This is a genomic window from Paenibacillus sp. XY044, assembly GCF_002257645.1.
GTDB lineage: Bacteria > Bacillota > Bacilli > Paenibacillales > Paenibacillaceae > Paenibacillus_AQ.
In genome coordinates this window covers 115,343-173,013 of record NZ_NQMO01000004.1, presented here as the reverse complement: position 1 = coordinate 173,013, position 57,671 = coordinate 115,343, and the positions used below count along the sequence as shown (strand labels likewise).

At 44.5% G+C, this 57,671-nt stretch carries 39 protein-coding genes and 1 pseudogene (2 of these 40 running past the window's edge); 5 read left to right on the top strand and 35 right to left on the bottom strand.

Features of this window, described 5'->3' with window-relative positions; all coding sequences use genetic code 11:
- The 9 genes from CJP46_RS18270 to CJP46_RS18230 all read right to left on the bottom strand — a co-directional run.
- Positions 1 to 480, bottom strand: partial view of a GntR family transcriptional regulator gene (locus CJP46_RS18270; protein WP_256992415.1) — the 5' portion only. The gene continues 174 nt to the left of window position 1, outside the view; the window shows 480 of its 654 coding nt (coding positions 1-480); its start codon is at positions 478 to 480; the stop codon falls past the left edge of the window.
- A gap of 176 nt (positions 481 to 656) precedes the next feature.
- A complete protein-coding gene (locus tag CJP46_RS18265) occupies positions 657 to 1,562 on the bottom strand; it encodes a fumarylacetoacetate hydrolase family protein (RefSeq protein WP_094597064.1) in 906 nt (301 codons plus the stop codon).
- Between the two features lie 23 nt (positions 1,563 to 1,585).
- Positions 1,586 to 2,359, bottom strand: coding sequence for an SDR family NAD(P)-dependent oxidoreductase (locus CJP46_RS18260; RefSeq protein ID WP_094597063.1), 774 nt, complete (start codon positions 2,357 to 2,359; stop codon positions 1,586 to 1,588).
- A 559-nt stretch (positions 2,360 to 2,918) separates the two neighbouring features.
- Positions 2,919 to 5,132 carry a family 78 glycoside hydrolase catalytic domain gene (locus tag CJP46_RS18255; RefSeq protein ID WP_094597062.1) on the bottom strand — a complete coding sequence of 738 codons (2,214 nt, stop codon included), beginning with the start codon at positions 5,130 to 5,132 and terminating at the stop codon, positions 2,919 to 2,921.
- A 9-nt stretch (positions 5,133 to 5,141) separates the two neighbouring features.
- Positions 5,142 to 7,382, bottom strand: a complete 2,241-nt coding sequence (locus CJP46_RS18250) for a helix-turn-helix domain-containing protein (RefSeq protein WP_179281213.1) — start codon at positions 7,380 to 7,382, stop codon at positions 5,142 to 5,144.
- A gap of 99 nt (positions 7,383 to 7,481) precedes the next feature.
- The gene (locus CJP46_RS18245; protein WP_094597060.1) at positions 7,482 to 9,110 is read right to left on the bottom strand and encodes an extracellular solute-binding protein; all 1,629 of its coding nucleotides are present in this window, start codon (positions 9,108 to 9,110) and stop codon (positions 7,482 to 7,484) included.
- Between the two features lie 42 nt (positions 9,111 to 9,152).
- Positions 9,153 to 10,028 (bottom strand): carbohydrate ABC transporter permease, encoded by an 876-nt coding sequence (locus CJP46_RS18240; RefSeq protein WP_094597059.1) that lies wholly within the window; start codon positions 10,026 to 10,028, stop codon positions 9,153 to 9,155.
- A gap of 16 nt (positions 10,029 to 10,044) precedes the next feature.
- A complete protein-coding gene (locus CJP46_RS18235) occupies positions 10,045 to 10,989 on the bottom strand; it encodes an ABC transporter permease (RefSeq protein WP_094597058.1) in 945 nt (314 codons plus the stop codon).
- A 611-nt stretch (positions 10,990 to 11,600) separates the two neighbouring features.
- A complete protein-coding gene (locus CJP46_RS18230) occupies positions 11,601 to 12,098 on the bottom strand; it encodes a hypothetical protein (protein WP_094597057.1) in 498 nt (165 codons plus the stop codon).
- 202 nt (positions 12,099 to 12,300) lie between these two features.
- Here CJP46_RS18230 and CJP46_RS18225 point away from each other — a divergent pair, with 202 nt between their 5' ends.
- Positions 12,301 to 12,639, top strand: coding sequence for a helix-turn-helix domain-containing protein (locus tag CJP46_RS18225; protein WP_094597373.1), 339 nt, complete (start codon positions 12,301 to 12,303; stop codon positions 12,637 to 12,639).
- A gap of 632 nt (positions 12,640 to 13,271) precedes the next feature.
- On the opposite strand, the gene CJP46_RS18215 is transcribed toward CJP46_RS18225, so the two are convergent.
- The 14 genes and pseudogenes from CJP46_RS18215 to CJP46_RS18140 all read right to left on the bottom strand — a co-directional run bounded on the left by CJP46_RS18215 (position 13,272) and on the right by CJP46_RS18140 (position 33,748).
- Complete coding sequence (locus tag CJP46_RS18215) at positions 13,272 to 14,039, bottom strand: hypothetical protein (protein ID WP_094597055.1); 768 nt, start codon at positions 14,037 to 14,039, stop codon at positions 13,272 to 13,274.
- A gap of 109 nt (positions 14,040 to 14,148) precedes the next feature.
- Positions 14,149 to 14,736 (bottom strand): hypothetical protein, encoded by a 588-nt coding sequence (locus CJP46_RS18210; RefSeq protein WP_094597054.1) that lies wholly within the window; start codon positions 14,734 to 14,736, stop codon positions 14,149 to 14,151.
- Positions 14,737 to 14,996: 260 nt separating this feature from the next.
- Positions 14,997 to 15,581 (bottom strand): hypothetical protein, encoded by a 585-nt coding sequence (locus CJP46_RS18205; RefSeq protein ID WP_094597053.1) that lies wholly within the window; start codon positions 15,579 to 15,581, stop codon positions 14,997 to 14,999.
- A 272-nt stretch (positions 15,582 to 15,853) separates the two neighbouring features.
- On the bottom strand, positions 15,854 to 16,543 hold the full coding sequence (locus CJP46_RS18200) for a Cthe_2314 family HEPN domain-containing protein (RefSeq protein ID WP_094597052.1): 690 nt from the start codon (positions 16,541 to 16,543) through the stop codon (positions 15,854 to 15,856).
- Between the two features lie 783 nt (positions 16,544 to 17,326).
- Complete coding sequence (locus CJP46_RS18190) at positions 17,327 to 19,780, bottom strand: restriction endonuclease-like protein (protein ID WP_094597051.1); 2,454 nt, start codon at positions 19,778 to 19,780, stop codon at positions 17,327 to 17,329.
- The gene (locus CJP46_RS18185; protein WP_094597050.1) at positions 19,752 to 21,902 is read right to left on the bottom strand and encodes an McrB family protein; all 2,151 of its coding nucleotides are present in this window, start codon (positions 21,900 to 21,902) and stop codon (positions 19,752 to 19,754) included. Before CJP46_RS18185 ends, CJP46_RS18190 begins: the two co-directional genes overlap by 29 nt.
- A gap of 90 nt (positions 21,903 to 21,992) precedes the next feature.
- Positions 21,993 to 22,850 carry a restriction endonuclease gene (locus CJP46_RS18180; RefSeq protein WP_094597049.1) on the bottom strand — a complete coding sequence of 286 codons (858 nt, stop codon included), beginning with the start codon at positions 22,848 to 22,850 and terminating at the stop codon, positions 21,993 to 21,995.
- Positions 22,851 to 23,003: 153 nt separating this feature from the next.
- Positions 23,004 to 23,570: a DNA/RNA helicase domain-containing protein gene (locus CJP46_RS18175; RefSeq protein ID WP_094597048.1), complete on the bottom strand. Its 567-nt coding sequence runs from the start codon at positions 23,568 to 23,570 to the stop codon at positions 23,004 to 23,006.
- Positions 23,571 to 23,845: 275 nt separating this feature from the next.
- Entirely contained in the window at positions 23,846 to 26,623 is a 2,778-nt protein-coding gene (locus tag CJP46_RS18165; RefSeq protein WP_094597046.1) for a DEAD/DEAH box helicase family protein, read from the bottom strand.
- 2 nt (positions 26,624 to 26,625) lie between these two features.
- On the bottom strand, positions 26,626 to 28,557 hold the full coding sequence (locus CJP46_RS18160) for a DNA methyltransferase (RefSeq protein ID WP_094597045.1): 1,932 nt from the start codon (positions 28,555 to 28,557) through the stop codon (positions 26,626 to 26,628).
- A gap of 222 nt (positions 28,558 to 28,779) precedes the next feature.
- Positions 28,780 to 28,956, bottom strand: a pseudogene (locus CJP46_RS18155) (GMP synthase (glutamine-hydrolyzing)); the annotation flags it as partial.
- Between the two features lie 299 nt (positions 28,957 to 29,255).
- Positions 29,256 to 29,966, bottom strand: a complete 711-nt coding sequence (locus CJP46_RS18150) for a hypothetical protein (protein ID WP_094597044.1) — start codon at positions 29,964 to 29,966, stop codon at positions 29,256 to 29,258.
- A 260-nt stretch (positions 29,967 to 30,226) separates the two neighbouring features.
- Positions 30,227 to 31,714, bottom strand: a complete 1,488-nt coding sequence (locus CJP46_RS18145; protein WP_094597043.1) for a metallophosphoesterase — start codon at positions 31,712 to 31,714, stop codon at positions 30,227 to 30,229.
- Positions 31,715 to 32,167: 453 nt separating this feature from the next.
- A complete protein-coding gene (locus CJP46_RS18140; RefSeq protein ID WP_306431055.1) occupies positions 32,168 to 33,748 on the bottom strand; it encodes an extracellular solute-binding protein in 1,581 nt (526 codons plus the stop codon).
- 546 nt (positions 33,749 to 34,294) lie between these two features.
- Here CJP46_RS18140 and CJP46_RS18135 point away from each other — a divergent pair.
- Positions 34,295 to 36,616: an AraC family transcriptional regulator gene (locus CJP46_RS18135; protein WP_094597042.1), complete on the top strand. Its 2,322-nt coding sequence runs from the start codon at positions 34,295 to 34,297 to the stop codon at positions 36,614 to 36,616.
- 35 nt (positions 36,617 to 36,651) lie between these two features.
- Here the strand turns inward: CJP46_RS18135 and CJP46_RS18130 are convergent, their stop codons facing one another.
- The 3 genes from CJP46_RS18130 to CJP46_RS18120 all read right to left on the bottom strand — a co-directional run bounded on the left by CJP46_RS18130 (position 36,652) and on the right by CJP46_RS18120 (position 39,661).
- Complete coding sequence (locus CJP46_RS18130) at positions 36,652 to 37,674, bottom strand: glycoside hydrolase family 130 protein (protein WP_094597041.1); 1,023 nt, start codon at positions 37,672 to 37,674, stop codon at positions 36,652 to 36,654.
- Positions 37,675 to 37,770: 96 nt separating this feature from the next.
- Positions 37,771 to 38,682: a carbohydrate ABC transporter permease gene (locus CJP46_RS18125; RefSeq protein WP_094597040.1), complete on the bottom strand. Its 912-nt coding sequence runs from the start codon at positions 38,680 to 38,682 to the stop codon at positions 37,771 to 37,773.
- A gap of 25 nt (positions 38,683 to 38,707) precedes the next feature.
- Positions 38,708 to 39,661, bottom strand: coding sequence for an ABC transporter permease (locus CJP46_RS18120; protein ID WP_094597039.1), 954 nt, complete (start codon positions 39,659 to 39,661; stop codon positions 38,708 to 38,710).
- 653 nt (positions 39,662 to 40,314) lie between these two features.
- Between CJP46_RS18120 and CJP46_RS18115 the strand changes: the two genes are divergently transcribed.
- Together CJP46_RS18115 and CJP46_RS18110 are read left to right on the top strand one after the other, a co-directional pair.
- Entirely contained in the window at positions 40,315 to 43,068 is a 2,754-nt protein-coding gene (locus CJP46_RS18115; protein WP_094597038.1) for an alpha-mannosidase, read from the top strand.
- A 20-nt stretch (positions 43,069 to 43,088) separates the two neighbouring features.
- Positions 43,089 to 44,369: a glycoside hydrolase family 125 protein gene (locus tag CJP46_RS18110; protein ID WP_094597037.1), complete on the top strand. Its 1,281-nt coding sequence runs from the start codon at positions 43,089 to 43,091 to the stop codon at positions 44,367 to 44,369.
- A gap of 285 nt (positions 44,370 to 44,654) precedes the next feature.
- On the opposite strand, the gene CJP46_RS18105 is transcribed toward CJP46_RS18110, so the two are convergent.
- The gene (locus CJP46_RS18105) at positions 44,655 to 45,836 is read right to left on the bottom strand and encodes a DUF4317 domain-containing protein (protein WP_094597036.1); all 1,182 of its coding nucleotides are present in this window, start codon (positions 45,834 to 45,836) and stop codon (positions 44,655 to 44,657) included.
- Positions 45,837 to 46,029: 193 nt separating this feature from the next.
- Positions 46,030 to 46,599, bottom strand: a complete 570-nt coding sequence (locus tag CJP46_RS18100; RefSeq protein WP_094597371.1) for an SF0329 family protein — start codon at positions 46,597 to 46,599, stop codon at positions 46,030 to 46,032.
- Positions 46,600 to 47,073: 474 nt separating this feature from the next.
- On the opposite strand from CJP46_RS18100, the gene hcp reads away from it, so the two are divergent.
- Positions 47,074 to 48,645: a hydroxylamine reductase gene (gene hcp, locus CJP46_RS18095; protein ID WP_256992414.1), complete on the top strand. Its 1,572-nt coding sequence runs from the start codon at positions 47,074 to 47,076 to the stop codon at positions 48,643 to 48,645.
- A gap of 405 nt (positions 48,646 to 49,050) precedes the next feature.
- Here hcp and CJP46_RS18090 read toward each other — a convergent pair whose 3' ends face one another.
- The 7 genes from CJP46_RS18090 to CJP46_RS18060 form a co-directional block, all read right to left on the bottom strand.
- Entirely contained in the window at positions 49,051 to 49,284 is a 234-nt protein-coding gene (locus CJP46_RS18090; RefSeq protein ID WP_094597035.1) for a hypothetical protein, read from the bottom strand.
- Positions 49,285 to 49,506: 222 nt separating this feature from the next.
- Positions 49,507 to 49,890 (bottom strand): DUF3221 domain-containing protein, encoded by a 384-nt coding sequence (locus CJP46_RS18085; protein ID WP_179281212.1) that lies wholly within the window; start codon positions 49,888 to 49,890, stop codon positions 49,507 to 49,509.
- A 124-nt stretch (positions 49,891 to 50,014) separates the two neighbouring features.
- On the bottom strand, positions 50,015 to 50,797 hold the full coding sequence (locus tag CJP46_RS36225; protein WP_143812994.1) for a S1 family peptidase: 783 nt from the start codon (positions 50,795 to 50,797) through the stop codon (positions 50,015 to 50,017).
- A gap of 188 nt (positions 50,798 to 50,985) precedes the next feature.
- Positions 50,986 to 51,387 carry a hypothetical protein gene (locus tag CJP46_RS18075; protein WP_094597032.1) on the bottom strand — a complete coding sequence of 134 codons (402 nt, stop codon included), beginning with the start codon at positions 51,385 to 51,387 and terminating at the stop codon, positions 50,986 to 50,988.
- A gap of 580 nt (positions 51,388 to 51,967) precedes the next feature.
- Positions 51,968 to 54,004, bottom strand: a complete 2,037-nt coding sequence (locus tag CJP46_RS18070) for a DUF5054 domain-containing protein (protein WP_179281211.1) — start codon at positions 54,002 to 54,004, stop codon at positions 51,968 to 51,970.
- An 828-nt stretch (positions 54,005 to 54,832) separates the two neighbouring features.
- Positions 54,833 to 57,232, bottom strand: a complete 2,400-nt coding sequence (locus CJP46_RS18065; protein ID WP_094597030.1) for a hypothetical protein — start codon at positions 57,230 to 57,232, stop codon at positions 54,833 to 54,835.
- A gap of 100 nt (positions 57,233 to 57,332) precedes the next feature.
- Positions 57,333 to 57,671, bottom strand: the 3' portion of a protein-coding gene (locus tag CJP46_RS18060) for an extracellular solute-binding protein (protein WP_094597029.1). The gene runs 1,290 nt beyond the window's last position; the window shows 339 of its 1,629 coding nt (coding positions 1,291-1,629); the start codon falls outside the window, past its right edge — the gene reads right to left on this strand; its stop codon occupies positions 57,333 to 57,335.

Sequence of the window (57,671 nt, the reverse complement as noted above, 5' to 3'; positions counted from 1 at the left end):
TTCGATTAAAGCCGTGACCATCTGTTTCAGGTTCTCATTGCCTGCATAAGCAAGTATCGTTCCATGCAGATCATGGTTCATCTTGGAGATGACGCTCTCTTTATGGCTCCCTTCCCACATTTGTTCAACAGCATCGAGCTCTTGCAGAATTTGTTCGAGTCGAAACTTGGGGATATGCGGAGCAGCCTTTCGAACAGAAAGTTCTTCTAACGCATAACGAATTTCGAAGATTTCGTCGATATCCGTCATGTTCATTTCTGCGACATACATCCCTTTAAACGGTACGACTTTGACAAATCCATCGGAAGCCAAGCGGAACAATGCCTCTCGAATTGGAATATTGCTGACGCCCAAATCTCTCGCTAATTGATCGATATTGATTTTGTTTCCTGCGGATATGTCATGGGACAGGATTTTTTTCTTCAACAAATCATAGAGTTCATCCGTTAATACATGGCGGCTCAATCGTTTATCTGCCAAAGGGCTCATCTCCATTTTTTACGAGTTGCCCAAAGTATATCATGTATCATATATGAAATGTACGATTGTCATGGGAAATCCACCCAACCGGGGCGTTTTGAAAAAACGCACCTCATCGGAAGCATAAGCTTCGGTGCAGAAAACCGACCTTTTTGAACACGAACCTTTACGGATATTTACGACTCGGCTACCATCGTATTGGTGATGGATCCCAGCTTTTCGATTTGTATGGTGACTTGATCGCCGTCTTTCAGATACACCTGCTGCTCTGGCGGATAACCGAGCACAACCCCTTCCGGCGTTCCAGTCAAAATAATATCGCCGGGAACAAGGGTCATATGCTGGGAAATATAGCTGACGATCTCATCGCAGTAAAAGATCATATCCGACGTATTGGAATGCTGACGCACTTCTCCATTGACAAGGCATTGAATATCCAGATCATTCGGATTGCCGACTTCATCCGCCGTGACCAAATACGGCCCCAAAGGCGAAAATTTATCGCAGGATTTGCCGAGCAGCCACTGATGGGTGCGAACCTGCAAATCACGGGCGGATAAGTCGTTCACATTGCAGTACCCGAATACATGGGAAAGTGCGTTTTCTTTGGAAACATACTTGGCCGTTTTGCCCATGACGATAACCAGTTCTGCCTCATAATCTACTTTTTGTGAAACTTTCGGAAGCGGAATCGGTTCGCCGGCTCCTGCCAGGGTGTTGTTAAATTTATTAAAAAGAATCGGGTATTCCGGAATCGGTGCATTCGTTTCTTCCGCATGCTTCCGGTAATTCAAGCCTACACAGATGATTTTATTCGGATGGGTCACACAGGGCCCAAGCGTTAGTGACGACTCCTGCAGCATAGAAGTGCGGATTACATCATCGGATTGCAGCACATGATCCACATATTCGCAAAGGGCAGCCAGTGCTATATCTCCGCCATCCAGCACCTCATGGATCGTTGTTGGAATCGCCTTTTCAGGTGGGATCAAGGATAGCGCCCCTAGGACATCCAGGACTCCATCATCCGTTTTCACTCCAAGCCGATATTGGTCATGATGAATAAACGTTAGTAATTTCAAGAGATCACCCTCCTATTAAAATGTTAAGCATCCTTGCCGAATACGACGCCGCCATCGATATACAGCGGAGAGCCCATCATAAACTTCGATTCATCCGAGGCAAGGAACAAAGCCGCTTTAGCGACATCTTCCGGTCTGCCCAGTTCGCCGCTAAGCTGGCGTTTTTTAAGGGACTCCATCGCAGCTTCGGGATTCTCGTAGCTGTTATTCAAATAATTCTCCACAAAGGGTGTCAGAATGGTTCCGGGGAGCAGCGCATTGACACGAATATCATAAGGCGCATAGTCTACCTGCATCGATTTCGTCAGTGCCAACACAGCACCTTTCGTTGCCGAATAGGAAGCGCGCTTCGCCAAACCGATTTCCGCGATGCACGATGACATATTAATGATAGAACCCGATTTGCGCTGCATCATATGTGGCAGAGCATATTTGCTTGGCAAGTAAACGCCGCGAATATTCACGCTCATCACCCGGTCCCATACATCCGGTTCAACCTCATGCAAAGCCCCGACCCCGCTAATTCCGGCATTATTGAACAGAACATCGATATGGCCGAAAGCAGCAATAGTCTGCTTCACCATCGCTTGGACTGAGGCCGGATCCGTCACATCCGCTTGTATGAACATCCCTTTACTACCCATTTCAACGATCTCCTGTACGGTTTCTTCTCCCTTCTGCGCATCCAGGTCGTTGACAATCACCGTTGCCCCTTCTTGGGCAAAGAGCAGTGCCGCAGCTTTTCCGATTCCGGATCCGGAACCCGTAATAAGCGCTATTTTTCCTGCCAGTCTCATTTTGACTCCTCCTATTCAATTTACTTCGCCTAAACAATCGCTGGCCCGGGAATAAGCTAGATGGATTACTATGATGAAGGATGATCCGATAAGAAAAACGCCTATCGACGTACTTTCAAAGAAGACAGACCGCGTTTAAAGGAAGTTTTTCTTGCAATATCAGGAAGCAATGGCTCTGGTGTTTATACTTTCTGATATTATAAAAAAGTTTTCCTTTCTTATCATCAGAATCTAATATCACGTTCTCTATTTCAGCACTCCAATCCTTCTCTTCATAGAAAAAAATTACACTGTTCCATGCGAATTGAACTGGAGCGATTTGCTTCGGTTATACACTGCTGATGAACACCGCTTAGTCCAGATGAGAATTGGCACGGAGACAGCTATGATTCGAATTCTTTTTGGGGTAAACAGATGATATCAAGTGCCGAATCCTAATCCGGTTAAAAAGCCTGCCGTCTTCCAGAAGGCCCCGGGAAAACAGCTTTATAATAAAATAAGGACGGGATTCCAATAAGCTCTTGGCTGCGGAATCCCGTCCTTATTGTTGGCAATCCGTTTATAGCTTCCCGCCGGCTGGCCGTCTCACCGTCTGATCCGGGAGGATAAGCTCCGCTTCGGCACCGTCGTAACGAACCTCCATAATGCCCGTAGGGACAACAATGCGCAGATGAAACGACTTCATACCGGAAGGCAGCCGGGGAACGAATGAAATCTCCTCCCATCCCGGACGCGCCGGCTTCAAGCCGATGATATCCTCGATAAGCACGGGGATCGGCGCGCTGCCCCAGGCATGGCACAGACTGGTGTTCCATTTCTGTTCCTTGCCCCACGCCTCGAAGCAGCTGGTTGCCCCCTCCCGCAGCATCTGGCTCCAGGAATGCTCGTCATCTCCGGTAATCAGCTCATAAATGAGAGCATGTTCACCAGCTCGAGCCAGCGCTTTCAGCACAAAGTAGGCCATATAAACGCCGCAGCTGAACCGCTTGCGGCGGATTTCGGCAACCAGCGCGGGCACGGACTGCTCCGGCGCCAGTCCGAACAACAGCGGGAATACGCCCGCATGCAGCGAGTGGTGTGAGCTGTTCTCCGCATCGGCGAACAGCCCGCTCTCCGGCCGATAGAAGGCAGCGAGAAACGCCGCTTTGAACGCCGGAAGCCGGTCTTCATATTCTACCTGCAGCTCATCCTTGATCTCCTGCACGGTTTGCATGCATCCGTAATAGAGCGCGTTGATCACATTATGGCAGCCATCCCCCACCGGACGCGTCAGCGGGAAGTCGTAGCCGTCGCGCAGATTTTCCGGCCAGTCGACGAGATTCCATTTCTCCTTCACATCGGCCAACAGCCCGTCAGCACGCTGGTACTTGCGGAAATAGTCCACGATGCCGTCGGCGAAGGGCAGCATCTCCTGCAGAAAAGCGGTGTCCCCGGTATGCCGGTAATAGGTAAGCAGCTGCATGGGCCACAGGCAGGAGAAGTCCGCGATTTCCTGCATAAAGTTCCCGGGGGCGACCGCCATCATGCCCGGACATACCGTCGTGCTTAAAGCAAAGTCGCGCAGCGCCTTCCGGACCAGACGCGAATCGCCGCTCACATACAGATGGGCATGGCCGATAACCGTATTGTCTCCAAGATACTGCCCCTTCTCCCGGCTGGGACAATCCACATAGGATTCCTGCGCGCAGCTTTGGACAGCGCGGCCGCAAATGTCCCAGATACCGTTAAGCAGCCACTCTTCCGAGCGGAAGCTGCCGCTCTGCCTGGGCGACAGGGGATAATGACGGACTACAGCGGCGAACGTCTGCTCATCCAGAATCCCGCCTGGTCCGATGATCTCCACATAGCGGAACGCTTTGTAATCGAACGGCTCCAGCTCATCCTCGTGCCCGGACAAGGTCCACTGCTCCCGGTAATTGCAGTTGCAGCGCATTTCATAACGGACACGTCCATCATCGTCCAGTTCTTCCCCGCAGCGTACTTCAACAACCGTCCCGGCTTCTCCGCATGCCTTCATCGTGAATTGGCCGGTGATCTCCTCTCCAAAATCCACCAGATAATGATCATCTCCGATCCGCTGCACCCGGGCTGGCTTCTTCCGGTATACCTCCACGGGAGGCGTGGGCTGCTCGAAGAGAGTATAACCGGTATGCTCCAGCCCGAGCGAGGCGGGCTTCATCCAGCCGGAGTCGTCATAACCCGCCGCGCGCCAGCCCCGGAAGGCAAGGCGGCTGTCGATATGCTCGATATATTGAGTGTCGTAGCCGGTCGTGGCTGCATCCCCGGCGCCATATTCCATCGTCCGCACACAGCGCCAGCTTTCGTCCGTTTCCGCGAGCGGCGTGGTTTGGCCCGCCGTCGTCAGCTCGGCAATCAATCCCTGGCGCAAATCCCCGCTGTTGTAGGCTCGGTTCACCAGCCCCTGGTAATAAACATGGACGGCGATGGCATTACGTCCGGGCACCAAGTAAGAAGTGACATCCAGCTGGTTGTAATGATAATGAAACGGATATCCCTGGGCCGGACCTTGCGCGACAAAGACTCCGTTGATATAAAGCTTGTAATAATCGTCCGCGCTGATATTCAGCACTACCTTCTCCAGTTGATCCGCCACCAGCTCAATCTCTTTGCGGAACAGGGTATGATGATGCTTCAGCTCCGGAGGATGCAGTCTCTCCGGCTGCGGTTCCGTCTCCTTATGGAGCAGCCCGATCGGAGTTATCCCCTGAAAATCCGGGTGCCGAATCCAGCGCGCCTGCCAATGTTGATCCATGTTCGCCTCCTATCCGCCTTCCGGCTCCGACGCTGTGCTTCTGCGGTATTCGCCGGGCGTCAGGCCCATGATTTTTTTGAATACCCGGTTAAAGGAAAAATAATGCAAATACCCCACCCTGCCCGCGATGTCCTGGATGGGATCCTTCGTCGTCTGCAGCAGCTCCTTCGCCCGCAAAATTCGGATGCGGGCCAGATAGTCGACGAAATTCTCGCCGATTTCCTCCTTGAACAGACGGCTCAAATTGCTCTGATGGATGCCGTATTCGGAGCTAAGCAGGCCCAGCGATAAATCAGGACTGTGATAATGAGCTTCGATGTATGCTTTGACATTGCGGATCAGCTCCTGATTTTGCTTGCCGGGACGGAGCTGCTCAAACCATGCGGCAGCCTCGTCCAGCAGTGCTTCAAGCCGCTCCCGGGCGTCCTCCAGCGTATCGAAGTCCAGGAGCACGCCGCTCAGCTCCGGGGTCACCCGGTCCCATGCCTCTTTGTATGGCGCGGGGAGATCCCATACTTCCTTGGAGATGTGAAAAATCATGTATTGCAGCAGGTTGACCATGTCCTGGCGCAAAAACAGCCGGCTTCGCATATGATCGACCAGCTCGGCAAACTTGATTTTCCAGTCTGAGTCTCTCAGCTTGAAAGATTCTGCAATGCTGCGGATCAGCTGCAAATAAACAAACGAATCCAGTTGAAAACCGCGCTCGGTATCGCTATAAGCGATGATCCGGTTCATACCCGCGGAGGATTTATAGGTCAACGCCTCCTCGGCTTCATCGAAGGAGCGCGGAACGTCTTCCAACTTCTCCACTACTGACCCGATCCCGATGGTCACCGTATACTCCAGATGATCCTGAATCCAAATCCGGATTCTGTCACATAAGACGGCAACCTCCGAGCGGAGTCCAGGCTCCGGCTCTTCCGCGTAGAACAGCACGGTCAGCCGCTCGTTCTCCAGCCATTCCGACCAGACCGCGATGCGCATCTCGGCAGCCGTCTCCTTCACGACGCTTGAGATGACGAACCTGATCAGATTCTGATCCTGATAGCTGTACGCTCCGCAGAAGCCCGGATATTTATCGATATCCAGAATACCGATCGCAAGCTCTCGGAAACCGCTCGTCATTCCGAATCTTCCAGTCTCTTCTTCCCAGACGGAAGCGTCGATTCTCCGTTCCCCGCCAACCAGCTCGATGAAAAACGTTTTTCTGCGGTAAACCAGATTCTCATGATGAACATCGGTGTACAAATTCGCGATTTCCAGCAGATGATCGAATGCAGTCTCGAAGAACTGCAGCTGGCCGCCGGCCATCACGGCCAGCTCCTTCGATCGGGATTTGGAATAGGATTTGATCCGCTGGACAATAGCGTCGAGCGGCGAGGTATAACGCCGGGTAACGAACACGATCAAGGCCGTTCCGAGCAGAATTGCCGAAAACCCAAGCGCAATCCAGCCGTAGAAGAAATTCAGGATTACCCGGTATGCAGACCCTCCGATCAGACCGGTCCGTACCTCCCACATCATATAGGAGGATTTCACCAAAGACATGCCCTGCAGATTGTCGCTGACCGAACCGACGATCACCCGGCCCGAAGCATCATATACCGCTGTGGAGCCGACATTCTGGGTTGCCATCTCATCCACCATGGCCCGAATTCCGCTGACCGAGACATTGATGACGAGAAATCCCCGGCTCTCATACTGCAAAGGCACCTTGCGGACCAGTGAGACAACCGAAGTGGTAGGATCGAAGCTGAACAGCCTGTAATCGCGCACTCCAGTCCATGTATAGGGAACTTCTCCTCCGCCTGCCAGCTCCTCCGCGAACTCGCGATCGCCGAAGCTGTCGCTGGACATGATCGCATTGGAGGTCAGCACCCGGCGGTCTGCGTCCCGGTACAGATAGATGGAGTGGATCAGCGGGTAGCTGACTCCCATGGTTTTAAACTTGTTCGCCAGCCGGCTGTTGAGCAGGTATTCGCTTTCGCCGTCGTCCTTGCGGAACAGGAATGCCTGGATATCGGGATCCGTATCGAGCTCCCTGTAGAAGTCCCGGTCGATATTCTGCAGGGCAGACTCCAGCGCCTGCATGACATATTTGGCATAGCTGTCGTTGGCGTTGGACGTCTGCTGGCGCGACATCTCGCTGACCGTCATGAAGAATACGAAAATCAGGAAGAAAATGACCAGGTAAAATATCGGCAAATACGTGGCCAACAGCCGTTGATACCACGATTTTGTTTTCATCGGCATCCCCCTTCCTTCCGGGCCGCTCTCCTCCGGCAAAAGCGAAGATCCTACCGGTATCGCGTCATACGCAGCCGGTAGGAAAGGTCCTTCATTCCATTAGAATTTCATATCGTAAAGATCTTTGGTGAATACCCAGCTGTCTTTATTGGCCGCATACCAGTCGGCATACCACTTCTCCAGCTTCTCGCCGTCGGACTTTTTCCACAGCGATTTTGCATCGGCGGCGGCCTGCTCCACCGTATAGCCTTTGCCGCTGACAATCGCCTTGTTCCACAGGTCGGTTACCGGCTGGTTCACGTTGTTGGCGATGAACAGCATATCTGCGGGCAGACCCGGCATATAACCGTCCATCGTAATCGCCGGAATAGGATGATCCTTGGAGATATAGAGACTGTAGGCTTTCGTCATCATGTCATAAACATCCTTGTCCAGCGGCTTGGACTGGTCGAGATCCTCCAGATATTTGGTGAATTCATTGATCAGGTACTGCGATCCGACCATCCGGAAATCGCCAAGCCAGCTGATCTCCTTGTCATATTTATCTTTGTCGAGGGTGACTTCCTTGCCGTCCTCCATTTTGTAATGTACGCCCTCGAGGCCGTATTTCATCGTTTTGACTGTGGATGCGCTGCTCAGGAAATCAATCAGTTGTATCACCCCTTCGGGGGAGGCCGCTTTGGCATTCACGGCCCCGGACATTTGTATCGGCGCATTGAAGCCGGGACTGAACTGGCCGTATTTGCTGCGCGGAACGGCGATAACCGTCAGTTTGGCATCGGGATTATTGCTTTTGAACGTCTGGTACTGGGTATAAATCAGATGCACGCTGCCCGCCGCTCCGTAGATCCCGGTCTTGCCCTGAAGGAAATCCTGTTCCGATTTCTTGCCTACATTGTCCGTCAGGTAATCCTTGTCGACGAGTCCTTCTTCGAACATCCTCTTCTTGTAGGAAGCAGCGTCCTCGGCCCGCTCCCAATCCCTTACCAGATTGCCGTCATTAATAATCCAGGAAACATTCTGGAACATCGTATCCACCCAGCCACCGCCGGCGCCGCTCAAATTGGCACCGAACGTATCCGCTTTTCCGTTGCCGTCCGGATCCTGGGAAGCAAACGCTTTCATAACCTCGAAGGCTTCTTCATCGGTCTCCGGCACCTTCAGACCCAGCTTGTCCAGCCAGTCTTGGCGGATGAACAGAAAGTTGCCGGGAATGTAGCCAAGCACCCGCCCGATTCCATAAAGCTTGCCGTCCGATTTCGTTCCGAGCTTCCGAAGCAGCGGATATTGCTCCAGCAGCTGCTTGTATTCCGTGCTGTATTGATCGATAAGATCATCGAGCGGCATAATCTGCTTCTGCGTGTACAACTGGTTGAGGAAGTTCGTGTCGTATTCCAGTATCAGATCTGGCGCCTGGCCTGCGGCCAGCAGCGTGTTGAATTTCTTAACGGAGTCGGATCTGGGCACCGGAATGAACTTCACGTTAACCCCTGAGTTTTCGTTGACCCATTTGGTCCACAGATTATTATCCACCGTACCGATTTCCTGCGGGATATTGCCGCGGTCGTACATCGATACCGTAATCGACGGCTTTGATTTCCCGGCCTCGCCGGTTTTGCCCGAGGCGGAAGATGACGGCTCATCCTTGGAGCAGCCGGACAGGATAACTGTAAGAGCAATCAGACCCGATAAGGTGCAGCCTAGCGTTTTTTTCATATAACCTTTCATGAGACACTCTCCCTATTCAACGAATTCTCCCGGTAAACGGTTTTATCCTTTAATGGCCCCGATTAAAATCCCTTTAATGAAATACCTTTGCAGGAATGGATATAGGATCAGCATCGGCACGATCATGACCACCACTCCCGCCGATTTGATGGACTCCGGCGTAATCGAAGCGAAATCCTCCGGAGACATAGTGCCAATCTCCTGAAGCAGTGACTGACTTTGAATCATCTGCTGGACGAGCACGGCCAGATTGAATTTTTCCGGCGAATTGATGAACATCAACACATTGAAGAAGGAATTCCAATGGCCGACGCCATAGAACAGTCCGAGCGCCACGATGACTGGCAGCGACAGCGGAAGGAATACCCGGAACAGCAGCCTCCACTCCCCGCAGCCGTCGATTCGTGCGGCCTCCACCAGTTCCTCAGGAATCCCCATGAAAAAGGTGCGCATGACCAGCATATTGTATACGCTGACCAGACCGGGCAGCCAGAGCGCCCCATAGGTATTGATCAGTCCCAGCGACTTGACCAGCAAATACCCGGGGATCAAACCGCCGGAGAACAGCATCGTGAAGACGATGGCCAGGGTGAAGAAACGTCTGCCGTACATATAACCCCGCGACAGCGGATATGCGCAGAGCAGCGTAAACAGCAGATTGAGGAACGTGCCGACCAAGGTGATCTCGACGCTGTTACCCAGCGCCTTCACAATCTGCGTACCGTTCACCAGCTTGTCGTAGGCGACAGCCGTAAAGCCGACCGGCCACAGCGATACCAGCCCCGACACAATCGCATCCTGGTTGCTGAATGACAGGGCAAGCAGATGCACCATCGGCAGAATGCAGCTGAGGGCAAACAACGACAGGATGACGGTATTCAGTGTATAAAATAGTTTCTCTCCTCGTGAATCTCTCATCAATGTCCCACCTCCCTTACCATAATCCTTGATTGTAGCGCCGGGCGATCCAGTTCGTCAGCAGCACCAGCGTCAGGCCGATGAGTGATTCGAACAGGCCAAGAGCCGTCGCCAGGCTGAATTGTCCCCCGTTGATTCCGGATTTGTAGCTCCAGGTGGAGATCACCTCCGATATGCTGGATACGACCGAGTTCTGGAGTACGTATACCTGATCAAAACCAACCTCCATGACGCCGCCGATCGTCAGGATCAGCTGAATGACGATCGTCGGGACAAGCGAAGGAAGCGAAATATGCCAGATATGCCGCCATTTGCCGGCTCCATCCATACTCGCCGCCTCGTATAGCGACGTATCGATGGCCGCAAGCGCCGCCAGATAAATAATCGCTCCCCATCCCGCTCCTTTCCAGATGCCGGCTCCGACGAAGATCGAGATCCAGGAGCCTTCATGGTACAGGAAGGCGTAAGGTTCGCCGAACAACGCTTCCACGACGGTGTTGACGATGCCCGTCTGCTGGGAGAAAATCGTAATCACGATCTGCCCCACGATGACCCAGTTTAGAAAGTGGGGCAGAAAAACCGCCGTCTGGACCGTCTTCTTGAACCACAGCTTCCGGGCCTCATGGATAAGGAGTGCCGTCAGAATGGGAAACGGGAAGCCGACGACAATTTGCAGAAGACTGAGGATAAACGTATTGCGCAGGATGTTCTGCATATTCGGATTGGAGAACAGCAGCTTGAAATGATCCAGCCCCACCCAGGGGCTTCCCCATATCCCTTCTGTGAAATTGTAGTCTTTGAAGGCCACCACGAGCCCAAGCATCGGGATGTACTTAAATACAAGGAAGTACACGATGATCGGGGTAAACATCACGAATAAAGGGATGTTGATGAGAAGGCGCTTCCGGTCGAACCGTTTGCGGCGGTCTCCCGCATTCTTCCGGGCTAGTAGATTTTCCATTTTTCGTTTACCACCTTTATGCCAATCTCTTTCGGCTGTATCCAACTCCCATCCTAAAACAGGCGAAAAATGCCCACAAGCCACATTTTTTTTAGAGGACACATCTTTTGCTGGCCCAGTCAGGACGCGGCTTCCCGGGGTCCATCGCATGAAATTCGAGGTCGTGAATCATGACGAACATGTCCGCCAACCCGCAGTGCGGCGGTCGCACCTTTGCCTGTGTATGCGCTCAAGCACATAGATATTTAAATGATGGTGTATAGCAGGTGGGATTTTATCTACACTTTTAAGTAGAGGGGTGTGGAACTTGATGGTTCTTCACCTTTACCCTTTTAGAAAGTAGCGAAGAATTGCAAGCTGATATGCAAGGAATAATGTATATGCTCAGACAACAAGATCCTCAGCAGATCGCTATGGCGAAGAATGTGCTTAAGGAAATTTTTAATAATAAGTAATAGCTTAGATATTCAAAAAGCTGATTGGAATTCCAACCAGCTTTTTGTGTAAAGATCAACTATTAGATAATAAAACTATTCCTGTCCTCGAATCCCCAATACCCGCTTCGCCCAATCCATCATTAAGAATTGTACATAGAAGAATTATGGGACATCTTATTTGGAAAATATGGACCGATCCTCTTCCGAGCTATGGGTTGAGATTCTTCGTGATAAGTGAGTTAATACATCGTCCACTCTACTTAGCAACCTCTTAAGATGAGTGATTTGGATTTGTTGAAGGAGGGCAGTATCTTTGAAGCTTGCCAGAAAATGAATGGACTGAATAAACATCACAATATCCAAATCAAAGCCAGACTCCTCAGCTGTGAGCCGAGCCACATCATCTAGGGATAGTGAATGAGGAATAGAAGTCAAATTGTTTTCTTTTATATACAGCGCCATCAACATGGACTCCAATGCTCTATCACCTAACACAATGCAAATATGAGCTGTGGGTTGGTGTATATAACGAATTGCCGAATCCATATAAATTTGTGAGCGATCAAGTAACTTATTAATAATTCTCTCTTGGATAGCCTCGTTTGTCTGTAATTTTGGCGCCTTATTCATCGTATCTGTGCCATTAACCATAGAGGTCGAATGCTTATCCACATATTTCAGCTCCCACTTCGGTTATTGTACGACTCATATTAAAAATATAGCCTCGGATGTTATGAATTCATGGATCCTGGAAATACTTATATTTACCATTATACACCAAATTAATATCTATAAGTATCATTTTCAATATTCAAGTACTGGTGTATAGCTGCTATGAATTTATCTACACTTTTTAGTAGTGAGGTGTGGAATGATGACGGATAAAGAGATCCTTCTTCGATTAGGTGCTCGTCTACGTGATTTGAGAAAAGAAAAGGGATTAACGCAAGAAGCTCTCGGGGAAAAAGGAGGGTTTCATTTCTCATATATCGGACAAATCGAGCGTGGAGAGAAAAACGTGGCTCTGTTAAATCTTGCAAAGATTGCAGAGGCATTAGAGGTAGATATATCTCAACTCTTCACCTATACCAGTGTAGAGAGTAACGAAGAGTCGCAAGCTGATCTTCAAGAAATAATGCATATGCTCGAACAACAAAGTCCGCAGCAGATCTCTATGGCAAAGAATGTGCTAAAAGCGATTTTTAAATCATAAGTAAACATCTTACATAGCAAAAAGGCTGATTGGGATTCCAATCACCCTTTTTGTGTAAAATCTCGATAAATAAAGAGTATTATTTTTTCGCGTTCTAACTAATCTATAAACCTTCCGCTTACCTCCTGATAACTCCCACAGTCCAGCCGGCGGCTTTCCCACCTTTTTTCGGGCTATTAACATCTGCCAGTGTTCGTTTTCGATTTTAGCTGCGGCTACCTGGATCAAAAACCTCCTATGATTAACTCTAGAGAATAGATTAGCATATTTGATTAAGGTAAAAGTAAATCCAGCAAATATTCATTAACAATCAAAACTCCCACATTATCTAATCTGAAGTTCGAGTTAAAGCTGATTTCCTTAGATAAAATAGAAGTTCCGAAAAGTCCTTAGGACTTTCTCGACACTTCCGGAACGAATGGAAACGCTCCGGCGTTTCTGCGTTTCGTTGATACATGATAAATTCTTGTAGTTTAAGGACTTGAGCCGTCCCATTCTCCTTCAGCAGGATAAAAATCTGTGTCCGAATGCTTCTGCTTCCCCAAGATTCCCTGTCGGACCGAGGGCATATGCTCTTTATGCTCTATGCATTAATATAATATTATCCGAAGTTACATCTTCCACGATTTTTCCTACTCAGCGATCTTATCTCCAATTGCACTTTTCACTAAACGATCTAGCTCTCTCCAACATTCCTTAATCTCATTAATGACCGCCGTTACTTCACTATTTTTTTGAGTATGTCCTAATTGATTTCTCAACCAAGTAAATCTTGTTTCTAATTCATTACTCCTTGTTACACTTCCATCCTTCTTAATCATTCTTGTAGATTGTCTCTGTTTAGCTTCTTCACTAGGATCATTTGAAATAATATAAGAGTCCACATCTTTTTGCTTTTTCGCATCTATTATCACTACTAACAAGCTGTATAAGAACATAAATTTCCCTAAATCGTCATTGTGATTCATTGATTGTTTATACAAAGTATAATAAATATGATTAGTTTTTTCAGTTTTAGCCAACTCTACAAACTCATCAATCTGTTCTTGTCTCAAATCAGCTATTATTTCAAATTTGCCTACCATCCTAGCGACAACAGACGAATTCGGTCTAATATTTTCGCTATGAATATAAGGATTATTAATTTGAATTCCTTTAACAAAAACCAAACTATTGATAATTTGTTCAACCTTGCGATCGCCTAATTCTTTAGCTTTATCGTAACCAATAGTTTCTTTGTAATTAATAGTTATTCTTATTAGTCCACTATTGGGCCGATCTCCCTCGCTTGAAAAATGAATTTTCACTTTTGTGATTCCACCCTGATCAAAATCAATTACTACTTCGTTATTAACAAAAGCTGTAGTTGAAGTGCAAAGATATTCTATATACTTAATCATACACAAGCTCACTCTCTTTCTAAATAATTTTAGGTAATTTCGGATAATGCTTTTGATTCTACGAACCCGAAAGGCTTAAAGGAGCGTATCAATATCAGAAGTTATCAACTCAACTAAATATATTATTCAATTCTGTCTTAACTTCGTCATTGATTAGTCTAAGTTCAATCAATAGTAACCATAGAGTTATAAGGAGCTCTCTTAGTCTAACTACTAGAGATTCCTTATACTTTTCTTTGTAATTCGCCTTGAACTCCTCAGAAAAACTATTAATAAACTTATTATATGTTTCTTCATTAAATTGGTAGTTAAGATCATGAGCATAATTATTTCTTATTCTGTTAAGGAAATTAATTGGATTTTTTAGTTCCAAAGGAATTGCCCCGATAGCCAATAAGATTTTTAATGTACTCGCGAATCTTGATTGGTCTCCAAGTTCTTCAGGATGTTGTAATTTAATTTTCAGCATTTCCTTCATTTCATACTCAATATATAAATGTGCTCTTAAAATTATTTGAAAGAAGTTCTCCCCATTGGTTTCATCAATAAATTTATCATGTTGCTCTTTAAATTTAACTGCAATTATATCTAATTGTTTAATAAAGTCCTCGCCTAAATCATTAATTCGTTGTTTTATTAATTCTTTATCTGTCATTTCGTCCTCCAATATGATTTTTGATAACGTTTCTGTATTCACGACGTCCCACCACCTTAAGGCTCAGAAGGAACCGGCCGCGCCTACTTCTGGCGACCAAGGATCCCCAATTAGAATAATTCACGACGTGACCCAGCCTAAGATAAGAGCTATCTTAGGCTGGGTCGTGTGTCGTTTGATCCATCTTCCATGATTATATATCGGACGACCAAGGGGCTTAAGCCTCGCAGCGTGAATTTAATAAGAAGTGCGTATTCTTCAATGATATACTGTCAAACATCTTTCTGAAGATCATTATTAATCTATTGTTGACCGTATATCCTCAAAAGTCTTTGATAATATTCTTCATCTTGTACAACTTTTAAATACTCAACCTGTTTTTGCTCATTTAACATTTGGAGATCTATAGCCTTTTCTCCAGTCGGAGGTATCTTTGACGATATTAAAGATTCAATAAGTTTTGTAAGGGGTTCACCTATCGCTTGTTTAAAATTGAATCCGAGTATTTGAAGTATATTAAAAGTTTCCTTTGATAATATTGGTTTAAAGATATCAATATTCTGTCTTAGCTTTTCAGCATCTTCATTATCACTTTGTTGTAATAAACTCTCTAGTAACGGCACAATGCTATTAGTAATATAATCAATATCTTTATCAGACAACTTCTGTGTAATTAATTGTTCTTCATATACTTGAGTTATTTGGATTAGTTGATTTTTATCAGAAATTAACTCGTTAATTATTTCCTCAAGACTATTAATTACTTCTTCCTGGTTACCTTTCTTTTTAACTGCGCGGATTTTATCAAAGATTGCTTCAACACTTTTCTTTCCAACATGGTTTACCAATTCTGATGTCACCTTAATTATTTCTGGATTGAAATCCATATCGATACTCTCCTTGTCTCGTATAGATATCTAAATCTATATCAATGATTATGTTGGTTTTATGCCGATTTCTTATAACGTTTCTGTATCTACGAACCCGAGAGTTTTAAGGAAGCAACGCGACCGGGTCCGACGAATTTAGCCTCGTAGGGTTGTGAGCTGAATATACTTCTTCGCTTTCCACATCTTGCGAACCAAGGGCCGAACGGCCAGCAGCGTAGATATGATGTTATGAGGTTTCATCGCCTTCGTTGAAATACTGAAAAAATCTCTTAGTTTTTAATTACTTCAATACTGCGCTTGAGTAATTCTAATACTGATTTAATATTGTCATATACCACTCTCGAGCTATAATATTCTTGTACATACTCTATAACCATCCCATTTTCATCTATACTTCGTACTAATCCTGGCATGTTTGGAGAGTAATTGTGAGTAATCTGGTTCCTATAAGTATTTGCTTTAATAAAATCAATATTGTTTATAATTTCAAACAACTTTAGGAACATATCATTATCTTTTCTCTTCAACTGCCTAACCACTTTCTTGAATTCAATTTTCTTCATCTTCAAATCGTACCGAATGTTAAGTATGTGTCCAATTACTTCCCAACATGAAAACACTTTAAAATAAAAGACATCCGAGTAGTAATCAAACTTTTCTTTATTTCCAAAATGATGTGGTTCAAAGTCTTTGAAGGTATCGTTAGTATTCCTCTTTTCAGTCTCATCAGGTATCCCTAATTGATAATAAAAAGTTAATAAAATATAACTTTCGACAAGTGACCTAAATCTCTGTATTAACAGTAATCCATGTGAGTTAATTATCGGACTATCCAATATATCAATCACTTCAGGATTATTGTTATAAAAGCTAGAGGATGAAAAATCAAATCCTACAAATGGGCTATTATTAATGATTCCATCCCATTCTTCTTCGTTAGGATATCTAATATATTTCATTTTTCATCCTTCTTTCTCAATGATTTCTCATAACTCCCAATTCTATGAATGTCACATAACTCCCTCTCCCCAACGAGTTTGTGACATTCGTATTACAGCCTAATTTCCAGCGGTAAGCGAAAGCGGATTCCTTTAATGCTTGTATGGGTAAGTTACAATCAACGCTAGTTACCAAAGAAAAATTCCTAATATTTTTAAAGAACTCTCTTTTTTAATCAATACAAATGGTTCATATTACTCGAGTACTTGAATCGATAGGAATGGGCTTCCTACTCCCTACTACCTATCACGCTTCCCCACACTCCCCGCCTTTTCCACATGCTCAGCCCGAATCTTTGGCTCAGTTATATTCGCATCACTCAACGCCTGATAAATCTTCTCGATGTCAGAATCCGTCAGAACGGCATCGACTTTCTCCGCATGTATCCGGTTCATTTTACGTTGGATATATTCGGACAGTTCAACATCATACACAATCAATTCGTCTGACTAGATTTTTTTAAGTTCCCGATCCACGCTGAGCCGGTAACGCATCGTAAGCGAAACGAGCGAGATAGAGCGGCTACCTTGGTAGTCGGGGAGGTAACTCTTAATCGCTTGAATATAGCCGTAATTTTTACATAACAGAATTGTACATTTTAAAACGGTTGCTTACAGTCAATGACTTAGCCTCGCGCTTCCCCTAATCCCCTCTGTGTAGTTCTTCAATGATAAATAAACCTTGCGGGGTAGTCACCACATGAATCGATCTGCGAATTCCCCGTGCCGATTACGCAATGTTAATTATTCATTCTTCACATCGCTTTCCTCCAATAAATCAACCTTCACCTGCTTCGCCAAGTCCACATACGTATGATCCAGCTTAACCTTCACTTTCCCGGCACGCCGTTTCTCCCGCCATTCCTGTAGCTGCTCTTCCGTATCCAGCTTTAATTCAGCAAGTTCACGGGCCCGGTCCAGCATATATTTCGACGTATACAAAACCGTATAAATCCCTATCCCGCCTAATTGAATAGGCTGCTGAAGCTTCTCCCAGGACTCTAAGGTGAATCTGACGTACAGCTCATTTTCTCTACCCGGCCGAGCCGGGCGTTCTTTGATCTCCCCACGCCGGACGACCTGCCAGTCTTTGACTTTGCCATAATAGTGAATTCCCGTACGGCCTGTATGATCAAATTTTTTCCGAGACTGGCACATTGCGATGTACTCCAGCTGCGTCAAAATTTTGGCATCGGACAGGTTCTTGAGCGGCATGTGGTAGATGTTATAATCCAGCATGACCTGCAACTGGGAGACGTCTCGAAGAGAGCCGACCAAGACATTTTTTCCGCTTAACTTATTCGCAAAATATTCCTGGGTTCCCCGCGGTTTCGTGGATCGTTCATACGCTTTCTCCGGACTGTCTAAAATAATTTCGTCCAAGAACTGCTCTACCAGCTTCGTCGATCCCGGCAAAAAAGGGAACGCCCCCACGTTCATCAGCTCAATGCTTTTATAGAAACGGTGCTCCTTGAATCGATCCTCATCATGATAAGGGAACAAAACATAAGCCCCAAACATATTCCTTTCATACTCCTGAGACGAAGCATTCAGGCTGACTATCGCATCCCGGTAACGATGCATCGTATTGATGTCATCTTCCACTGGTCCCGGTGCACGATAAGCATTGAAATAAGCATCACCTTCATAAGCCGGATTCAAACGATATTTGGCGTCAAATATATATTGATACACCTTCTCCCGCCCGGCATCTTTTTTACTTAAAGTCAGCACATTGTCGGGCCGCTGTGAGAGTGTTGGGGTTTTGCTCTTTCCGAAACTTAAATTGTAGTAGAGAGTGAACACTTCACCCGTCTTTGGATTCACATATTCCATCTTGGCTGTTGGTTTCTTATCTAAAGTTACATAAATACCGTTCCGATTTACCGTTACGATATCCTGGCTCTTGAGCTTGTACTTTCTACCGAGAATTTCATTGAGCTTAAGAAAACACCAATATTCATAAAGCTGCGCCACGTCCTTCATCGAGAGGCGGAGCAAATCAGTTTGAATGGACAAACCCTTCAGCAGCATCAAATAATAGCGGTACACATCCCTATACCCTGGTGCCATTTGCATAACCAAACTGACCGTGAAATGTTGTAGCTTCCCCACCTCACGCAAAAAGCTCGCATGCAACACCTGTTCCACTTGGCTCGCCATTTGATCTAAGCGACGTAATAGCAAAACATCTTCTTTCCGCTGCTGCATCCCTTGCGGTTCTTGCAAACGACGTTTTAGCTTTGATAGGTTTCCTTTGACCTGTTCCAGCATCCACTTTACGAACCGATTTTCATTCGTATCGTAGGAAACTTGCTTCTTGGATTCGATCAAATGCGTCGCCTCATAAAGCCGATTCTCAATCCGGACATATCCATGCGTGGGATCTTCAAGAAGCCTGCCTGCCCTCTTGTTCAAAAAAGCGATGTTCTCCTTCCCCGCCTTCCGAACCTTCTCAGCAGGTTTTACCTGACGGTCGGTCACTAAATGATGATGCGGCTGCAACGTAATTCGTCTTACAGCTTCCAGCAAACGCTCAAACACAAATTGCAGAATCGTGTAATACTCCGTCCAGCTTTGACTCTGCGTCTCTCTTAACCCGGTTAACTGATAAGTCCTTCTCATAAAATCAAACGAAAGGTTATAAATCTGGCTGTTCACTTCGTGCAGCAGCGTCATATAGTCTTGCTTGTAATCCAGCTTAACGGGGAATATTTCAAGTTCAAGCCGAAACACCGTTTTTCCGGCCAAGCGGAATTCAAGCTCCGTGTAGCCGACTTCATTTTTAAAGTTCAAGATGCCGGATAGAACCATTTTCCCTACAGGTTTAACGCTCTCCCGCAAGCTGATGTTGTCATGGTAAAAAGTCAGGTCCAACGGTTGCTGCTTCTTTTCCACAATAAGCTCATAGTTCCGAGTCTCGTAAAAACAAGGAAAAGCCGGCATGCCCTCATGCCAGTCCACTAATCCCCCATCTAAATGGGAAAAAACCTTCACTTCCTCAATTTGCAATTGAGAAGCTAGACTTGAAAACTTAAGTAGGGCATTGATCCATTGCCCTTCCTCATCCCTATGCAACACTAGCGTTTCGACCGTAGGATGAGTTGGACGTCCTTTTAGATACAGCGTAAAAAGATTAGTCTCCACGCATAACAACTCGATATCAGCATTAGGAGAGCCAGAAGGAGGTAAATCCATCTTCCTCTAACCTCCTCAGCATAAACGCCAGCTTCCGTGCGCTTTGGGGATATTTCGCGGCTGGGGCTTCTTTGCCGGCACCCCATCTGGAGTACAAGGAGGAGGCGTCATCCAGTAAATCGTTGACCTTAAGTGATTCCCCTTCCAAACAAACTTTTAGAAGTTTTAGGAGCACTCTTCTTACAGACTGATGACTGCCTTGGATACGAGGTAAAATCTTCTGAAGCAGCTGCAAATCAAAAGCTTCATCCTCCGGCAGCAACCCAAAACGCTCCGCATAAATGCTATAAAAACTGATCGTATCCCGGATTCTAAACCCAACCTGGGCATGAATTTCTTCAAGTATTTGGTTTATCGCGACTAGCTTGTTTGTTGTACGATTCACCAATTCTTTATTTTCGGCATCGACGTTCACTAGATTTAAATAATCGGCACGAAAAAAACGTTGAGAAACAGGCGCGATTTCCACGATTTCCTGTTCTTCATCGCCTTCTGACCATGGCAATTGTGTTAAGTCGATATGATTAAATTCCAAGGTATTGGCTCGGTCGAGCACCTTTTTGCTGAACGGGTAGGTCGTCTCATCCATGTTCACCGTGCCAATGAGATAGATATTTTCAGGAATGCAGAGGTCCCCATAGAGCTCTTGATCTTCAAGTCGATCCAGAGAGGCATATGGAATAAGCGGTTCGGTTACGATTTGGCCATCCATCCAACGCTGACTCTCCAGCAAGCTAAGGAGATCGCTGAAATAATGCTCCACCCGAGCCAAATTCATTTCATCTAGACATATAAAATACGGCTTATTCCGGTTCACAGGCAGCGAAGCGGTGACCATAACTTCCGTTAACCTGCCTGGCTTAAAGCGGCCGGATAAATCCTGATAACCAATGAGATCCGAAGGATCGTTCCAATCCGGACGTACCGGGATCAGCGTAAATTGACCGCTTTCCCCTGTAGCTCCTACACTCTCTGCGAAAAGCTTCACGAGTTTAGTTTTACCTGTCCCCGAAATACCTGCCAGGATGACGAATGGTTTGGTTTTTAGTGAGAGGTAGAAGTTTTCGATGAGAGGATCGGGGTAGTGGAATCCGTTTTGTTTTATAAATGCTTTAATTTGATTAACCGTCTCTCTGACATCTTCATCCTTGATTTCAGGCAAAGTAATTGTCTCTTCTATAACAGGGTTCGCAACTTCAAATTGAGTAAAAGTAGGCCAATTGACGTCTTTAGATAAGTGTTGAATGAGCTGAAGTCCAGGAATCGTAAAACGGTACAAATAACCTTGGTTCACTCCACCTATAGAATTTAAAGGGCCTTGAGTAATATTCAGTTTCATTAATTGTTGATTGAATAGCTCTAACGGAATAGCTGGCGAAATTTCAAAATAATCCGTTCTAACCAACCGTCCCTCTTCTTCCCAATTCGAGTTGGCAAAACTGCTAGGTCTTGGAGCAATTTGGGCTGGGTCTATAACTCGGCTAACGTATCTTAAATGCTTATTGGCATAATGGAGAATAATATCTCCCGTCTTTACTTCTCTCATGGTTTCCCAATGGTGGACGTAGTTACCATTGGAATTTTTCAAAGGGGCCCATATGACACCTTCAGTTTTTCCTGCATAGATCGTGTTACCTTGATTTACCCACCAGACATTAGGTGACCCTTGTTGGGTGATTAGCTCAATTCGATATTCGAACGGTGAACCGGTGGCATAGAACTCGATATATTCGGCTTGAGCATCAGGAACCACTATATTCTTCTTTCCAGTGTTCTCCGCTTTCTTGGCTGTAATATACTGGTATGTAGCTTGGAACTGAGAGATCATGAACTGCTTGAGTTCTTTATTAGAATCATAACGGATTTGAAGGGCTTCACGATCTGCTGATTTTTGATCCACATTTTGCAGCCTAGCCTCGAAAGTTTGATTTTTATAGATGAATACAATCTTTTGACTGGTGCCTAATGCCGGAGCTTTGCCCTGGTTAGCTTCACTAAAATCAACATGAAATTCAACAGGAATTTGCGTACCATATTCAAAAATAGAAAAATCGACCTTTTTACGTCCGATCAGATTCGAGATTTCGGAATCTTTCCACCAGCTTCTGAGAGTTTTGATCATAGCGCCTCCTTGAGCGAATAGCTTCGTGATGGTATAAAATTTACTGACTGAATAAGTTGTGTAGTTTCTGAACCTGCAAAACTGTTTTGTTTATATTGCTTTGGTATTTCGGCACTTCGGAAAGTTACTACAACCCCAAAATTCCGTACCTTGTTTTCCTTTTCTTCTAACCATTGGGGCACCACATTTGCATGTTATACTGCCGGTTGCCGCCACCTCTCTTTTTGTCTTAACTATTTCGGATTTAGCTGTGGCTACATTTTTTTCAATTGGGCTTCGTTTTTTACTAGGCTGCCACTTTCCCCAAGCTCTAAGCTTATGCTCTACAAGACCGCCATGCCAATAATCCACTTTAAACTGTTCCGCTTCCTTCTTCGCAGGAGGAGTCAGGTCGGAGGTGGTGACAAGCAAGGATAAAATACAATCATGATTTCTCTTTGCTGCAACTAGTTCGCGTACGGTCGTGACGGGAACCAGGTTATGGTCCGCATAACATTTGGCTTGCACTGCAGTCTTTTCACCGCGACGGTCAATAATGACTAAATCCACTCCACCGTCGCTTCCTCCCACACCGACCTCCTTAACGGTATAACCTTGATCCCGGAAATAAAGAGCGAGTAATCTTTCGAATTCAGCTCCAGTTAAATCGTCAAGTTGGCTTGTAAGGATAATCTCGTCTGATCTCACTGAGTTGCTGGCACGTCTTGTTGCAGTTGAGCTTTTCTTTTGATTTGGTTTAGCAGAGTATTGCTTTTTATTCGTACGTCTCTTCCGTGTCCACATCGCACCAAGAATTTCTGCTGCTGAAACAGCAACAAGAATAATGCCAAAGAAGAAACCCCAATGTAATCCTGGAATACTAAAATAAAGCGCGAGTCCACCGATAATAAATAAACCTCTCAAAACGTATGCAATCTGCTTGCCTTCTGCTTTGTATGTCCTAGCCACTCACTACTCATCCTTCCGGTTATGTATATATCCATTTTTCGACAATTGCTCCTATATTCCCTCTAATTTAGGTAAAAAGAAATGCACCCTTCTATGGGTGCATTGGAACTACATAGGTGGTTCAATAGATCTATCAATTTCCGTGTCTGTAATTCAAGAGTTGGTAAGTTGAATTCTTTCCAATAGATCGTTATGAAGGTTTCTATCTCTACAGTAAACGTAGCACCCCTTCATTCCCCGAGATAATAGCACTTTATATATATTTTTGACCAGTTCGGTTAACTTTGCGGGATCTTTCTTTAATCCCTTCTTGCCAACCGTATCTTTATATTCATCATAATCGGCATAAAGAGTCATAGTTTGGGGATCAAACTTAAGATCTTTGCCAATAATGACACCAACATAATCAAACTCAAGGCCTTGGGAAGTATGGATGGATACAACCAATCTGATCGATACCGTCGGGATGAACAGCCCAAGTAGTTGAAATCGCTCGTCCATTCCAAGGCATGCTAAAATCATGCTCTTCGATAATGACGTCATCGATTTCCCCGTTGCGGTTTCCTTCATCTTCTTTTGTCCAGGTCCAAGCAATCCAGCCAGCATTCGTGACTTCATTCCATTTTCTTCTTTTTCTTTGATTTGTTTCAACAATTCATGGGGATTATCGAATAGCTGAAAGTCAAAGGCTGATTTATCCCAGCCATTAAATACCCCAATAGACTTCGTTTAGGTCATGAAATTTTAATGGTTTTACGATTGTCTCTGCCAACTTTAGAGTTAAAAGATATGGATTATCATTCTTTGTTCTCATACAATTCAGAACGTTACCGAATAATTTCCTATCAGGGTAAATCTCAATCATGGCACCACGATAGGAGTGATTTTTCTTCCATTCATCATACTTTTGACTTATCCGATCGTAAGCAAGTCTATAAATCAAATTACACGTTTTTTCATAGGAAGACTCTGGCGTTTTCTTTGTTCTCGCCATTTTACTCATCACTCAGAACGATACCAGTAGATAATTCTAAGGTTTCTTGAGCGGGGGAGAAATCAGATTTTACCTGCACATGGGTAATCTCTGCAAGTTGAGCCATAGTTTTTTGACCGTCACCCTTAGTGTAGAATTTCAGCCCACTAATTCGGACATTCTTTGAATCATCTTCAAATTCCATTTCTGCTTGATGGTCGGTCATATACAATAGCAAGTCTTGTTTCCATAACTCGCTGACAAACCTGTCACCGCTCATTCCTTTTGGTTCAATGAATATTTGGAAATAAAACTCGCTATCCTCAAGGAATAAAATAAAGTCAGGTTGAAAACCTTGTAAGTGCATGTCTACTGTTTCACCTGCACGATTGATCCGTGAGCCATATTGGTGCAGTTTAACTTTTTCACTTTTGGCTGACTCCCGGTGCATATTCTCATCCATTCGAAGTAGGTAGACACCCTTGTTGTATTTTTGTTTTAACTCGTCCACATGGGCTTTTATTCGCTCAATCAACTCATATTCTAGCTTGTTGACGATTGCTTTTTCATAAACGTAAAATTCATCGTCCATTTCGTAAGCGTCAACCTTTTGAGTTGCTTGAATCAAGAGATTTGCGGTGTCATACTCTGGAACACGCTTCTTGTAATTTGTCAGGTATTCTCTAATCGGATAGCCGATAAATTTGTTTGTTCCCCGTTGTTTGATATAACCAGATTTGAATTTCACTTCATACTCTTTCAATAAGTCGATAGTCACTTTTAAAATCTCATCTGCTGAGATATCTGAAGTTTTATATTCTTTGGGAACAGCTAAAAAAAGCTTCATTTTTCCTGCATTTAACCATTTTTCTCCATAGATAAATTCTTTCATAGAAGTCAAGAGTGGTAAATACTTTTTCAAATTATCAAACTGGTAAAACTCCAAACGTTGGATGGCTTTCTTAATGAAACGAACATCAAATATTTCTATACCGATAGTTTTTGTTTCAATATTTTCAACATTAGCTTTATAAGAAACTTCCCGACTACCATAGTTTAAGCTTCGAGAAATATCTGACTTATGGTTAATTCCATATTTTTCAATAGAGTCGAACCATTCATCTGATACGTCCTCGGCTTCGTTATAATAGATTTTCCCTGTTTTATAGGTATCTGTTTTCTTGAAAGAAGGTTTAACTTTAATTTCAATAGGCGGATTTTTCTTATCTTGTCCCGTTGGTAAATCCATTTGTTTCAAAGAACCCACTAGCTGTTTCAAATATTGAGGTTCATTCATTGTATGGTAGTGGAGGGTTTCCAAAAATAATTGCTTATTTGAGGAATCATTGTCATATCTCCGCTGATAGCTTTTCTCACCATCAATTTCAAATGGATAATACCTTGCACCACGTCCAATCAGTTGAGCCTCAACTATTGTAGCGTTCTTATTCGTAGCTGCTTCTTTTTCGATACGAACAATATCATACAGATTAAGTACATCCCATCCCTCTGTCAGTTTTGCCACAGCAAAGACCACTCGATAGAGGTTATTTGGGCTTTCAAGCGTGTTCAAAGCTTCATACTGTCCTTTTTCAAGCATATTTCCACTAGTATCATTAGCATTCAAAATATTTCGTGGATCAAAGTCTTGTTTAATCTCACGTACAATCTTTGCTAAATCCACTTCATTTTGTAAGTAGTAGTTATAAGCTAATTCCAGCGCAGAGCTTTCATTACTATCCAATAGTCGCTGACGTTTAATGAATGTCACTAAATCACTCACGTTTAGGTTGGCAATGAGTTCATTAAATACCTTTGTTGCTTCAAGTGAGATTGCAATTTGGGGCGATTTGAACATAATCATAGGCTTAAACGATCCCGTAACACCCTCAACATAGGCACGATATTTTCTATATTGTGAGAGTAAAACCACGTTTAGCATTTTATCTTCATCACTTGCCGATGTTTCAATGCGCTTAACCTGCTTTGAATAACCATCAAACATAAATTTGCTTAATGGATAACGATAAACGACTTTATCACGATACTTGTTGTAAATTGCCTCCTTCTCGAAATCCACAGTCGCCGTGAACTCTAACAAGAGATTCTTGTGTTCCTTATCATCCCTAGCCATTAAAATCTTATTGATAGCAAATTCCCATGTGTTCTCGGCTTCTTTCTCTGCCTTTGTACTTGCTGAATAGTGGTGAGCTTCATCAGCTAAAACAACCACAGGATGATTTTCGTAATCAGATAGCCCCATGGTGTTCTCTTTTAACACAAACAAATCATCTGATACCTTTTGCACGGATGAAAGTTTGATATAAATAGTATTATCTTGGCGAACACGAGGAAAACGCTCAACTTGTCGAATATAAATACGTTGTCCCTCAATTTCAATCTTCTCTTGAAAAAGATACTTTTCACTATTTCCATTTACCAGATTGTCCTTCGTTTTCATAAGGACAGAATTGGTATTTACCGTAAACAAGAAATTCTGATACTTGTGTTCTTGATAAAGATAGAGAACTAGACCCGCCATCAAATCCGTTTTTCCTGAACCAGTCGCCATGTTAAAGAGAACGTGTTGCGGACTGGGGTTAATCTGAGTTTGTGTATAGTGGTAGTTACGCATTGCTTCATCTTGATAATCACGTAATGTATGGAACAAATTTTGATTGATATACTCTGGAATTACATACCCTTGATGTTGGCTCAACATGTCATGTTCCGCTTCTTTTGCCTGCTGAATTAATGGGAATTGGCGAACCTTAGCAGGAGTTTTCTTTGCTCTTGCCATATTCACTCACCACCTTCATAGAACGCTTTGTTAAAGGCGTAGTCCTCGTCAGAAATTAAGTCACGGACATTCTTATCATCAATTTCCGAGTAATTATAGTAAAGTCCGTTCTTATCAAGCAACTTCACTAGAAGACGTTTATTTTCATCAAATCCTTCTACCCAGTCAATTTTAGATAAATCAGCACGGAAAGAAATATCAGCAGGTTCTTCTGTATCAGTGCCTACTAGCATACGTTCATAAACTGATTTGAGCTCCTCAATAGTCTTTGAGTGGATGACATCTTGAAGGTAGCCCATGTTTTTAGGAAATAGTTCAGCATAGACGAATGAACCGCCGCCTTGCCAGTTGACATCTTTAGAAATTCCACCTTGCTCCCCATCTATTACTTTTTGTAACCTTGGGACAGACACAGTATTGATGTAGTCCATTTGCTCAATCCCAATAAAACGACGATTCATTTTCATTGCGACAGCTTGTGTGGTTGCCGAACCCATGAAGAAATCCAAAACAATATCATCTTCTTTGGTAGATACTTCTAAAATGCGTTGGATAAGCTGTTCTGGTTTTGGTGTAAGAAAAAGAGCTTCCCCATCAAACAAGGATTTAAGAGAATTTTTAGCCACTTCGCTAGTTGATACATCAGAAGCGAACCAAATCGTTTCAACAGTCAATCCTCGTTCTTTCGCATTTAGATATGTTTTTACTCTGGGAACACCATTTCCATCTTTACCAAACCAGATTCTGTTGTCACTAATAGCTTCCTGCATTGTTTCCTTGGTATACAACCAACCTCTACCACTTGGTAGTTGATGAACTTTTCCATTAGGTGCAACTAATTCATAAAACTGCGATGGAGTCGCATGTCCTGCCTGTGCCGTTGCGGGGTCAGATTTCCACAATCCACGAGGGTCATTATCTGGATTTTTATAACTCGATAAGGCTTTTTCAGTCATTGGTAACTGCTTAATAACTTTGTTAGTCAAATCAACTGTCTTTGAATAACACAAAATATATTCATGGCGTCCAGAAACCATTTTTCTGTTCTCACGATTGGTTCTTTTTTCCCAGATGAAATTAGCAATAAAGTTTTCTTTTCCGAATACCTCATCCATGAGGACTTTCAAGTATGCTTGCTCATTATCATCACAATGTGCGAAAATAACTCCATCATATTTAAGCAGTATTTGGGCAATTTCAAGACGATTTTTCATAAAAGTCAGCCATGCTGAATGGTTAAACTTATCATTGTAATTAAATGAGTCACTTCCAGTATTGTAGGGGACATCTACATAAATACTCTTAATTTTTCCACCCAACGAATCGCTGAGTGCGTGCAACGCCAAAAGATTATTTCCTTTGATAATCAGATTGTCTTTCTCCTTATCAAAGGAAACAATCCCATTATCTACCTCTGTGCTGTGCTGTGTTGACTGATTATCACCGTAGCGTTTCACATTTACAAACACTTTTTTATCAAATAAACGGTCAATTTCGTCTTTCTCAATGACCTGATTTAAGAAGGCGTCATCATAACCTTCCTCATTATCCTCCTTTGTCATAGAAGCAGTGAGCACGCCATCTTTGAATGGAAAATCTAAGACAACATCTTGGCTATCTTGCAAAAATTTCCCTTTTGAAGCCAGGCCCACACGGTTCTCGTACCTGGTATAGCTTGTGTCCCAATAATCATTATAGAGAATCGCTTCCTCAAGTTGCTCAATTTGGAATAACTTCTGACCTGCTACCTCTTTAATAAAGTGATGTTTAATTAAATCAACTTCAAACAATTTGCTAAGAAGTGGTTCATCGTAGTTTCGTAAATCATCCGTGAGTTTTGAGCGGTTTAATTCCTCTCCAATAAAATACTTACCGCCAAAAGAAGATAATGCTATTTTTAACTCATCAAAAATCTTCGGTTCAATCTTTGCCATTTTATTCATCCCTTTTATGACTTTTTTCTAATTATAACATTGAACTAAATTTCTCATATATGAAAACCATATAAATAAATACTCCCACCGACGATCATTCGGTAAGAGTTTTTGGCGACAATCTTGGAGACAATTCAAAAGAATTTTGGTCTCAGAAAGTCTTATGAGTTTTACCTAAACGGCGTAAAATCAAAGTTTGTCAGTGTATAAAGTGTCACCTGTTTATTCCCACTCGATGGTTGTAGGCGGCTTGGAAGTGATATCGTACACAACGCGGTTCACGTTCTCCACCTCGTTGACGATACCCACCGAAATCTTTTCAAGCACATCCCAAGGGATACGCGCCCAGTCGGCTGTCATGCCGTCGATGGAGGTTACAGTGCGAATGCCTACGGTGTACTTCAATTGAGTAAATTACTATCAATTATTTCGCTATTTTCGCAACTCAATTGTAGCTGGTGCAGCTACTATTTTCTATCTTTAAATTCCCATTAAACCAATTCTCTATTTTTTTTGATTAGCTCTTTTCTAAAATACTGTTGTTCTGAATGAATGATTATTAACATAAAAAAACACCAGTCAATGGCGGTTTTAATTGTTATTCAAATATCGTTACCCGTTAGTCAATTACTTATCGAGTTTGCATTCCATTCGTAACTCGAAAGTCATCTGTTACACTTACGTATTCATATTAAACCTTATGATAATTTGTACCTTGCATCAGCAGACCCGGTAAATAAATCTGGATTAGCATCAAAGAATTCTCTGAAGAAAGCAGATATTATAACAAGAACTTCCTTACAAAAATCGAGGAGTAAGTAAAACCGTGAATTCGTAAAATGTAGTCCAGAATTTGAAACAAAATGTGTTTCGCCTAATAATTCGTTTACCACTTCAGAGATATTCTGTGTTATGTTTGGCATTGGTAAAAGCTTAGAAACCTTGTCGTCTACTTCTGAATAATTATGAGCAATCGAGTTTCTAAGAATATTGCACTTTTTTAAGAACTGCCAATTTACCGAAGTATCATCTGGGAAATTCAAATTTGCAACAAGTTTTATATACTTTTGTACTTTTTCAATCGTTGTTCCTCCATGTATATCCTTTAAGCTTAGTTTTAAACCAAGTTCTTGTTGTAATATTTTACAAATCCTTATAAGAAGTGACTCAAAAAAAGCGTAGTTAGTAATAAATAGTGAATTCCTAAATGTAACTGGAAACCATTTACTCTCTTGATCTAAGCCATAATCTTCGTGTACTTCACCTTCGTGATGAATATAGTATTTTGATTCAATGATAATTGATTTAGTTATCTCTTCTTGTGTATCTCTATAATTTTCAAGTTGTTTAAGACTATCCTTTATCTCATATCTTAAAATCCCCATTGGGCTAAATTCTTTGTTAGCCATTGTAATTCCTCTAAAATTGACATTGTCTAAGTAATGAATTAATTATACTGTAGTTTTCCGCTTGGATACCATTAACAATAACTGCCCGTTGCTGAGAAGGCTGCTCGTCGCAGCTTTCTGGTGAGTTTATTGTTCTCTCCTCCCCGTTAGCGCAATGATTCATACTTCTACCTATGATACGCTTCTCCGCGTTACCTGTAACGGCAACCGTCCATTTCATCACGGCGTACGAGCTGGTTCGGACGTTACAGACGGCATATTTATTTGTTTTGATTTTCTAATAATGCGACTGGTCGAGGCAACAACGGTGTTTTTTGCATCAACATTTGCACCTCATCTACATTAAGCGACAAGTTGTTTACTGCTGGTAAATACATATCAACGTTGCAAAATGTGATGCGGTTCTTTTTGTCACTTCGTACAGTAATAATCGACTCCATGTCAATTCCATAACGCTTTATTGTTAATAGCATTAACCAAAATCTCATTACATCGTAGTCATCCAACGGTCGCATTACTTCTATATGCAAGGGCATTCTGTTATAAACATATCCAGTTATTACAGCTGCAGTAACAAAGGCTCTTACGTCTGAAAAATCTCCGCTTTCTATGATTGCAATTGAGTGATAAATAGCTTCTAACACTTGCCTAGATATACTTCCAGAAAGAATAAATCCAATATATGCATCTCTTAAATATCCATTAGTTATTTCTTTTACACTTTTTAGATAAGCTTCCGGTGAATTGGCGAGAACTGCAAAATTATGCTTGTTTGCAGCGCACCGCACATACCCTCTTCGTTTTACAGTTGAAACTAATTCCACTTCACTTTTGGCGTTTGACACAACGATAGGAGAGTGGAATTTAGATATGGACTCAAAATTACTCCAAGCAATAATTTTATGTTGGTCAATAGATTTTTCCAATTTCCCAAAGTGATGGGAAGAGTACTGCTTAACCCCTTTTCGTTCTAAATCTTCCACATCATTATTGTAGTATCCACGCTGTGATGAAACATTGTTGTATTGCTGCTCGCTTCTGTGGGTATGTCCAAATACTCGCCAACTATTGTCACCTTTGAGTAGTACAGTTGTCGAACTCCACCAACAGTCTTTATCTTCTTTCGTGAAATCAACCATTGGGAAATGGGTAACTATCAATACCTTTTCCTCTTTGTTTAATATATCGTTAGCGAAGAACACCCACTCATCGTGTAATGCTATAATCCTTTTAGGGCTAAAATCCTTTACTTTTTTGGCATCCGGAAGACCCATAAACTTCTTCAGCGTTACTTGACGCTTTCCACGCCGAAAGCTCGTCCAACCAGTATCTCCGATAACACAAATATCGTTATAATAGTATTTGCGGCCCGTAACAAGAAATTTAAAATATTGATTATCTTGCGTTTCATCAGAAAACAGATTGATAATATCTTGATGACTCTTTGTACCATTGTTCCAGTAATCGTGATTTCCAAGCACGAAAAAACCTTCTATTTGTTTTTCTTCTAGCTCTTTCACAAACGAAAGTGTCTTTTTATAGCTATCGAAAAAATCTCCTGCCAAGCATAATATGCTGTCCGAATACCTCTCTTTTATAAATGAAATAAAATCGCCTTTCATTTGCGAAGCTGCCTTTGCCTTAAATTTTCCTTTCGTATAATCAAAATGTAAATCAGATATAAATACAATCGGATTCTCTGTTTTTTCGATAGTGACATTGTTATTTGAGATTACTAAGTCGGCCATTGGAATTATCGCTCCTACTATATTCAAAATAGCTATTAATTACTACAACAGCAGTAAGCTCACCTTAAAATTTCGCCGTCACTTATGGTACGGTTCTCCTTTCATTATCATAAGTAAAAAGTGTGGTTGTCAATTGGTTGTCAACCACACTTCCCATTAGCAAAGAACCCTATATTTTCAAGACAAGTATAGCCACACTCTCCACATGCACCGTTCATGGAAACATATCCATCAGCATGACCTCCAACGCCTTTTACCCTCCATCTTCTAGCACTCTTAAATCACGTGCCAGCGTGGAGGGATTACAACTCACTTACACCATCCGATCCGGTTTCATCTCCAAAAGTGTGGAATGAACACTTGAATATAACGTTATAATATTTTGGTACAATACTCCCCCACTACAAAAACATCCCTGATGTCATTCTCGACATCAGGGATGTTTGATTGTTATTAGTTCTTCTTCCAGCGGTCATAAGCACCTTGATAGATTTCTTGGAAGCGGTCAGATCCCATTTTCTTAAGGGTTTGTACATATTTATCATAACCATCCAGGGATTCTTGACCTGTGATGAATTTAGCTTCCATTTGCATAACATAAGTGCTTAGATCGGAACGAAGCGCTGTAACTTCAGAGGATTCCGCTTCTGTCAAGAACAGCGCAGGGAATGGCACGCGTGCTCCACGGTCAAGCAGCTTCGTCTTGGATTCGTTTTCGACCCACTTGGCGAATTCATCCTTAACCGGTTCATCAGGCACGATCATCGGAGAAGGTATACCGAAGTTAGGCGTGATCTTGGAACGATAGGTCTCTCTGTCTTCGCCGTTAGGTACGGGCAAATATTCGACCGTCTGTTTGGAATCATCTGTATATTTCCACAACGTACCCTCCGGTCCTTTGTCCCACATCATTTGTCCGTCAGGGCTGTACATGTAGTCGACCCAACGGATCGATGCCTCTGGACTAGGGTTCGAATTGGAAATCGCAAAGGTACCCGTAGAGAAGCCTTTGTTCTTGGCGATTGCCGGCTGATCTACCATATCGCTCTTCACAGGACTGAACATGGGATCCTCTGTACTCGGATCGCCGCCATGTGCCATGTATGCATTCCAATCGGAGAACAACAGAACCCGGTCATTTTTGATCTTGGCTTTCTTCTGGTCATCGGTTTGCGAGAAAGACTCATGGTCGATCAAATCCTCTTTCCACAGCTTGTTGAGGAAAGTAATATATCCTTTGTATGCATCCTCTGCAGGCGTATAGTGAACGACATCTTGATCATCTACATAGAGCTCTTCATCGTACGCTCCATAGGCGCCCAAGATCCATGTTCTGATATCTCTGAGCTTGCTGTTTCCTGAAGAAGAAGACAGAGGAATATTGTTAGGATCCTTTTCCTTAGCAAGCTTCAACAGACTATACAGCTCATCTGTCGTCTCAGGCAGCTTGGTAACGTTAAGCTCCTTCAGCATTTTACCGTTATACCACAACGGATTTCTATACCATGGCTGATAAGGCTGAAGGCGCGGTAAAGAATAGATGTGTCCGTCAGGAGCCGTAATCGATTTACGGATATCCGGATTGTCATCAAGCGCCTTTTTAATGTTAGGTGCATATTGATCAATCAAGTCTTCCAATGGAAGCAGGATGCCTTGACTGCCGTAAGACAATTCTTCAGCTTGAGTCAAATTGGCCGCAAAGAAGATGTCCGGATAGTCGCCACTGGCAAATACGAGGTTCTTCTTCGTGTCGAAGCTATCTCTCGGCGCATTGCGATATTCGATCTTAATGCCTGTAAGTTTCTCCATCTCTTGCATTACAGGCATGTCCTTCCAGTTCTGAATCCCCATGTCAGGAGCCATAATGGTCAAGGTCAACGGCTTGCTAACAATTGGATATCCTTCCTTATTCACTTCTGTTTCTTTGCCACCGCTTGCGGAACTTCCATCCCCGTTGCTGCCGCAGCCGCTCAGCAAAGATACGGCCATAACCGTCGCCAGTATGGACATGAAGATCTTCTTCTTTTTAATCAAATTCACTGCCTCCCCTTAGAGTATATTGACCAAATTAATAAGCGAAGGAATCTTGGCTTGTTCAAGCCTCTCCCCCGGTATTATTATGTTTGGCTCGCGCTTGCAAGGGCTTACCAAAACGGACGCTTTGGATTGAACATTTGCTAACGCTTACAGAATGTAATGTTATACAAGGTCACCGCTAAGCGTAAATATGTCGATTTTAACTTGTCATATTTCACGGGTAAACCTGAAGAATCGCGTAAATCGAAGCGAAGACCGCTTGTCAGGATGCCATTATAGCTCATAAATGTCTTTTGTGAAACGAGCTGTCATGTAAATTTTACATATTTGGCATCCCCGTTACCGCACCTCGTAAACCTAGGAACAACGTTTTGCTCATTCGTCTTAAAGATTCTCTACCCCTATTTCGCCAAGTCATGTTGACTGGAATCCTCTTCATGAATACGTTTCCTTTACAGCCGTCATTTTTTCGTCCATAATACAATTCAGAACATTATAATGTTTACTGCAATATGTTGATAAAGTTTAGGAGAGAACGAAACGATGCCCAATATTACGCCAAAGTCATCTATTGAATCCAAGTTTCGTCTATCCTGGAACGGCTTTAAATCCAAGCTGCTGCTTAAATATGCGCTATCCTATATCCTGATGTTTCTGATCCCCTTAACCTTCGTAACGCTATTGATTTATGAGAACGCAGTCAGCGATCTGCGTAAGGAGATCGAGCAGACCAATTTAAATCAACTGAATCAGGTCAAAATAACGATCGATGAGCGAATGAACGAACTGCAGCAAATCACAAGCAGAATTGCCTATGACGAGAAGCTTAGTTCCTACAAGTTTCACGATTCGTACTACAGCATAGAAGCCATCCAAGCGCTTGGAAATTACAAGGCGAACAGCGGGATATTAGACGATCTGTTTCTCTATTTTCACAACGATGACACCATATATTCCTACCGTGGACTAGCCGATATCGATTTGGTCTTTGGTGAACTTTATCGCTACGATAACTGGAATAGCAAGCAAATTTACCGCGATCTGAACGAGATCAAACAGCCGATCATTCGCCCGGCGGAAAATGTAACGGTGAATTCGCGTAAGAATTCCACTTTGACCATGCTCTTTCCGATCAAGCCAACGGACCTGTATCCGAATGCAACGGTCGTATATATGGTCGATGAGACGATATTTACCGGGGTCATGGATACGATTCTGAACAGCTTCTCCGGCAACGGGTATATTTTCACTCAGGACGGGCAGCTTTTGTCCTCCAGCAACCGCGAGGCCGAAATTTCTCCGGAAATTGTTCATCAGCTGTCTACGCTGAAGCCGGGAATACACAACATGAAACTTAACGGTGTACAGCACTCTGTCGTATCCACCAAATCCAATGATAACAACTGGAGCTATGTCACCACCATACCGAGCTATCAGTTCTTTAGTAAAGTGGTGCATATCCAGACATTAATCCTTATCGTATTTCTGGTTACCGTTATATCAGGTGTTGTTGCTGCCATACTTCTTGCCAAGCGGCAATACCATCCGATCAAGGATATCATTGAGTTCACCAAGCTGAGCCCGAACGCAAATATTCATGCCCGCACGCGGAACGAATGGGAATGGATCAAGCAGACGATTCATGAATACAACGCAAGAATCGATGACCAGATTCCTTTTGTTCGAAACCAGTGCCTTCTGCTGCTATTCAAGCACGGTAAGCCGAACGATCCTGATATCGAGAGCATGATCACCCGCTCAGGCCTGGAATATCCGAATGGACAAGGACTTTATTTATCCATTATTTTGGCCTGGGACGTCTCCGCAGAAGCCGATGAAGTTGCATCCATCCGGCATCCGATGCCGGAAATGCTCAGTGAGCTGGAATTCCCGGATCTGGAAGCCCGTATTTTCGGTATCGAGTTCAATACAAAGAATCAGTTCGCCTTACTGGTCTCTATGCCTGCCGAGAGCACTGAACCGGTGCATAAGCGAATCGAAGCCGTGATCGAAGCGATCAAGATCATCGTTATCGACAATGCCCAGGTCGTTCCCTATTTCGGCGTCGGTCTTCCGTATCCCGATCTGGACCGTATGAACCAATCCTTTATCGAGGCTGCTACGGCCATAGATAACCGGATCATCGGCGTAAACGGACGAGTCACCTATTTCGAGCAGCTTCAGGATATTTCCGTTACCCAGACAGAGGCCTTCTGGATTCCAAAGAAATCTTTTCTTAAGCTTAAGCAGAGTTTGAAGCAGGGAAATGAGACCGTCGCCAATCAGGTCATCGACGATATGATCAAACAGATCAAGGAGGAGGCGTTGTCCCCCGCCCTGCTGCGCTGCATCTGCTCTGATTTGTTGAACTCCATGCTGAGCACATCACATGAGCTTGGTGTTACCGACGTGTTCAAGAGTCTCGACAATTATACCGCCTATACAACGATTGAAGAGCTCGAAGTCGTATTAACCGATCTAACCCGGCGCATTTGCGACCAAGTTGAACGGAATACGGAGTCGGATCAGCCTTCGCTGATCGATGATATCGTCTCCTACGTGGATCAGCGGTACGCTGACTATACGCTCAGTCTGGAACATATTGCCTTGAAATACTCCGTATCCATACCTTATTTAAGCCGTACATTCAAAGACAGGACCGGCATGACGTTCACGCAATATATTTGGCAGAGAAGAATGGATGAAGTGAAGCGGCTGCTGATAACGACGAATGCACCACTGAAGGAAATCATTGAGCAGGTCGGTTATCTGGACACTCCGAATTTTATCCGCAAATTCAAGAAAGAGACGGGAGAAACGCCGGGGCAATATCGCAAGCAGAACACAAATCAAGAAAATGCATAAACAATAAGCCTTCCCGGACCGGGAAGGCTTATTCGTTACCATGAACTGGACTCGTTCAGAATATGATCAACCAGTTCATCAAGCGGAACTGTAGCCAGCGCAATTGCCGTATCTGTAACACCGTAATAAATATAGAGCAGGCCGTCCTTCACTACGTTTCCTGTAGGGAATACTACGTTTGGTATTTGGTAGCCGAATTTCTCATAGTACGTCTCAGGCTCCATAATGAAGTTCTTCGTTCTGGCAATCACCTTTTCCGGATTGTCCAGGTCCAGCAGCATGGCTCCAACGCGATACACGACTTCATCATCTACGCCATGGTACAGCACGAGCCAGCCCTTGTCTGTCTTGATTGGCGGGGTAGAACCCCCGATCTTTCTGGATTCCCATGCAGGATTCTCTGCCTTGGCAAGCAGCCTCGGCTCTTCCCAATGAACCAAATCCTCGGAATAAGTAATCCACATTGCCGCTTTATCCGTACCGTATTCCTCACCGATGTATTCCTCGGGACGGCGAAGCAATACATACTTGCCGTTGATCTTCTCCGGGAACAGGATGTTGTCGCGGTCATTAATGTCAAGCGGGGTCGTATCCGCTACGAATTCCCAATCCGTTAGGTTCGTAGACTTCACAATGGATGAACGGGTTAGCCAATGACCTTCCTGCTCTCCCCACCCATCTGGATATTCAGGAATCGATCTTTCGGGAACGCCGCGATTCGTTGGGTAATAGCTCATGGCACAAGGACGCAAGGCATAATTCATGTAGAACGTCCCGTCAATCTTGACAATACGCGGATCCTGTACGCTTCCGTATGGGAAGCCAAGCTCGTCCGGCGTCAGGATCGGCTCGTCCTTCACATGTGTGAAGTTTACGCCATCCTCACTCTCAAGCAAGCCAAGGTAGTTTTTGCAAGGAGTCAATGAACCTGCTGTACGCTCGATCAAATAGAATTTCCCGTTATCGATAATTACGGCAGGGTTAAAAACAGTAACCTTACGCCATTCGAATCCCCCCGGAACGATGATCGGATTGTTAGGGTGCCTGGTAATCTTCATTGAAGTCATTCCCTCCAAATCTTGAAATTCACTGTAGTGTTGTTATAGCTTGATCCCATTAGAGAAAAGAATATAGCTTGTACCTGTCGAGTGCTCTTAGCCTTTCACAGAGCCTATCATAACACCTTGAACGAAATAACGCTGTAGGAACGGGTACACGATGATGACAGGAAGCGTAGAAACAATAATAACGGCATATTTAACGAGCGCGGCAATCTCCGCCTTATTACTCATGGCCAGTGCGGCATCACCGCTGGCTGCCCCCGTCGTTTCCGCTGACATCTCCTGCAGAACGAGGATTTGGCGTAAGACCATCTGCAGCGGATACTTTGATTCATCGTTCAAATAGATCAGTGCCGGGAAGAAGCTGTTCCAGTGTCCTACTCCGTAGAATAACGCCATAACCGCGATAATCGGTGCCGACAAAGGGATAATAATCCGGAAGAACAGCTTGAAGTTTGAGCAGCCATCGATGTAAGCAGCCTCATTCAAATCCTTGGGAATGCTGGATTCAAAGAACGTGCGGGCAACAATCAAATTGTAGACCGATACGGCCGTCGGCAGAATAAGCGCTCCTACCGAGTTCACTAATCCAAGGCCTTTAACCAGCAAGTAGGTTGGAATAAGTCCCCCATTAAAGAACATCGTTACCAGGAACAATCCCATAAAAAAATTACGACCCACAAAATCAGGTCTGCTTAGAGAGTAAGCGGCAGGCAAGGTAACAGCCAGGTTCAGCATCGTTCCCAGCACGGTATACATAATCGTATTACCGTAACCGGTCCAAATCTTCGGGTTGTCAAATACAAGCTTGTAGCCCTTCAAATCCAATCCTTTAGGGAATAACCACATCTCCCCCGAGCTTACGTATTTCGGATCACTGATCGATGCACTGATAATGTACAACAGAGGATACAATACAACGATTAGAGCGATACCAAGGAACAAATAGTTCATGACCAGAAATATTTTGTCTGTCTTTGATTCCTTAATTGCAACGGCAGCCATCAATAAGCCCCTCCTTTCTTCCTGTTTACCATAAGCTAGTTTGACTAGTCCGTTTGGCAATTTTATTCACCGTAATCAGCAGCAAAGCGTTCACCACGGAATTGAACAAGCCTACGGCCGTTGAGAAGCTGTATTGCGCGCTGACAAGACCCGTCCGATATACGAACGTCGCAATGATATCCGAGGAATTCATATTCAACGGATTTTGCAGCAGCAATACTTTCTCGTAACCGATACCGAGAATATTGCCTACGTTCAAAATCAGCAGAATCGTTATCGTCGGAACAATCGTAGGCAGATTAATGTTCAGCACCCGCTTGAACCGGCTTGCTCCATCGACGATCGCTGCTTCATGCAGCTGCGGGTCTACTCCGGAAAGGGCAGCCAGATAAATGATCGTCCCCCAGCCTGTGCTCTGCCATACGCCGGATAATACATACACCGTCTTGAACCAACGTGGGTCGGTCAGGAGTGCCGGAGCATCGATTCCGAATAATTCGATGAGCTTGATAATGACCCCTGACGACGGCGTCAAGAAAGTAATGACCATCCCGGCCATAACGACGACCGAAATAAAATGCGGAGCATAGGTAATCGTTTGCACGCTTTTCTTGAAAAAGCCGTTCCGAATTTCATTAAAGGCCAGAGCCATAATGATAGGAAGCGGGAACCCGATGGCAAGCTCGTATAAACTCAAGCTTAACGTGTTCCACAGTAGGTCCTTGAAGTAATAGGAATGGAAAAAACGATTGAAATGCTCAAATCCTACCCACTCGCTTCCCGTAATTCCTTGGGACGGAGTGAAATTTTTGAATGCGATCTGAATGCCGTACATCGGTCCATATTGGAAGATCAAGAGATATATTAATGCCGGGGCAATAAATATATATAACTGCCAGTTCTTCATCATTCTCGTGTGCCATGTACTTTTGCCCGAAGTCTTTAATTGTAGTGCGGCAGCTTTACGCGTCGCTCTCATGTCCTAAGTCCCTCTCCTTTCCTTGCTTGTTCTAGTACTTGCTGTCATCCAGCCCGAAAACGGGCACTCCTCAATCCGGTTCATACCGATATTCACGCCAAGAATTGATGAGTCAGGATTTTGCAAAATTCGATTTCAGCCGCTCCCGGGTACATATATATAGACGAACTAAACCGTTTCGCTCTATATATTGCTGATTGAAAGTCGCTCTTTGGTTTTTGCAAAATCCTCGAGTATCACTGCTAACGCTTACCAACAAAATTGTAGAGAAAACAGCTAATCACCGTAAATATGTGGATTCTACATTGTCAACCACGGCACTCCAAATTCCTTGATACAAATAGGAAGTATACGTTCATTGCACCATCAGGGCGGCGGTCAGCGGGCTGCCGCTGCTGTTCACGAATATGATTTTTTCAGGTACAGCTATGTTGTTTTTTCAGGCGTTAGAGCGTGCAAATCATACATATTGTCAATTCAATGAAGTTGTGTGAATCTGTCTAAGGAAGTCGTTCGTGCCAGGCAGCTCCAGCCTGGACAACTCGAGCCCTGACAAAACGTCATTTTGTACACGCATACATGTTGTGCACCCATAAGAATGCTGCACTGACATGGTTATCACAGCTTAACTATTACTAGGAGGCGCTATTGTTATGACCCGAAAAACAGCTCATGTGATCTCGCATAGCCATTGGGATCGTGAGTGGTACATGCCTTATGAGCGTCATCATTATTTGTTGACGGAACTGATGAACGGTCTGTTAGACACCATGGAGGAAGATCCTCGTTACCGTTACTTCCATCTGGACGGTCAAACCATCATTATTGAGGACTATTTACAAATTCATCCCGAGAAAAGAGAACAGCTGGAAAAATACATTACCGAAGGACGGATTATTATCGGCCCATGGTACATCTTGCAGGACGAATTTCTGACAAGCTCGGAAGCTAACGTTCGCAATCTGCTCATCGGCCATCAGGATGCTGCCAAATACGGCGTCATTTCCAAGCTGGGCTATTTCCCCGATTCTTTTGGCAACATGGGACAAGCCCCTCAATTGCTGAAGCAAGCAGACATTACAGCGGCTGTATTCGGCCGCGGCGTCAAGCCGACCGGCTTCGATAACGTCGTCATCGATCCGATTGGCACCAGCTATGAATCGCCCTATTCGGAGATGTACTGGGAATCTCCGGATGGATCTAAAGTCATCGGCGTACTGTTTGCCAACTGGTACAGTAACGGTAATGAAATTCCGTCCGATCCTGCCGAAGCCCGGACCTTCTGGGACAAGAAGCTCGGCGATGTAGAGAAATACGCTTCGACGCCCAATTTGCTATTCATGAATGGATGCGACCATCAACCGATCCAGCGCGATCTTGGAGATGCGATGGATCTGGCAAAAGAGCTATATCCTGACGTCGATTTCGTGCATTCTACCTTCGATGACTACCTGGACTCCCTTCAAAGACAGCTGCCTGACGACCTGGTAACCATTCAGGGCGAGCTGCGCAGCCAGCATACGGACGGCTGGGGGACGCTCGTGAACACGGCTTCTGCACGAATATATCTGAAGCAATTGAATCAGCTGGGGCAAACCCTGCTGGAGAAGGGCGCAGAGCCATTAGCAACGCTGGCGCATCTTGCTGGGGGTAAAGAATATCCCCATCAGCTGCTTACCTATGCCTGGAAGACGCTGATGCAGAATCATCCGCATGACAGTATTTGCGGCTGCAGCGTAGATGAGGTTCACCGCGAGATGGTTGCACGCTTCGACAAGAGCAGACATATGACCGAGGCGATCATCGATGAAAGCCTGCAAGCCGTTGCGGCCCAGATCAATACGGCAGATGTGAAGGGCTGGCCTAAAGGCAGCAAGCCTATCACCATCTACAACATGACGGGCTGGGAGCGTACCGGAACCGTGCAGGCGGAGCTGATCGTAGAGAAGTCATACTTCAAGGAGGGTCCGAATCCGCCAGCCATTGCGGAGCGTCTGGATCAAATCGAACTGAATTTGCAGTCAGGGGTCTTGCTTGATGATCAAGGCAATAGCATTCATGTCAAGGCAGAGGATTTAGGTGTGCAGTTCGGTTACGAATTACCGAAGGATCAATTCAGACAGCCCTACATGGCCCGGAAAATATTGCTGACCTTCGAAGCGCAAAAGGTACCTGCAATGGGCTTTAAGACTTTTGCATGGGTTAACGGGCCAGCCCGGAAATTGGAGCTCCCGAAAAGCCAGCTTGTCGTAACAGAGTCCGGCATGTCCAATCCGTTCCTGGCCGTTACCATTCACCAAGACGGATCTTATGATATTACCGATAAGACGACCGGAAGAACTTATGCAGCTCTTGGAGTCTACGAGAATTGCGGAGATTTAGGCAATGAATATGTATTCCGGCAGCCCGATGGGGATACGGCCATAACAACCAAAGGTCAGCCTGCGAAGATTACGTTAATTGAATCTGAAGCTTATCGGGCTACGTATGAAATCGTTCATCAATGGAATATTCCGGCTTCCGCCTCCTCCATCTTTGAAGAGGAGAAGCGCAAGATGATTCCATTCCGCAAGCGGACAGCCTCCCGTTCAGAGGAGACGGTTACACTGAAGCTTGTGACACAGCTCAGCCTGGAACAGTCCGGCAGAGGAGTACTCGTATCGACGTCCTTTAACAACCATGCTGCCGATCACCGGCTGCGCGTCCTTTTCCCGACCGGACTCCATAGCGATACCTGCTTGGCTGACTCGATCTTCGAAGCAGCTGAACGCGATATCACCCCTGCCGAAGAATGGCTCAATCCAAGCAATGCTCAGCATCAGCAAGCATTCGTTAGCATCTCCGACGGAGCTGCAGGACTTACGGTAGCCAACCAAGGATTAAATGAATATGAAGTGCTGCGCGACGGCAATAACACGATCGCCATTACTTTGCTCCGCAGCGTATCGGAGCTCGGCGACTGGGGAGTATTCGCCACTCCTGAAGCCCAGTGTCTCGGTGAACATATCGTGAAGTACGCCATCTATCCGCATCAGGGCACGGTCATTGAATCCGGCGTATTCGCTGAAGCCTATCAATTCCAGACACCATGGTTTCATACGCAAACCGCGCATCAGCAAGGCGCCCTGCCGGCTAATTATCAAATGCTGAACTGGAACGGCAGTACGCTGGCGCTATCGGCATTGAAAATGTCTCTTGCAAATGATGATGCCGTCGTTCGATTCTTTAATTTGGCCAAGCATGATGAGGAATTGTCCCTAACGGCTCAATTCCCCATCGCTTCCGCTTATCACAGCGATATTCTGGAACGACGGCATGATGAAATTCCGCTAGAGGCGCAAACCATCAAGCAAACCGTAGGGAAATGCCAAATTGTTACCTATGCCCTACAGATCAAACCATCATAATTTACGGAGGAGACAGACTCATGAATTTACCTGCTTCGATAGCACAATTTCTGAATGAAATGGATCAGAAACTGGCGCATAACCCTAAGCTGCAGCAGCTTTTCAGAAACACCTTCCCTAATACGTTGGAAACAACGACGAAACTGCTGGATGACGGCACGACCTTCGTAATTACCGGGGACATTCCGGCCATGTGGCTGCGCGATTCCACAGAGCAGGTTCGCCACTATATTCCTTTTGCTAAACATGACAAGGAACTGCAGCGCATCATCGGCGGACTCATCTCCCGCCAAATGTTCTACATCAACATCGATCCGTATGCGAATGCGTTTAATGAGACGGCTAACGATAAGCACTACAGAGACACGGACGATTGCGACCTGAATCCATGGATGTGGGAGCGCAAATACGAGATCGACTCCCTCTGCTTCCCGGTGCAGCTTCTTTACTCCTACTGGAAAGAAACCGGCATAACCGATGTATTCACGAATGAGGTATACCAGGCGCTCACTTCTATCGTAAATGTCATGATTACCGAACAGCATCATGACCAAAAGTCGCTGTACCACTTCACCCGGCAAACCAAGCTGCATACGGAAACTCTGCAGAACAACGGCCGCGGACTTCCGTCTAACTACACCGGGATGACCTGGTCCGGCTTCCGTCCAAGCGATGACGCGAATCTGTACGGCTACAATATTCCAGGCAATATGTTCGCTGTCGTTATCCTCGGTCATATCATGGAGATGGCGACCGAAATTTACAACGATGCCCGTCTTGCCGCACGCGCCGAGAAGCTGCGTAACGAAATTGACTTTGGCATCCAAACTTACGGGATCGTTGATCATCCTAAATTCGGGAAAATCTACGCCTACGAAACGGATGGCTACGGCAACTACTGCCTGATGGACGATGCAGGTACGCCGGGATTGATTACGATTCCGTACATCGGCTACACCGATATCGCCGATCCGATTTACCAGAATACCCGCCGGTTTGCGCTTAGTTTCGACAATCCATACTACTTTGAGGGCAAATATGCCAAAGGAATCGGCAGCCCGCATACACCGGGCGGTTATGTATGGCATATGGCATTGTCTGTTCAAGCATTGACCTCGAGCCATCCTGAAGAGATCAAGGAACTGATCCAGACTTTGATTGACACCGATGCCGATACAGGTTATATGCACGAAGGCTTCCACCCGGATGATCCAAGCGATTTCAGCCGCCCTTGGTTCGCATGGTCCAACAGCTTGTTCGCAACCTTGATATGCAAAGCTATGGACAAGGGCCTTCTATAATAGCCTCTTAAGTCCATATTCACCGAAATCATATGTACAGCTGCGCTTCTCCAAACGAGCTTCACTCCATCGTTTGTGAGGAGCGTTTTTCATTTGCCCGAGTCACTGACATGGATCAAATGGGATCATGAATGATTTTCTCCTCTTATATAATAGACTCAATAAACCAAGCATAAAAAAACCCCTCACGGTAGACAGATCATAAAACCTGCCTCCGTAAGGGGAGCATCTCCTTAGACTATTAGTATGACGTATGCGTAATCCAATTCAAAAGCTCTTATCGCTTCAATCCGCTTTTTCCAATAACGTCTCTGTCGTGAGCGTAAAGCCCTCGATGACGGTATCTTCGTCAACCTCAATCATAATGCAGCGTTTGCCTTGAAAGCTCACCTGCTTAATATATCTTAAATCCTGTGGACTGATGGTAATCGTGGCTACCTTGGTATCGATCTTGATCGATTTGGACGTGAATTTCGGGATCACGCTATTCGCCTTCAGTTCATAGTTCTTATCGTCAACGATGGTTTCAAACGCCCGTTCCACGGCTTCCTTGGTCACGTTATCCACGCCGCTTGCGGTCAGCACGCGTTCCACATCGGTATAATCCAGCTTCGCCGGTTCTTCCTCATCCTGGTGGGATTCAATTACTTGATGGATCTCCTCATACACGTGCGCGATCGTGGCAGAGTCCAGCTGTTCACCCGCCACTTCCTTCACGATGTCTTCAAAGATCTCTCGCTCTTCCATGGCCGTCACAGACCGTTCCGCATTCAACACCTCAGAGATGAAACGCTCATTCGGATCATTCGATTTCCCCGTAGCATAGAGAACCCGGTTCACGTCGGAGTAATTGTCCGTCACGCTGGGATAGAAGAACCCTTGCTCCGGAGTGCTGAGCTTGATAATCGGATCGACAATGACGTTGTACTTAAACTCTCTCTCCACATAGTCGAACAAGAGCGCCTTCCGCTGCTTCTCCGTAGAGTTCACGCTGCATAGAATGAACGGATGTCCGAACACCTCGTCGTTCCCGGTCTCCTCCGCTGCATCATTCCTCGCCTTGGTCGGCCGGTAGTATTGTCCGCGTACGAACGTGATGACCGTATCCCGTTCATACGTCGTGTCCGCCAACATTTTGTTCACGAGCAGCATCATCAGATCCTGCCACTCCTCGGGATCTCCCGTCTGGATCGCTTGGTGAAGCAGCACCTTTGAAGGCTCCTCCGCTTCCTCCTGAAACTTGAGCTCGAACAGCTTATGATCCAGTTCACCGGTCAGCAGCTTTTTGAAATTGCCCATGTACAGCTCCTGCTTCTCCCGGTCCACTAACTCAAAGGGATTCCGCTCCCAGTGATAAACCTCGTTCGTTTCTTTCATAATGTACACGTTCAGAATATCGAAAATCTTCATCAATTCATTATCCATCTTAAACTGCTTGCGAATGTGCGCGATTTCTTTCTTGTTCATAGTTCGTCAGACAACTCCTAGAAAGTAAAATTGGCTATATCAGTATAAACGAAACAAAAACCCTTCGCTATATCGAATGAACTAAAACCATGTTATAGGCCGCTACCGAGCGGTTATAACCGAAAGTTCGATGTAAAACTCTAGTTCAATCGATATAGACGGGGTTCTCGTCAAATACGAAGGTTATAGATTCTCAACATGTGCTGCGCCGCAGCTCATAAAAATACTGCACAACAGGATGCTTTAACTTCATCTTCTCGGACATGTTCAAAATCCGCTTTTTCCCAACGCGTCTGTCCACTAAGGCCAGAATATTCAGTAAAATATCCTTGCTCTCCATGCTTTCTTCTATAGAAGTAGATAAAAATTGATTAGCTAGAGCGACAAAATTGGATTTGCTTAATGAAGCCTGTGCTGACATAAGCTCCTTGGCATATCCTGATATTTTTCGGTTTCTGGCAATAACTTTTAGACGATCCTCCGGAACGGTTCCCTTGGTATCCTTTCTGACCGCTTCCATTTCTTCATCGCTGATCGGAATTTGGATATCGGGATCATTCTTAATTTCCAGCTCCGTCTGATACCACCATATTGGACTCGCTTTATCATTCATTCGGAGGACGTCCCTTTTATCTACCGAAATATAACAAAGCCCTGCTTTATCAGGCAAATAACGATAACCCGTTGCACGGTATTCAACCCTTCCAACTAACGCAGGACTGAGAAAACTCTCCAGCTGCTGCTTCAATTTACTCCAGGACATGGTTCCTCCTCTATTCTCAAACCAAGCTTTCTTTTTTTGAAAAATAATATCGTGGTTCATTGCACCTCTGTTCAGTATGAATAACCCCCTGCTAAAAAACAACCCACAAAGTCTGCATTTTCATTCTCCTTCGTTTCGGTGTCACACTTCTATCCTTACGAACCGGAACAAATCATCGAGGTCCCTCGTTTCAAAATCAACCAACGCCGCTTCCACTTCTTTTCCAAACCCGCCAAGCATTTCTTTATTTCTTCCTTGAGCAGGGGTCTTGATTGTCCATCTATTTCGGCCAGTCGCCGAGCGGTACCCTTTAGTTCTTCACCCCCGGATCGTATGTCATGTTCGTTTGTCCCTTAGTGATTTTTATCACTTTTTCGGTGATCGCAGCGGAGTATACTGTTTCTGACAGTCAAATGACAACGCGGAAGTATGTTGATCTTAATGATAAATCACTCACGAAACGGGGGAGAAATCATGAATAATAACGCGACAGAGCCGTCCTTGAATCATCAGCCTTCCATGTTCTGCTTTCAATGCCAGGAAGCATCCAAAGGAACCGGCTGCACCCTTGTCGGCGTATGCGGGAAACCGCATGACGTGGCGAACCTGCAGGATTTGCTGATATATCTGCTGAAAGGAATCTCTTATCTCAGTCTGGATGTCCGGCTGCCGGAAATGCTGGAACAGCGCGTATCGCTGTTTATCATGGACTCCTTGTTTGCAACCATTACGAACGCCAACTTTGACCGCGAGGTTTTTGTGGGGAGAATCCGGGAAGCGATCGCGCTCCGCGGCGAGGTGCGTGCCTATTATGACGAACAATATGCGGAAGGAACGGCTCATCTCCCTGATGCTGCCGTCTGGGAAACCGAACATGAAACCGCAATGGATGAAAAAGCTCGTACGGTTGGTGTCCTCTCCACCCCCAACGAAGACATCCGCTCGCTGCGCGAATTGATTACGTACGGCTTGAAGGGAATGGCTGCCTATACGTACCACGCGCTTCATCTGGAACGAGATGACATCGAATTGAACCGGTTTATGCGCCGTGCGCTTGCGGCTACGCTGGACGACAGCCTTGAAGTGCAGGATCTGGTCGCTTTGACGATGGAAACCGGCAAATACGGCGTAAACGCCATGGCGATGCTTGATGAAGCGAACACCTCCGTGTATGGACATCCGGAAGTTACGAAGGTTAATATCGGGGTTCGAAACCGGCCCGGCATTCTCATCAGCGGCCACGACCTGAAGGATTTGGAGGAGCTGCTGAAGCAGACGGAAGGAACCGGCGTGGACGTGTACACGCACAGTGAAATGCTGCCTGCCCACTATTATCCGGCTTTCAAGAAATATGAGCATTTTGTAGGCAATTACGGAAATGCCTGGTGGAAGCAGAACAGCGAATTTGCCTCTTTTAACGGACTGATTCTGATGACCACCAACTGTATCATTCCGCCGAAGGACAGTTATAAGGACCGCATTTATACGACGGGCAACACCGGCTTTCCGGGCGTCCGCCATATCCCGGAGGCAGCGGACGGCGCGGCCAAGGACTTCTCCGTACTGATCGAGCAAGCGAAAGGGTGCCCGCCCCCAACGGAGCTTGAAACCGGTGAGATCATCGGCGGCTTCGCCCATGCGGCTGTGATGAACGTGGCCGATCAAGTCGTCGATGCCGTGAAATCCGGCGTGATCCGCCGATTCTTCGTCATGGCCGGCTGCGATGGACGGATGAAATCCCGCCATTATTACACCGATTTTGCAGCTGCACTTCCCAAGGACACGGTCATCCTGACCGCAGGCTGTGCCAAATACAAATACAATAAGCTGGATCTTGGCGAAATCGGCGGCATTCCGCGGGTTCTGGACGCCGGGCAATGCAATGATTCCTACTCCCTGGTCGTCATTGCATTGAAGCTGAAGGAAGTATTCGGCCTTGAGGATATCAACGAACTGCCGATTTCCTACAACATTGCCTGGTACGAGCAAAAAGCGGTGATCGTGCTGCTTGCCCTGCTTTATCTTGGCGTCAAAAATATCCAATAGCTCATCACGGAGTTCGTAATAAGCATCATTCCATCCCCTCTTTGCATAAAAGCGAATCCTATCAATCCATTATACTATTGTGCACCATGAACCTCTCTTTAAAATTCGGTATGGTACTCCCCACTTCTTGCTAATAATCTTGGTATACTTGGACCACATTGAGCTTCAAGTGAGTTTTTATGTGCCAGTCTAATGTTGCAAGGTCGATAAGAAAATCACCATATTTGCCATTGCTATCAATGATTCCTGTTATTCGTTGACCAAAATGTTGTACTGGTGAAAATCACCATTAATAAAAAAACGATACGGTTCATTGTAGGTAGAATAAGCTAACAATCTGTTGTAACACTCATCAAACACGTCCTTCTCCAGACAGGATGTTTTGAATAAGCTGTGCCAACCTTCTCAGAAGTTATCCGCTTTTTCCTCAGCGTAGGTCGCAATAATATGTTTCCTCCAGGAAGTATAAGTCCCATCCCCACTGGAGTTTATCGCCCCATATCCTTGTATTGTTTCTGACTTTACCTGTTTCATTCGGGTTAAAATCTGAATGACCTCCGGAAGTATTCGCTGTTGCTGCTCATAAGAGCAACGGTTCAGAATTTGTCCAGCTATCTTTTCTGAAATCAAGTAGTTCAATGATTTATATCTCCCTAGCTCCATACAGCAAGCAAACGGAATTCCCTGTGAGGATAAGAGGTTTGAAATAAACTTTTCTGTTTCAAAAGCATAGCATTTAGTTACTACGGGTTTTGACAAGAACATATATCGTTAAAACAAAAAAAGCCGCAGCTTACGCGGCTATTAAGCATGTAGGTTCAAGCCGTTATACAAATCAGATGTATACAATTTGTATATTGATTACCTTACAATTTCTATTTTTGTAGCAGTTGTTCGTCTTATTCTACTATCTTCATACATGCCATTTGTCCACACTTTGACATGGTCGCCAACTTCAAGATTTTCTTTTATATTACGTGTTGAAACATCATAAGCTTTTGGTTCATACTGAGAAATGATTTCATTCGTTGTTCTCCCTTTAACTTCTTTTTCGGTTAAACCAACTATAACAATAACTCCTGAATTATTTTTTTCAACAATAATCCCTTGAAAGTCCATTCTTTCACCTGCTTGATGCTGATTTTTTTCTAACGCGGGTGTTTTGGTTAAGTGATCGTTACCGTTACTGCAGGCAGTAAAGACAACAATGATCAGAATCAATAATATTGAAATATATGTTTTCACAACAATCCCACCTTGTTATTTGATAATTGACTAACCATAAGACGTAAACAAGGTTGTTTGTGTTTCAAACTTAAGTAGTATTTTAAAAATATACCTTTACGAAAAACGGCAGAATAGGATTAATTTAATTATTTAACCAAGTAACAGGTGTTATACCGAGTCGATTTTGTATATGAGTCACATGGCTATACACCCGGTAGGTTGTTCCATTCTCAGTGTAGACGCCTTTGTGCACACCTTTTAATTCACCATTGTTGTTGTTCCAAATCGTACCACCACTGTCTCCGCCATCTGATATATAATTAGCTACCCGCATCGAACTAAACCAAACGGTTCCATACACCGGGTTAGTCCAATATCGGCTGTTATTTTTACTAAGAAGTGTACCGCAACTATTCCCCCACATTCCAGATTTACAGACCCTCTCGCCCAGTACATCGTTACCAGCGACTTGAACACTTGAAAATTTAATCGATTCAGCATAAACTTTACTGCTCATTGAGTTGCTTGAATCTAATCTAATCGCTGCAGCATCAGCTTCGTTTCCATAATTAACTTTACTGCTTGTGTATCCAATATAGTTATTTCCCTGATACACACCTGTTCCCGAAGCCTTCGGCCAACAATGTTCTGCAGTAACAATGTATGGATTAGATGAGGAATCAATTGCGGAGAATCCGATTGAACAATTCCCACCTCCACCAGCTTTATCATCAATAACTAATCCACCTAGCATGTACGTATGAGTATCTGTCCGGGCATCTTCGGAGGTCTTATAGGTTGGATCAACTACCTCTAAATTAATGATGCTTGCATCAACATCTGAAACGGAACTAATTATATCCAAAGCAGACTCACTAATATGGTCGCGAATGCCTACAGTAATTTTCTGGTTAATAAAATCCAAATTAACATATTCTATATTAATTCCACTCTCTTTAATTTTTGCGACACTTTCAGAAATTCGATTGGTAGCTTTATCAAGCTCCTCTTCTGTATACTTTGCTGTATAAGTTCTTATTGGTAACTCATTGTCTAGGCTCTTAGATATAAAATTCAGCTGTTCTGAGGGAATATCTTTTTTAAATCCGACGTTTATGATCCCCCCTGGTTTTGATCAATATATATTCCAAGGAAATTCTCCTTTAACTCTTGATGAGAGCGTATCGTTTCTTTGAGAATTGGGATGAACTTATCTTGTTTGTTGAATCTTTCATCCAATGCTTTTTCTTCATTAGCAGATAAATAAAAACCGTATTTCTCTGATATTTTACGATTATTTATTAAGGGACTCACTACAGAGTTTTCTGTTGTAAGACCAAAAACTGTGCGTTGATCTACTAGAGCTTTGTCAAATGCCGAAACACTCTGGGGGATTGAAATATTTTCATTAACCGATAACTGCTGATTATTGCTTGGATTAGCAGATATTAAACCTGATAAACAGGTGTATGTAAGAATAACTGCGATAATGAATGAAAAAAGTTTTTTGTTCATTAGTTTCTCCTCCAAATTCTAACGAATACTAAAACCTTTCAAACGACACACCTTTAAGACATAGCAGTTTAAATTGCACTAATGCCTTCGCCACCTCCTAATTGGTTAAATCTATAAGGATATACTAATATAACGACAATTGTCAGGTAAAAGTTTTAATAATTTACAATATAATCCGATGATTGTCATACGAAAGTGCTGATTTTCTCCTGAAGTTTATTACTGTATTGATGACAAATGACTTTCTTCTTCTGACAAATCGACAGAGCCAAGTTCTTTCTTGGGTGAATGGTATAAAATAACGATGATAAAATCACCGAACCCATCATCCTAGACAGCAAGCACATTTTAGCCTGTGATGAGCCCAAAAAAGATTACTTGTTTTGTCTTACCTTTAGGGGGGGATCGGCTCAACTAATCTGGTCTTTAGTTGAATAAAGCCAACCGGTCAAAACTTCGGGATCGGCGGCATTACCAATGTGGAAGATGACATGAACATGTTCCTGGGTGCCTGATTTCTGCATCTAAACCAAAAAGAAGACACACAGGAGGATCCTGTTGTCTTCTTTTTTTAGACTTTTTATCCCAGCACTAACTCAAAACGAGCGAAAATATCTTCTTCATACCACATCGTGAAATTCGTTCCCCATGTGGTGTTCAATAGGGTAAACGTAAATTTATTGTTGTCTTGATGGTATTTGTTGTTATAGCTTAGATTGTTATTGGTTCCGATTCCCAACAGAGGGGCATCAATAGGTTTAATATTGATTTTTTTATCGCTGCCATCGTAAATTAACTCTTCAATCATGTGCTGCAGCTTATTTCCGTGACCTACCACTGCAAAAGGTGAAATCACGGTATCCATTTTACGAATTTTCGTTAAGTATGGCGAATTCAAACGTGGTGTCATGTCAAAAGAATAAATTTCCGGATAACGAATGGCATCTTTATCCTGTAATAAAAGTGCAATTTCAACTTTATCTCCAAATTGATATTTAACCTTGACCACTCTTGGAGCACCATACTCCTCCACAGCTCTTTGGCTATACTTTAAAGTGGCAATCACCGAATCATTTTCCTTAACTAATTTAATAACATGTGGTGTGAAATGTTCATTCAATTGAATGCGTTTTTGAATCTCCATTCCTGGCTTTAAGAAGTCAATGGCCCACCAATTATGCTGCAGCTCACGCAAATAGTTGTAACGCAGGTTATCATAGTCATTTTGCCCGGCAATGGTATAGCTCAGAACCCCGAGTTTGTTGTCCTGATCAAAGTAAAGGATTCCATCCTTTTCTAAGTGGGTAATAGAACCATCGCTAGCAAACATTATTTGATACCCGTTTACCGAAATCAATTCTTCCAAACCACATTCAATCCCTTGGTTTTCAAAGATAGGATATGGAACTTCGATCAGTTTTTTAATGTTATGTTGATCTTCAGGCTCCAAACAAGCGATTGCACGATCAATGTTCTTGCGTTGTTCTTTCCATGAAGACTCATAAAATTTGTACGAACGATCCGTCCACTCATTATAAGTGAATTGCATTTCGCCAACCGTTGCATCTTTAACAATTCCATAAGCGTAGGTTAAATCAGCATCGGTAATTTGGTCTAAACTGCGTGCTCGCTGGAAGTCTTTCTTTTCATAGTTCATATAGTCACTGAAATAGCGTTTGATATCCATTCCCCAAGTATGCTCTGGCACTAACATCGCATAGAAATTAGCATCATCATTTTCTATTTGGTGATCAGACATGTATTTCGTTACAATCCGGTAATCACGAATGATTTTCGGATCAGACATCGTTCCGTGAATCCATGTGTCCCCAATCTCCTCTGTAATCACTGGCAGTTGGTCACGTACTTCCCAAAGTTCATTGGCAAACTGATCCATGGAAGTCATTTCAAGCTCATAGTCTGGATACTCATTCGCCATTTTTGACAAATAAGCGTTAATTTTCTCTTGTGTTCCTGGACCACTATTATCATGAGTATGCATAAATGCCAGCTTGTTATCCATGCAATCCACTCCGATTACGCCGCCATAGTCGTCTGAATAAGAGACAATGATCTCACTTTCGCCATGCTTCCATAGAAATGTATCTGGAACTTCTGGTATGGAACTCGAGCCATTTACACCAATGTGTAGGAATCTAATTCCTTGACGATACAACTCATCAACAATCCCGATCGTATGTCCTGGGACGTCCGTCATCTTTGCGCTTGTTGTTTTGTATCCATAGCGAGCATCTAACTTCTTTGAGATTGAAATGATGTAATGTAGAGTTTGAGGTGTCATTGCTTCCGATTCAAACGTACACGGGATGGCGTGCCAGCGAATGTAACCTTTCTTTATGGCGTCGTCCAGCTTTTTACAAGCTTCTTCATCCATGTTTTTGAAGTAATATTCAATAATAAAGCTGCCTGTTGTCCAAACAAAATCTTTGCCCTCTTTTCTTAAGTCTTCAGCTAATGTGATTGCATTTTGAATGTAATCATGGCAATACTTGTGCAATACATTTTCTGCCAAATCGGTAAAACCAATGTCAAGATGAGTTTTGTTTACCACATAGATTTTTTTCATTTCTATCATCACGCCTTTCTTAGTCATCATACGTCGTGAATATCTACTAACAAGAAAATGAATTTTGATCGTGTTATCTGCTATGATAAACGCCCAAACGATATCATTCTTTGAACGAACGAGACAACATTTTGCATTGTGTGGACATGATGATGAATAAATGATCATCGTACCGGCGCTGTGCTCCGTATATTCTGCGCTGCCCGTTACTTCAATAAGAAAAAACGCCTATCGACGTACCTTCAAAGAAGACAGACCGCGTTTAAAGGAAGTTTTTCTTGCAATATCATGAAGCAATGGCTCTGGAGTTTATACTTTCTGATATTATAAGAAAAACGTCTATCGACGTACTTTCAAAGAAGACAGACCGCGTTTAAAGGAAGTTTTTCTTGTAATATCAGGAAGCAATGGCTCTGGAGTTTATACTTTCTGATATTATAAAAAAGGAACAGCTGCCGGCCCACGGCATTCTGCTCCCTTATGTTAAACTATCGTTTCCCGTTAGCTTAATCACTTCACTAGTTAGCGATCAAACCGGATATCATCAAATGGTATGTACTTGTTTTGTTCAATTTCCTTATATACCCGTACGTAATTGACGTGAAAGGTCGGAAAAGAGCTAGGTCGTTAATTGCTGAGAGCTTCATCTCTTCAATCTCTCAGACAAAATACCCTCAATAAAGACGCTATACGAAGAATATGATTAAAGAGATTCATTGCAAACCGGACTGGCCTAAGGATTTATTCCTGACCAGTCCGTTTTTTGTCGTCCTCTGTAAGCTACTTGGGCAAATTGTGAGCAAGCAAAATTCGCCCGACCTCAGACTCGATTTGAGTAAGCTCCTTGTCACTGCGCTGCTAATTCGCTTCGATCTGCTCCGGTTCACCCCGGGTGAACACTTTAACACTGACAACCGGCTTGGGATCACCCTTGAATTTGCAACTGAACGACAATGTCTGCCCGCCTGCGGCTACAGTCGGCGCCTCGGCGGATGTCTTGACGGTTCTCAGGAGATTCCAGTTCTGATCATAGATTTTGCCCTCGGAGGTGCCCTCGCAGACTAGATACTCATTGACAGCAACTTCAGTTTCAAAAGTCATATACGCGCCGTTCGTATAAATTGTCGGACGCTCTACTACTGCATCTTCATTGCCGTAAGAAGGCATCACGCGCAGGCAGAAACGGAGGGGCTGAGCCGCATACTTGTTGTAAAAAGTCCAATCAGCACCGCCTGGTTGGCCGGGCTGCAGCTCTTCCGGGCTGCAAACGAACGGTTTGGAAATAGCAATCGGATACAGATTCCATCTCCCCCTTCCCGCTTCCTCCAGATGCCAGTCGCTTTTCGCATCGCAAAGCCGCTGACGCTGCTCAGCAGTAAAAACTTGCGCATGCCGGGCTTCCTCCCAGACACGCACGCTATCGAGCAATATATTGATATTGCCGTTACGCTCAAGTACAGCCATGTCGGCCACCAGTGAGAAGCCGGCGTTAAATCCTGCGGCTTTCGACAGCACCCATTCTATTTCATCCAGAGCAGTCGCTTCGAAGCGCTCCGAAGCAGAACGGATCAGGAACCAGCCAAGCATGGGAGGTATGAAATTTCGTTCGAAATAGCGCTGATTGCTAAGCCGAAGTTCAAGCTGGCCTTCCCGGGTGAGAGCACCCCACGGTTCACCCCAATTGAAACGGGTAAATATATGCCATAAATAATTGGGCACAACAATACTCGCATCATTGATGACCTCGCTGCCCCAGCGCTCGTAGCACATATTCACGAACCGGTTGACGCCGTAACCGTCCTGTCCTGTCGCATACAAGCCTTCCAAACCGTCAAATGAGATTTGCTTTAGTCCAGCCTCAGCCATCAATCCGCCAATCCGTTCACTGAACCGGTCTTGCAGCCGGATATTCGGGAACACAACATCATATGGATGATCCCATAAACGGCCGATTTCCGTTCCTTCCAGATGCGGGGCCGGGGCGGTTCCGTGCATGCCGCGTTTGACACCTGTCAGCTTCCACGGAGCGTTCTCCGAAACACCGCCATACTCGATGAGTTCCTTATCAATTTTGGCCGTACGCCGGAACAAGTTGGCTGTAAACGGCCGAGGATCTTCGATCCCGATCTCCTCGTCGAGCGATCGGATCGATGCCGTCAGCTTCGCCGTGCCGACCTTTTCCAGTTCTTCATCAGGAATGGGAGCAACATAAGGATCGTTCAGCGTCGTGAAGTTGGACAAGGTATGAATGCCGACATGCACCCCTTCGTTCTCCGCCAGCTCGACACATCGCTTCAAGCTTCGGTCCCCGTCAGGGAAATGCTTGGGCTTCAGCTTGAAATGCCCCCAGTTCTCAAACGGATCCGGATGGTATACATAGTTCAAACCGGCAAGCCTCGTATACCGTACGGCCGCTTGGATCGTCTCCTCAGAAAAGTCGGTAATCAAATAAGACCGGGTAGCCACGGGCGACGTTTTCCCCCAGACACCCTCAAATTCCGGATGAGGCAGCCCTTCCCCAAGCTCAATCGCTTCAATTGTCGCCAACGCCCGATCAACCGGACAGCCGAACAAGGCAATTTTGGTTCCCGGAATATGGGCGTCATCACCGTCCATGCACTCTACTTCTGCATTCGGCAAATTCCATACCGGGCGATGCGCGGGTTTGGTCCTGTTGCGGGCGAATGACTGCAGCAAGCTCCCCCCCTTGACTACAGGCCAGGCTATAGACACTTCGTAGTCGAACTTATTGTCGGACAGCTGCCTTCCGCCGGAATCCGCATTGTCGCTGACGGCATAGGTGGGCTGGACATATGCTATCCTTTCCAGCTCGGCTGGCCAGCCCCCGACGGTTTTTATATTCAGTGCCTGCATCCCGATGGCAAAATCACCGCCTTGAACAACGCCTACCGACTCTCCGATTGAGGCGTCAATCGACATGACGATCGGTCCCCAGATTAAGGTATCCGGTTCTGCACCGTCGATACGGATCACCTCAAAGGTTGCGTAACATTCCCTGCTTGCTATGGAAACGGTCACGATAGCGCCACCAGGATAATGTAACGTTAGCTCCCCGGACGCCGCATGGTATTTTGATGCTGAAGGCGCTTCTAACTGCTGCCCGATCGCAAGACGAATGAGCGGCGAATTGTACGCTGTGTTCATATACGATTTCTGACCTCCCGCATCTGAAAGCCCCGTCACTTCCCCGGTATCGCTGATTCGAATTTCCATCGATCCAGCCTGTATATTAAGCATGGTTTGGTTTCCTCCTTAATGACCTCTAACGTTTTAGGAAATGTAAGGAGGCCCCCTATTCATCTAACGCTGGAATAAGGCCTCCCACTTTTCTAACAGATTATTTTAAATTTTCATCATATATTTTTTGAGCTTCTTCCAGCACCTTGTCTCCGCCCATCTTCTTCCACTCGGCAACAAATTTATCGAATTCATCAAGAGATTTGCGGCCCGTTATAAAGTCGATGTAGGCGGTGAGCGTGAACTGGCTCAATTTATCTTGATAATCGTTATACACCGGCTTATTGAACGGTGATAGAATATCGATCACTTGTGTACCTTTCGCCCGGGTATCTTGCGCCAATTTGCGCAAGTCTTGATCCGACGTATATGCGGTTTGGAAATTGTAATCATTGAAGGAGCCTGGCAAAGAGAAGCCGCCGATTCCTGCTTTTTTGCG

Bases quoted from the DNA above. Each gene is read 5' to 3' on its own strand.
- CJP46_RS18260 (WP_094597063.1), bottom strand. From the start codon at position 2,359: ATGAGACTGGCAGGAAAAATAGCGCTTATTACGGGTTCCGGATCCGGA.
- CJP46_RS18255 (WP_094597062.1), bottom strand. From the start codon at position 5,132: ATGGATCAACATTGGCAGGCGCGCTGGATTCGGCACCCGGATTTTCAG.
- CJP46_RS18250 (WP_179281213.1), bottom strand. From the start codon at position 7,382: ATGAAAACAAAATCGTGGTATCAACGGCTGTTGGCCACGTATTTGCCG.
- CJP46_RS18245 (WP_094597060.1), bottom strand. From the start codon at position 9,110: ATGAAAGGTTATATGAAAAAAACGCTAGGCTGCACCTTATCGGGTCTG.
- CJP46_RS18240 (WP_094597059.1), bottom strand. From the start codon at position 10,028: ATGAGAGATTCACGAGGAGAGAAACTATTTTATACACTGAATACCGTC.
- CJP46_RS18235 (WP_094597058.1), bottom strand. From the start codon at position 10,989: ATGGAAAATCTACTAGCCCGGAAGAATGCGGGAGACCGCCGCAAACGG.
- CJP46_RS18225 (WP_094597373.1), top strand. From the start codon at position 12,301: ATGACGGATAAAGAGATCCTTCTTCGATTAGGTGCTCGTCTACGTGAT.
- CJP46_RS18215 (WP_094597055.1), bottom strand. From the start codon at position 14,039: ATGATTAAGTATATAGAATATCTTTGCACTTCAACTACAGCTTTTGTT.
- CJP46_RS18205 (WP_094597053.1), bottom strand. From the start codon at position 15,581: ATGGATTTCAATCCAGAAATAATTAAGGTGACATCAGAATTGGTAAAC.
- CJP46_RS18200 (WP_094597052.1), bottom strand. From the start codon at position 16,543: ATGAAATATATTAGATATCCTAACGAAGAAGAATGGGATGGAATCATT.
- CJP46_RS18190 (WP_094597051.1), bottom strand. From the start codon at position 19,780: ATGGATTTACCTCCTTCTGGCTCTCCTAATGCTGATATCGAGTTGTTA.
- CJP46_RS18185 (WP_094597050.1), bottom strand. From the start codon at position 21,902: ATGATCAAAACTCTCAGAAGCTGGTGGAAAGATTCCGAAATCTCGAAT.
- CJP46_RS18165 (WP_094597046.1), bottom strand. From the start codon at position 26,623: ATGGCAAGAGCAAAGAAAACTCCTGCTAAGGTTCGCCAATTCCCATTA.
- CJP46_RS18160 (WP_094597045.1), bottom strand. From the start codon at position 28,557: ATGGCAAAGATTGAACCGAAGATTTTTGATGAGTTAAAAATAGCATTA.
- CJP46_RS18150 (WP_094597044.1), bottom strand. From the start codon at position 29,966: ATGGCTAACAAAGAATTTAGCCCAATGGGGATTTTAAGATATGAGATA.
- CJP46_RS18145 (WP_094597043.1), bottom strand. From the start codon at position 31,714: ATGGCCGACTTAGTAATCTCAAATAACAATGTCACTATCGAAAAAACA.
- CJP46_RS18135 (WP_094597042.1), top strand. From the start codon at position 34,295: ATGCCCAATATTACGCCAAAGTCATCTATTGAATCCAAGTTTCGTCTA.
- CJP46_RS18130 (WP_094597041.1), bottom strand. From the start codon at position 37,674: ATGAAGATTACCAGGCACCCTAACAATCCGATCATCGTTCCGGGGGGA.
- CJP46_RS18125 (WP_094597040.1), bottom strand. From the start codon at position 38,682: ATGGCTGCCGTTGCAATTAAGGAATCAAAGACAGACAAAATATTTCTG.
- CJP46_RS18120 (WP_094597039.1), bottom strand. From the start codon at position 39,661: ATGAGAGCGACGCGTAAAGCTGCCGCACTACAATTAAAGACTTCGGGC.
- CJP46_RS18115 (WP_094597038.1), top strand. From the start codon at position 40,315: ATGACCCGAAAAACAGCTCATGTGATCTCGCATAGCCATTGGGATCGT.
- CJP46_RS18110 (WP_094597037.1), top strand. From the start codon at position 43,089: ATGAATTTACCTGCTTCGATAGCACAATTTCTGAATGAAATGGATCAG.
- CJP46_RS18105 (WP_094597036.1), bottom strand. From the start codon at position 45,836: ATGAACAAGAAAGAAATCGCGCACATTCGCAAGCAGTTTAAGATGGAT.
- CJP46_RS18100 (WP_094597371.1), bottom strand. From the start codon at position 46,599: ATGTCCTGGAGTAAATTGAAGCAGCAGCTGGAGAGTTTTCTCAGTCCT.
- hcp (WP_256992414.1), top strand. From the start codon at position 47,074: ATGAATAATAACGCGACAGAGCCGTCCTTGAATCATCAGCCTTCCATG.
- CJP46_RS18075 (WP_094597032.1), bottom strand. From the start codon at position 51,387: ATGAACAAAAAACTTTTTTCATTCATTATCGCAGTTATTCTTACATAC.
- CJP46_RS18070 (WP_179281211.1), bottom strand. From the start codon at position 54,004: ATGATGACTAAGAAAGGCGTGATGATAGAAATGAAAAAAATCTATGTG.
- CJP46_RS18065 (WP_094597030.1), bottom strand. From the start codon at position 57,232: ATGCTTAATATACAGGCTGGATCGATGGAAATTCGAATCAGCGATACC.